We start from the raw sequence: 57671 nt of genomic DNA on the forward strand, positions 1-57671 counted from the left end.
AGCATTTACAAGGGATTTCAGACATGATACAGGGTGAGAAGCCCCTCCGTTTCTGTTGGTTGGCATAGATGTTTTACGCGATCATTCCGTAGGTTTGAATGCCTTGGGTTGTTCGATTTCAAGCCCGGACATGAGCCAGTCGAATTGCTGCCAGGTCAATTGTTTTACTTCCAGCTGATTTCTGGGCCAGCGGAATCTGCCCTGAACTTCCATACGTTTATACAGCAGCACAAATCCGTCAGATTCCCAGAGCAAAGCTTTGATCCTGTCACAACGTTTTCCACAGAAAAGATACAGGGCACTTCGCCTTGGATCCATATGGAGTTGATCCTCTACAATAGCACACAGCCCGTCAATGGATTTCCGCATATCCGTTCTGCCTGTTACGATATAGATTTCATCGGCGGCTGTGATATCCCCTAACATTCCAGCTCCTTCACAATTCGAAGCGTTTGAGCCAGAAGCTGAGGATCTGTTCCATTTGGTATTGTTAGATGAAAGCTGCCTACAGACAGCTTCATTGACTCTGCTACGGAAAAGTTATTCCTCTCCGCAGCTGCCGGAATTACATTTAATGGCTGTTCATAAGGAATCGGGTCAGTATCATGAAACTCCACTCTGACAACTTCCTGGTTTTCTGGTGCGCGATAGGTGCGTCCAGTTGACGCCGGCAAATCCACACAACCTTTCTGACGCAGTCTTTTTACCCAGTTGTAAAAAGTTCCTGGCTTGATATCATGTTCCACACACCATTGATGATCTGTCAATCCACTTTGACGGCATTCCATGATGAGACGGTATTGTTCTTCGGCAGGTATTCTTTTGCTTCTCATGAGCACACCTCCATAACTTTAATAGAGTAAAATGCTCGCATCTATCATTTCTAGCAAGAAAAGATGAAGTAAAATGCTTGCATTCTCTATTGATTATTATGGGATATTTTTTAGGGCAACACAATCCGTCGAATTATTTTGCACTTACAGTTCTTCTGAATTGCCTAGATGTTTATGATATTTTAATTGTATTTTTCCAACTTCTACATACTGTTTGTTTTCTGGCTCACTACGATCTATCTTACTTTCAATCTCAAAAAGTATTTTTTCCGCTTTCTCATATTCTTTACGATGCATATATTTTGAAAATTCTATTTTTAATTCTAATATTTCATATTCTTCTACCTGAATTCCTGTCTCAATTCTTTTTCCATTTCTATCCATTTTTTCCATAATTTGCCAAAGCTTTTCACTTCGCGGCTGCTGATTTCCGTTTTCTATCCGCGCCAGTGTCTCCTGTGTGCAAATATCCTCACTTAACGATTCTTGTGTGAGTTTGGATGCTCTTCTCGTTCTTCGAATTAATTCGGCATCCACCTCAAAATTCCGAATTACATGTTCAAACAAACGATAATTCTCAAACGACACATTATAATCATGTTCTACCTCTAATATGCATTTTTGTTCCTGACGTAATATTTCAATAAAATCCGCATTTGACTGTTCTTTCTCTAAAATTCGTATATACTGACTTAAAATTTCCGGCATATAAAGTAGCTTTCCTTCGTCTCTTAACGCTTCCAGCGCTTCTTCTGTTCTCATTTTTATATATGTAGTATTTTCACCCTCTTCTATCACTTTACTTATTAAAAGTGCTGCGTACGGAATTATTTTTACTCGTTCTGTCTTTTCAAAATTTTTTCGGAAAATTTCTTCTACTAACGCTTTAATTTCATCTTTGGCTCGTTTTTGTTCTGTTTCTTGACAGACTTCCCACCTAAAAAGAAGTAATTTATATTCCTCAGCACTTAAAACTCCCGTCTTTCTTTGGTTTTCTGCCTCCGGCATTGTTTGTAGAATTGCCGTTTCCAGATGCTCACAAACCAGTTCTACCGATTCTCCGCGCAGCCACGCAATCTGCGCACGTTCCTGTTCTATGAATTGTCGATGCAATGGTTCTTTTGCCCGTTTGTTCTTTTCATATTCATCCAGATATTGTTCTGCTTCTTCCCATTTTCTTTGACATATTTTTTGTTGAACTTCCTGTCGTAATTCATAAATTTTATAAACATCCATCGGCAATATATAAGTAAGTCGCTCTACTGATTTTCCTAATCGCCCCATAATTCGATCAATCAGGAAAAAATCTATTTCCTGCTGATCCGCTTCAATTCTTGCATATTTCGACAAAGAAGAAATTCCCATGCATAATTGTTTTTGGCGTATTCCTTCTTTTTCTCGTAGTTTCCACAGTAGCTGTCCAATTCCTTGCATTTGTTTCATTTTTTCTCAATAAGTCCTCTTTTATATGTTATATTTTTTGACTTTTATTATATCTCGTTCTTCTACATATTTACTAATCAATTCTTTGCTAACTTGAACTAAATCTGGCGTACGTACTCCTTCTCTCTTAACGTCCACAACAACTGCCCGATTTTTTTGTCTATTTCATAATTTTCTCGTAATACTTTTGGTTACATTTTGATTTATTTTGACAAAACTACAAATATTATCATTCTTTCTATTATAAATTCTCATTTCTTGCAACAACAAGAGAAATTATATACATATTTGTGTGCTTTTCTTTGTACAAAACAACGTATTTCATTTTTTTTCAATAAAAGTGTAATTTTTCATTCTTTTAAACGTATAAGATTATCTTAGGCGTAAAAAAGGCCCCAGCGTAAACCGAAGCCTTCCTTTGCTCTGCAACTATGCCCTCTTTTTTTCCGAATCATCACACCAATTTCATAATTTCCCTTTTCCCATTTATTTTTTCATCTCTTCTATGTTTTTTTGTCCTCACTTTCACTGAAACTTTTCTATGTTCTAGCAAAACCTTTGCTTTTAATACCCTTCTCGGCTCTCAGATTCCTCATACACTTCCACCGTACCGGAATGATTTCCCATCATAGGACGGTAAATGTACTGCCGCACGTTGATGTCTACCTTCGCTGCCTTATCATCTGCGGAAATGTAAATTCCAGCCTCTGTGTTGTCATCGTCTACCGTGTAGGTATCTCCTGTTCCAAAATAGGAAAGATCGCCGTCCTCTTTCTGCTTCTGTGTTTCTTCTGGCAATTTATCTCTTGTTGTTGTGTTCACGTACCTTTTAGTAAGTTCATATTACGCCTAAATTATCTGAAAATCTATGATTTTATTTAAAATTCTTCTTACATTTTTCTTTATATAAAAGACTTCTTTCCATACGCCAAGGCAGGTTGGATTTTCATGCATCTTCTCTCTTACTTTTTCTTCTAACTACCACTCCCAATACTATGATCGCTGCTAAAACTCCCCCCTCCGTCATCAACATACGATACATCATTTTATGCTGATATTTCCCCGGCTGTGCCGCTACATCAAGAACCGAGCTAGTTCCTCCGAGGGAATTTTCCAGCTCTATGTAAGTGGAATCTGCAACAGCGGCTACAACCGACGGATAGCTGTATGCCGGAAATGCCGTCTGCTTCACAAACATATCATTCGTATTATTTTCCGCCCGTGAACTGTCGGTAAGACAGCCTGCCGCATCTTCGCGTCCCGGGATCAGATATTCTACACTTTTTTCATTCATTGCAATCCAGATCGGAAAACGGATGGGATCTGCTCCACCGACCAGATGAAACTGATAATCTTCCCACGCAACGTCTGGATTTGCAGCAAGCGAAGTCTTTAACTGCTCGATATAGGTAGGTGTATTGTCATTTTCATACCCTCGAGTGCCGCTGATGTGCCACGCATCGCCCGGCTTTCCATCCTCTCCATCAGCTCTCACTGCGCACGCCTCATACAAATGACCATAAGCTTTGATCGGAACAATCCAGATATAATCACTCTCTTCCAGTGCCGTTTCGACTTCCGAAACAGAAAGCAGCTCGGAAGTAAAAAGCGGCGTGTCAATATACTCTTTCAGCGCATTGTCGAAATCAATATCATCGACCGTCACCCCTTCTGAAAACGGGTCGTAAACAGGCCCGCCATTCGTAGAAGACACAATTTCATCTGCAAGCGCCACAATTTTTTCATAGTCTCCGGAATCCGGCAATGTTTCGAATGTTGATGCAGAAACACTCATTGCTGATACTGCAACAGCACCAACCAGTCCCCAAAATATTCCCAATTTTCTTTTCATGCAACGCCCTCCTTTCCCTTTTCATCTCTTCCCTTTTTTCTTTATTATATCTGATCCCGCTTTTCCCAGACAATGCAGCACTTTTCCTATATTTTCCTTTTCTTTTTTGTTACTATTTTAATTGCAACTTGTTATCTTCTTCAAATGATTACCAGTTCCAACACGCAAAAACAGAGGCTCACCTCCTCATTGGAAATGGCCTCTGCTTTTTTTCATTTTTCTTCTTACATCGGAACTTTTTCCACCAGATCTTCTACCTTGCATACTAACACCCGTGCAATCTTCAACAACGTTTCTGTCTGCGCCTTGTTAATGTCTTTTCTTCGCTGTTCGTACTGCTGAATAGTACGAACTGAAACACCTGATTGCTGTGCCAGTTCACTCTGACTTAAATTTGCAAAGGTACGCAATTCTTTCAGGTTCGTCTCCGGTTTTGCTTCACGATATAATTCATTCATTTTGTCCACAAACTGGCGTATATCCATTTCATGGTATGGTGTGTAAAGCATTCGTACTTCAGTTACAGGGATGGCCTGATTTATTTCCGCAAAGGATAAACTAGTACTCCACTGATAATAGGCCAGTGCCCAGCCGATCCAGTATTCAGGGCTTCGATTGTAGGAATATGAAGGTGTTTGTTTCGGATGTGGTTTTCCAGTTTCCCTTAATACTTCATATGCAATCTCAACTCCCGATCTTCCAGCCACTATAGAGCAGTCACCTCTTTCAAACCGCGATGCTGTATTACTCATGCAAAACCACTGCCATGCCGTTTCCAATGGATATTTTAAATTATTCACCATATAATCCAGCATGCAGGCAAGATTTTTTTGAGCAACAGAAAGATATAATTTATCGTAAGCATAGATCATCTGGTTTCATCTCCTCATCCAAACTTTTTTCAAAACAAAGCAAAAAGAACTTTTGACATTTTCACAAAAGCGTGATACTATGATATTGAAAAAGAGTGCTACCGGTAGACGGTTAGTCCGATATAGTTTGCAAAAATAACCGCAACGTTTGTCAGACTGTATGGCGGTTATTTTTGTGTCTTATTGTTATCCTTGCCAAGCGTATATCCGATACTAAAGCAGGTTAAGCCGAAGCTCATTACTGCAAGAAAGTCCATAATACTCATTGGCTTAGCCCTCCTTTCAAAAGATTCTCTTTCGAGTTTCTATGTAATCAGAGGGTCACAGGTCTACACTTCGTTTCGGTCGTTGCTAAACGAGTGCCACCGGCACTCAGCAACCCTCTGTCGAAGGACTAACCGCCTACCGTTTTGATAGCACCCATATTTTTATTATATCCTCTTCACAATCAGCTTTCAACAACAAATTTACTCTCTTCGGTTATATTATAGTGTTTCTTTTTGGTTGTATTTTACGTTCGACACTTATTTTAAAACTTTCTCTTTCCACCACCATACGATCCCCACAACAATTCCTCCCGCCAGCACAAAAATCATCTGCCTTCCTGAAAGCTCCCATCCAAATAACTCAACCCTTGCTTTCTTCGGCTGATACGAATACCCCATCAAAATTCTGTTATCATCCCCCGTCCCCACTGTAGCATGGCAATATGTGGTTCCCATAAATTTCATTGCAGAATTTGATGTTCCCAACTGGCTTCCGGAATAGCTGGCGCCGTTTAGCTGTTGATTATTTGCGACAAGATTTCCACTGACTTCCCAGTCGTTCATTTTGCTGTTTTTGTACCATAAGGTTCCGCCAAATTTATACGGTCTTATCGCCTCTCCCAGCAAAAACGAAAAGCTGTCGTTTCCACATGGCTTTTTATCCTCTGTGAATTCATACGTTGGATAAACATAAATCGTCGAACCATTTTTGAAGGCTGATGCAGAAAATTCAATCCCTTCGAAATCTTCCTCTCTTCCATTCATCGCCTGTTTTCCTACATCGATTTTCATATACTCAAATTTTCCATCCCCATTTTTTAAATCATCGACGATAAACTGCTTCACATGCTCATCCAGCTTTTGTATCTCATTCTCTGGCATCCCTGTTTCCTGCAAATAAGCATCGTAATCAGAAGGAACCTTTTCCTCTGCCTTCACATAAGATACCCCCGCATACAATGACAGTCCGCAGCAAAGTAAAACCAGAAATAACGTCCGCATTTTTCTCATACAACGCTCCTCCTTCCTGTTGTCATATTCGATAAACCCGTTCAAATATTCTCTCTTTATCATTATATTATCATAAGATTCAGAATCTTTATATGACGTTTTCCTTAACTTTTTAAAACGCAAAAAATCCCTCCCCACACATCACGCATGGAAAGGGATTTCTCTATTTACTCTATTTTTCTTTTAATCCATCAGCAGATCTCCGCACCCGCCGGCATTGCTTTTTCCGGGGTCATGAGGCATACGTTGCCTTCGGCGTCTTCTGCACAGAGCAGCATTCCTTCGGACATCATTCCTGCCAGTTTGGCCGGTTTCAGGTTGGTGAGAACCATAACCTTCATTCCGATGGTGTCTTCCGGTTTGTAATATGCTTTGATTCCGGAGACGATCTGTCTTACCTGGCTTCCTACTTTGACCTGGAAGCAGAGGAGTTTTTTGGATTTCTTGACTGGCTCGCAGGAGATGATTTCACCTACCTGGAACTGCATTTTTCCGAAGTCTTCGAAAGTGATTTCTTCCTTCGGCTCAAGGTCAATCACTGCTTCCTCTTCTTTTTCCTCTTCCTGGGATGCAGCAGCCATAGCAGCTTTCTGTTTTGCCTGGATCACTTCTACTTTTTCCATTACCTCTTTGACATCGAGTCTCTGGAACAGGATCTGCGGCTGATCGGTTACTTTATTGCCCGATACGTACAGTCCGAACTGATTGAGCTCTTCGTAGCTGCGTTTCTCTGCGTTCAGCTGAGCCAGGATCTTCTCAGTAGTCTCCGGCATGAAGGACTCGAGCAGGCATGCGCCGATGGTGATGCTCTCTACCAGGTTGTACAGAACTTCTTCCAGACGGTCTTTCTTTGCCTCATCCTTTGCCAGTGCCCACGGCATCGTCTCGTCGATGTATTTGTTGCAGCGTTTGAACAGACCAAAGATCTCAGTCATTGCATCTGCCACACGCAGCTCTTCCATCTTTGCAGCAACTTTTGCTTTTGTTGCGGTAACGACTGCTTTCAGATCATCATCCACCTCTTCTGCTGCGCCGGTCTTTGTCACAACGCCGCCGAAGTATTTGTTGCTCATGGAGATGGTACGGTTTACCAGGTTTCCAAGAGTATTGGCAAGGTCGGAATTCATACGCTCAACCAGCAGCTCCCAGGTAATGACACCGTCGTTCTCAAACGGCATCTCGTGCAGAACGAAGTAGCGGACAGCGTCTACGCCGAACAGGTCTACCAGATCGTCTGCGTAAATCACGTTTCCTTTGGATTTACTCATCTTGCCGTCGCCCTGCAGCAGCCACGGATGACCAAATACCTGTTTCGGCAGCGGCAGATCAAGTGCCATCAGGAAGATCGGCCAGTAAATGGTATGGAAACGGATGATGTCTTTTCCGATCAGATGCAGGTCTGCCGGCCACAGCTTGTTGAACTGCTCGGAACTGTTTCCGTCACAGTCATAACCGATTCCAGTGATGTAGTTGGTCAGTGCATCCAGCCATACATAGGTAACGTGCTTCGGGTCGAAGGATACCGGGATTCCCCAGGTGAAGGAGGTTCTGGATACACAGAGATCCTGCAGTCCCGGAAGAAGGAAGTTGTTCATCATCTCGTTCTTTCTGGAAACCGGCTGGATGAATTCCGGATGAGTGTTGATATAATCGATCAGTCTCGGTGCATATTTGCTCATCTTGAAGAAATATGCTTCTTCTTTTGCCGGCGTAACCGGGCGTCCGCAATCCGGGCATTTTCCGTCTACGAGCTGGGACTCGGTGAAGAAGGATTCACACGGTGTACAGTAAAGACCTTCGTAATATCCTTTGTAGATATCTCCCTGATCGTACAGTTTTTTGAAGATTTTCTGTACCTGTGCCTCGTGATCGGCGTCGGTGGTACGGATGAATTTGTCGTAGGACGTATTCATCAGATCCCAGATTCTCTTGATCTCGGTGGATACGTTGTCTACGAATTCTTTTGGCGTGATACCTGCCTCTTCTGCTTTCAGCTCGATCTTCTGGCCATGCTCATCGGTTCCGGTCTGGAAGAATACATCGTAGCCCTGCTGACGTTTGAAGCGGGCGATGCTGTCCGCGAGTACGATCTCGTAGGTGTTTCCGATGTGCGGCTTGCCGGATGTGTAGGCAATCGCCGTGGTGATATAATATTTTGGTCTGATTTTTTCCATTGCTTTCATTTCTCCTTTCAAATAAAAAAACTGCCTTATTCCGCTCTCTTGTAGTCGGAAGAAGACAGGTTTGTTTACCCGTGATACCACTTCTTTTCGTCCCTGCCTCACGGCAGAAACCTCTGCAGGTACATGTGCTATACCTCTCCGCTGTAACAGGCGGAACCTGTCGCAGCCTTACCGTTTCAGATTGTTGTTCTCACGGTTCGGTGCGCCTCTCGGAAGCCATGTTCGATCTGCCGCTCCTCCTCCCCTCTCAGCCTGCAAAACCGGAATAGTTTTCGGGGGTGTTCTCTGTAAATTCGCACATGCAGATGTACTCTCTTCGTCACTGTGTTTTGTTTTTATGCACTGGTTTTATGCTAACACATTTACATCAATTTGTAAACCGCAAAAAAGCCCGCCGTACGGGGATTTTTTCATATTCTCCCCATTCGGCGGACCTTTCATTCATCGTAACAATTATCTGTGGTTTGCTTTGATCACAGACATTGCTGCTTCATCTGCTACAACTGTCAGATCGTTGTGAAGCTGCAGGATGGAAGCCGGAACCTGCGGAGTAACCGGTCCGTACAGAACTTTGTCGAGGATCTCTGCTTTTCCTTCGCCGCTGACGATCAGCAGAACTTTTCTCGCCTGCATGATGTTCTTGATTCCCATGGTGTATGCCTGGGTCGGAACATCCTCTACTTTTTCAAAGAAACGTTTATTTGCCTGAATGGTGCTCTCGGTCAGGTCAACGCAGTGTGTCTCTTTCTCGAATACTGCGCCCGGCTCGTTGAATCCGATGTGGCCGTTGTTTCCAAGTCCAAGAAGCTGCAGGTCAATGCCGCCGACGCTGCGGATGATTTCGTTGTATGCTGCACATGCTTTTTCGCTGTCCGGCTCCAGTCCGTTCGGAACGAAGGTGCGCTCTTTGTTGATGTTGACATGATTGAACAGGTTGGTGTTCATGAAGTAACGATAGCTCTGATCATTCTCCGGAGAGAGTCCTTTGTACTCGTCCAGGTTTACGCTGGTGACATTTGCGAAATCAAGGTCGCCTTTGTTGTACCACTCAACGAGCTGTTTGTAAGCGCCGACCGGGGTAGATCCGGTTGCAAGGCCGAGCACTGCGTGTGGTTTCATGATCACCTGCGCGGAGATGATGTTTGCTGCTTTTCTGCTCATATCATTGTAATCTTTTGCTTCAATTAATAACATTTGTTTTTCCTCCAAATTTCTTCTATATAATAAATTACATAATAACCTGTTTCAGGTTCAGTTCGTCGTCCACCAGAAGTACATGCGCTTTTTTGCCCGGTGCAATGGATCCTACTTCATCGTAGATACCGATGCTCTGTGCCGGATTTCTTGTTGCCGCAAAAATGGCATCTGCCAGCGGAATATCAAACGAAACTGCTTTTCTCATGCAGTCGTACAGGTTCGTAGCGGAACCCGCGATGGTCTCACCGTCGGTCAGGGTTGCTTTTCCGTCTTTCATCCAGACAGCCTGTCCCCCGAGGGAATACGTTCCGTTCGGCATTCCCGTTGCCATCATGGAATCGCTGATGAGAACCATGCGCTCACTTCCCATCATGGAGAAGGTCGCGCGGACAACCGCACCGTGAATGTGATAGCCGTCACAGATCAGCTCCATGCGGCACTCCGGATCGTCGAATGCGGCGCCGATGACACCAGGGTTACGGTGTGCGAACGGCGGCATGGCGTTGTACAGATGGGTGACATGGTGTGCTCCTGCTTTCATGGCAGCCAGCGCGGTGTCATAATCTGCTGTTGTATGGCCGATGGAAACCATGACTTCATCGGAAACCTCTTTGATAAATTCCAGTGAGCCAGGCATATTCGGGGCCAGGGTTACGAGACGGATTTTTCCGCCGCTCGCCGCATTGCATGCGCGGAAGAACTCAGCGTTCGGAGCCACGATGTTCTCCTCTGCCTGTGCGCCTTTTTTGATCGGATCGATGAACGGTCCTTCCATGTTGACGCCGGCGATCACTTCTGCTTCCGGCTCATCTTTGATTGCTTCGATGGTTCCGAAGATTTTCAGCAGATCGTCTTTTGGCAGTGTCATGGATGTCGGGCAGTAAGAGGTAATGCCGTGCGCTTTCTCGTAGCGCAGGATCTCTTTTAAACCTTCCACGTCTCCGTCTGAAAAATCATGTCCGGCAGCGCCGTGGCTGTGTACGTCAACCAGTCCCGGCAGAACCATCATGCCTTTCGCATCGATCACTTCCTGATTGATCACTTCTTCTTTTGTGGAAACGAAACGTTTTCCTTCTATATAAAGATCTTTTTCCGCAAACGTTCCGTCTTCCTGAAATACACGTCCGTTTTTGATAATCATTGTCTTGCCTTCTTTCTTTGATCTGTTCTGATTATAATTTATGTTGATTTTATTTTCAACTATTTTTATATTTTAGAAATTACTTTCACGTCATTAAAGTTCTTTCCATTTTTCCGCCCGCTTTCCCGTGCAATTCACACACAATTGAAAGTTGATTCACCACTCTGCCTGTGATACAATAAAACAAGAACTGATCTGAATTTTTTTCAGATATTTACAGATACCAGGAGGACTTACGTTCCATGGAACACTTTGAAAAATCGATTATTCCTGTCATTGAGTCTGTCTATCCCTCGTTCACTCCCCTGGAACGGACGGTAGCAGATTTTTTTATTCATAATACCGACGAGTCGGATCTGTCCGCGCGCCACGTTTCGGAACTACTCTATGTTTCGGAGGCTTCGCTCTCCCGCTTTGCGAAAAAATGCGGCTACACGGGCTACCGCGAATTTGTCTACCGTTACCAGGAAGGCCTGAACGCCGCACTGCCTGGCACGGACGATCACATCAAACAGGTGCTGAATACGTATCAGGAGCTGCTGAATAAAAGCTACTCGCTCGCCGACCGCGCGCAGATTGACCGCATCTGCCATATTCTCACTTCGAAGCGTCGGGTGTATGTCTACGGTCTTGGAAGCTCCGGACTTTCCGCCCAGGAAATGAAGCTGCGTTTTATGCTTGCAGGCGTGGATATTGAAGCAATTACCGACATTCACATCATGAAAATGAATGCCGTTCTGCTCAATGAGAGCTGCGCTGCAATCGGCATTACCGTCAGCGGACAGACACCGGAGGTGCTGCGTGCACTCGGAGCCGCAAAGGAAAAGGGAGCCTCTACCATTCTCTTTACCTCCCGCAGTTCGAGCGATTACGATGCCTTCTGCGATGAGGTGCTGCTGCTGGCAGTCAAGGAGCATCTGAAAAACGGCGGCGCAATCTCTCCGCAGTTCCCGATTCTCGTTATGATCGACGTTCTGTACTCGCATTTTCTCACGACCGACAGCGAGCGCAAGGAGGCTTTATATGAATACGCCGTTACCAAACTCCATGAAACGTGATCCCGGCCGCGGCAGCGCGTATCTTTCTTTTCTGAGGAAACGCTGCCGCGATTTCTTTTTCTTCTGCCTGCTCCTCGGCGTTTACGTCGCCTTCATCACCCTCACAGGCATCGGCTGTCCGATCCGTTTTTTCATAGGCATTTCCTGCCCGGGCTGCGGAATGAGCCGCGCGGTACTGTTAATGCTCTCCGGTCATTTTCAGGCGGCGTTTCGGATGCATCCGCTTGTCTATGCCGTACTGCCCGCAGGTGTCTGGCTCTTCTTCGGGCCGGAACAGACGGCGGGACTTCGGCGTTTTAAAAAGGGGATCATTACGGTGCTTGTCGTGCTGCTTCTCGCCGTTTATGCCTGGCGCATTTATTACCACGACCCGCTCCTTTCTATTGACCCCTCTCTCGGGCGCGTGCTACAATGGTTCTATCTTAATTAAAGGGGGTATTTACAAATGAATGTAAAAGACAACCGCAGTTTCTGGGTCTATCTTCTGCTTTCGATTGTCACCTGCGGACTCTACTCGATCTACTTCTGGTATGTTTATGTGGAAGACCTGAACACCATCTTTTACGGTGACGGCGAAGACAGCCCGAACTACATTATTGTGCTGCTTCTGTCCTGGGTTACCTGTGGAATTTACGGCGTTTACTGGCGTTACAAGCAGGCGAACCGCATGTACCGCGAATCCTACGACCGCTATGGGGTGATGATTGAGGAAAATGGTTCTGCCATTCTTCTGTGGACGCTGCTTGGCTACCTGACCGGCGGCATCGGCCAGCTCGTTGCCGACTATTTCATGATCCAGAACCTGAATAAGACGGCGCTCGTTTATAATTCACGTGCATATTAAGCAGGGGAGGCGTTTTTTATGGCAACATCTATGGTAAAGGGAAATCCGGTAAAGCTGATGCTCTCGTTTGCCTTTCCGCTTCTCATCGGAAATCTGCTGCAGCAGACGTATAACATCATTGATGCGGCGATTGTCGGCCAGGCACTTGGCCCGGAGGCACTCGCCAGCGTCGGTGCAAGCAGCAGTGTACAGTTTCTGGTGCTCGGCTTCTGTATGGGAAGCTGCACGGGATTCAGTGTCCCGGTTGCCAAGTATTTCGGCGCCGGAAAGCTTGATAAAATGCGCGATTATATTTTTAATGGTGCTGCACTTGCTGTCCTGATTGCGGCCATTCTGACCACACTCTGCAGTTTACTCTGTGCACCAATTCTGCACCTGCTGTCGGTTCCGTCCGATATCTTCGCGGATGCCTACGCATATCAGCTTGTGATTTTCCTCGGGATTCCGTTTTCGATTCTGTACAATTATCTTTCCAGCATCCTGCGTGCCGTCGGGGACAGCCGCACGCCGTTTCTGTTTCTGGCATTTTCGGCAATCCTGAATATTTTCCTCGATCTGTTCTGTATTATCATTCTGCATCTGGGATGCGCAGGAGCGGCGATTGCGACGATTTCCGCCCAGGCGATCAGCGGACTCTTATGTCTGTTTTTTATTTCCCGTAGGGTAAAGCTCCTGCTTCCGACAAAAGAAAACCGCACTCTGCGAAAGGATGCCGCGCAGGAACTCCTCGCAATGGGCATTCCGACGGGACTGCAGTTTTCGATCACAGCGATCGGCAGTATGGTAATGCAGTCAGCGAATAATGGACTTGGCAGTGTTTATGTTTCGGCGTTCACAGCTGCTATGAAAATCAAACAGTTTATGATGTGCCCGTTTGATGCGATCAGTACCGCGGCTTCCGTCTTCTGCAGTCAGAATCTCGGAGCCGGCCAGGCAAAGCGAATCCGTCAGGGACTCCGCCAGGGTGTGCTTGTCGGTGTCGGCTATGGTGCGTTTGCGGGTGTCATCATGATTCTGTTCGGACGGCCGCTGACAAAGCTCTTTATTGTCAGCTCTGCTTTTGAAGCAATCAACGCTTCGGCAAAATATCTGCGCTGCCTCGGATTTTTCTACTGGATGCTTGGTATTTTGAATGTCTGCCGTATGGTAACGCAGGGACTTGGCTACTCGGGAAGAGCCGTTTTCTCCGGCGTAATGGAGATGCTGGCACGAACGATTGTCTGCCTGGGATTTGTCGGTGCGTTTGGCTTCACCGCAATCTGCTTTGCGGACCAGGCTGCATGGCTCGCCGCCTGCTGCTATATCGCACCGACATGTCTGTACTGCGTGAAGAAATCCACGAAGATGATTGCGGATCGCGGTGCGAAATAATAACGTTATTTTCTGTCTTACAGCGGCTTCCAGATACTTCTCAGGTTATCGCGGCAATCACCAGAAACTTGTTCCATCACAGATTTTGGTTCATTGCCCGCAAAACAAGAAAAAAGATACTGTTCTGCATGGAATCATCTTCCCCGCAGAACAGTATCTTTTTTCTTGTTTTTTCAGCGTTACCGCTCGATTCCATCTCTTGCCGCAAGACCCTTGTCAAACGGATGCTTGATTTTTTTCAGCTCCGAAACATAGTCCGCCCGCTCAATCAGCGCCTCCGACGGTCCCTGCCCGGTCAGAATCACTTCCAGCTTCTCCGGCTTGTGATCCAGAAAATCCAGAAGGAGCTGCTCATCAAACAGTTTGCTTCCAATCGTATAAACCAGCTCGTCCAGAAACAGTACATCGTATTCTTCCTGAACTGCTTTTTCTGTCACTTTCTGAAACTGCTCTTCATAATACCGTTTCTGCTCTGCCTTCTCCTCCGGTGTCATCAGAAACGAAAACTTTATCTTGTCCTGCCCCGGCACAAACGTCACATTCGGCGACAGCAAGAGCACCTTCCGCTCGCTCGTGCTGTTATCTTTCATAAACTGATAAATCAAAACACGGTATCCATACCCTGCCGCACGCGTGCAGAGTCCCATACCACAAGTCGTCTTTCCTTTTCCATCCCCACAGTAGATGTGGACACAGCCTGTCTGTTTTTCCATGGTGAAAACCTCGCTTTTTCTTTCTATGTTCATTTGTAAACAACAGGTAATTCGAAACAAGTTCGCAATCCCAAGTAAAAATTGTAAACAACGGAAAAAGGAGGGCAGATTTTATTCCGCCCCCCAAAAAGGTTTCCTGATTATTTACCAAAATATCTGGCCAGCAGTCCGGCAAATGCTTTTCCGTGTCTAGCTTCGTCTCTTGCCATCTCATGCACGGTGTCATGGATTGCATCAAGATTCAGGGCTTTGGCACGTTTTGCAAGATCTGTTTTGCCAGCGGTTGCTCCGTTCTCTGCCTCTACACGCATCTGCAGATTTTTCTTGGTGCTGTCGGTTACGACTTCGCCGAGAAGCTCTGCGAATTTTGCTGCGTGCTCTGCTTCTTCGTAAGCTGCTTTTTCATAGTACAGACCTACTTCCGGATATCCCTCGCGGAATGCTACTCTGGACATTGCCAGGTACATACCAACCTCGGAGCACTCACCCTCGAAATTGGCTCTCAGGTCTTTTTTGATATCTTCCGGAACGTCGGATGCTACGCCAACTACGTGCTCTGCTGCCCAGGTCAGATCCTCGCCCTGCTCGATAAATTTCTCTTTCGGTGCTTTACAGATCGGACAGACTTCCGGTGCTTCTGCTCCTTCATAAACATATCCACATACGCTGCATACAAATTTTTTCATAGTCTTTCTTTCCTTTCTTTTTGTTGTGTATTTAATTTTATCATTTCCAATTTTGTGGTTTATAACAGTTTTTTATTTTTGATATTAGTAACTGTTACTGATATTACTTTAGCATAAGCTTCCCTTTTTGTCAATACCTATTTTTAATTTTTTCTTTCTTCCTGGGGATGCTATACGTTCCCCGGGTGATTTTTGCAGTTCTCGCAGATGCCGTAAAAATTCACAGAGTAATCTTCGATCGTACCTCTGAAATTTTCCGCTGCTACGTTCTTGATTTCGCTGATGTCACGCATTGTAAGGTCTGTCACGCAGTGACATTTTCTGCAAATGAAATGGTGATGCGTGGAAGTATCTCCATCGAACCGGTCCGGGCCATCTCCTGTTGTAAGACGCTTGATCTCTCCTAATTCAGAAAGAAGAGACAGGTTCCGGTATACTGTGCCAAGACTGATATTGGGAAATTCTTTCCGTACATCGGTATAGAGCATATCTGCGGTCGGGTGATCCTTTCGCCCCTGAAGGCAGACTTTGATGCTTTCTCTTTGTCTGCTATACTTGAGTGTTGACATAGTTTTTTTCCTTTCGTATCTTTCGATAACAGTAATTGTTATTATATTTATACTATAAGGCTGCTTCTCGCAAAAGTCAAGAAAAAGATCACTACCCTGTCTACACAGATTTCCGTCTGTCCCAAGATCAAAAATTCCTCAAAAATGAGGAGTGCCCAGGAACCTCTCGGCGCCTGGGCTATTATTATGAAAAAATCTTAATTGTGTAGTGATTGCATACACGCTGTTCCTTTGGAACTGAGATAACTATACCAATTAATTATGAACAGATTATGAACGTGCAGTGAATCTTCTGTGAATCTGTACATTTTTTAGAATTATTTTATACTTTCTTTGTGTATTTATCACATATTTTATTTCTAATTCTGTCCCTTACTCTCTACTCTGTCTAGAAATCGTTTTTCTCCGTTAATTTTTCTATTCGTATTGCCCATCCCCGATTTTCCCTGTCATTTCTCTCTCATTTATGTTAAGATTGATGTACAGCCAATGCGGCAGAATGGAGGATTTTTTATGAGTACCGGAAATCAGGAATATATACGAGACATGAACCGCGCCCTGGTTCTCGAGGCAATCGCCAACCATCCGCCGCTTTCCCGCGCAGATCTGGCGAAAATGCTGCATCTGACAAAAGCAACCGTATCCACCATCGTCCAGGAACTGCTCGACCGCCAGCTCGTCATAGAACTCGGCAGCGCCGAAAAAACTTCCATGGGTCGAAAACCGATTCTGCTTACTTTTAATAATCGCTGCGGTTCCATCATCGCCGTCGATCTCGGCGTAAAAAAGATCACCATTCTCACCGGAGATCTGAAGGGAAAATCATGTACTGTAAAAGAATACCCGATTGATCCATCCCTCTCCCTGGAGGAATACCTGATTTCCCTCCTCCACACAACCAAATCCGACCTCCCCAAGACCCCGTGCGGCCTCGTCGGAATCTCCATCGGAATCTACGGCGTCGTCTGCGACGACCTCGTTTTATTCACACCCTACTACGATCTGAAACACTCCAACCTGAAAAACTACCTCGAAGAAGAATTTCAGGTCCCTGTCATCGTAGAAAACGAAGCCAACCTCTCCGTCATCGGCGAAGCCGCCTGCGCAGAGCACTTTAAAAATATGATCTTCCTGAACATCCACGAAGGCGTAGGCATGGGAATCCTCATTGACGGCGAACTCTACACCGGCCAGAACGGCTACGCCGGCGAATTCGGCCACACCATCCTCTTCCCCGATGGCCGGCCCTGCCCCTGCGGCAACCACGGCTGCCTCGAACAGTACATCTCCGAAGCCGCCGTCCTGAACGATTTTGCCGCCGCCGAAGGCTTAGAAAACGTCTCCGTCGAACGCTTCATCCAGTATTACCAGGAAGGCAACCCCAACGCCCGCAAAGTAATGCAGGATTTCACCCACTACATCGGAATCAGCCTGAACACGGTTCTCCACACCTTCAACCCGGACGTCATCGTCATCAACAGCTCCTTCACCAACTACATCCCAGGTCTGATCGACGAAATCACCTCCGGAATCCAGAACCGCCTCCGCTGGTACCTCCACGTCCTCCCGGCTCACCTGCAGGATGTCTCCGTCCTCATGGGCGGAATCAGCCTCTGCTCCCGGAACTTCCTCGGAATTTCCACCTTTAAGCTGCTGGACCTGTAACTCAGAAATAAGTCCCTGTTCAGAGCCCCATCTCGATTCCGCTGCGCTGCATCTTGATGTGGCTTCTCGCCATATGAAATTTCAGAAAAAAGTGCTCATTCATGCAAGCATGATTCGCAATTTGTTCTGAAATTTCGCATGGCTCTGAATAGTCACAATTTGTTCATGATTTTTTTACAACATGAACACGCTTTCAACATAATTTACCCGTATACTAAAAGCATAAATAATGAATGCCAACATTATTTACACAATTTTCTTTTTCATATTGCCGATTAGAAAATCGGCTCTCCTTCCTTTAAAAATAAAAATGAAAGAAAGCACTGTTTCGCCAACGGTGCTTTTTTTCATGCCCTTTTCCCCGCTTTTCCACCGCTGCCATGCGCATCACGCAAGGGCGGACGGGCGGCGGCGAGGCGTCCCCTCTATTTACACAATTCATCCGTCAACCGCGCAAACTCCTGTAAATTCAATGCCTCCCCACGAATCGTAAGCGGCCAGCCGCAGGCTGTGATTGCAGCCTCAATCTCCTCTTTCGAAAAATGCAGCAGCTCCGAATTTTTCAGTCCGTTCGCCAGCGTCTTCCGTCTCTGATTAAACGACGCCCGAATAATGGAGAACATCAACTTCTCATCCTTCGTCTCCACCGGCATCACCTCATGACGCGTCAGCCGGATCACCGCACTTCCAACCTTCGGCCGCGGCATAAAACAGTTCGGCGGCACATTCGCCACAATATACGGCTCCGCATAATACTGCACCGCCAGCGACAGCGCCCCGTAATCCTTCGATCCCGGCCCCGTCTGCATCCGGTCCGCAACCTCCTTCTGAACCATAACCGTAATCGAATCCACCGGCACATGATTCTCAAATAATCCCATAATAATCGGCGTCGTAATATAATACGGAAGATTCGCCACAACCTTGATCGGCCGTCCGTTGTTCTTCTCCTTCGCCAGCGCCGCCAGATCCACCTTCAAAACATCATTGTTGATAACCTCAACATTATCATAATCCGACAGCGTATCCTCCAGAATCGGGATCAGATTCTTGTCAATTTCCACCGCACACACACTCCGCGCAGCATACGCAAGATACTGCGTCAGCGTACCGATACCAGGTCCGATTTCCACAACAAAATCGTCCGGTCCGATACCTGCAGCGGCTACAATCTTATCCAGCACATGTGGATCGATCAGAAAATTCTGACCATACTTTTTCTGAAATACAAAGCCGTACTTCTGCAGTACGGCTATTGTATTCTGCGGCTCCCCGAGCCACGGTTTTACTTTCTCCATAAATTCTCCATGTATTTAGAACTCAAAGTCTTTCTCGTAAAGAATCACGCGGTCGTCCGCATCGGTATGCTTTCTGGACATGCGTCTTCCGAATTTACGGGTTCCCTTTTCTGCATGGGCGATGGCACGATCCACCATATCTTTGACCTGTGAAATCGTCATCGGCTCGCCCTCCTTCTGATTGTTGCCAATCTGTGTATACAGAGCAAGCACACCCATCTCGTCCATCTTGTATCCATTCTCACGCGCATACGTGCGGGCAAACGTAACCAGCTCGTCGTTCGTGAAAACAGGAATCGAAATGACCGTCTCAAACTTCTTCGCAAAATCAGGGTAATTCCGCAGAAGACCTCTCATGCTGACCTTCTCATCCTCGATGATCAGAACCAGACTGTCGGTACGGAAATCCATTGCCTGCGACAGCTTCTCGATCGTCTCCGGGTACATCAGACCGGCACGCTCGATCAGGAGGAAACCTCCCGCCAGCTTTGAAACAATCTGCGCACAGTCCTTTTTGTTCAGAACAGATGCATCCAGACGGGCCATCTTCGTTGCCGGAAGTTTTAAGTCAGCACAGATTGCACGGACGAGATCCTCCGACAGCTTCGTTTTTCCAGTACCGTATCCGCCCATAATGGCAATGTTTCCATGACGGGAAGTACGGTCGCCTGCGTAATGATAAACACCATGCATTGCATCCAGAATCTGGATATCCATGCCTGGAACTTTCGCAAAGTAAGTAAACAGCGCTTTCTGCTCGTCACTCAGCTTATCCGGCTGGGTGTCGTTCAGGATGCGGAGTCTTGCCTCCTCCGGCGTCTCCTCGCGGAGCACCTCTTCAATCGATTTCGCAACAGTTCCTTCCGGAATGTTGTCGCGGATCAGCTGAACGGTGGCATCCGTTGTTTTTTCGATGCTCATGTTGATCGTCGCATCGGATACGCGCTCACGCTTTGGCTCGGTCGGAACTTCGATTTCGATTTCCTCCGGGGTAATCTCGATCGGCTGGGTTCCTGCCGGCTCAAACGGATCGGCTGGCTCAGTCTCGGCCGGAGTTTCCGGCTCTGTTTCGCTTTCCGGCTCGTCAGCAGGTTCTGCTTCCGCAGTTTCCGGCTCATCCGGCAGTTCGATTTCCGATGCTTTTTCAGCTTCCTGCACTTCTGCGTTCAGCGCTGCCTGAAGCTCACTAAAATCGATGGTCGGCCGTGTCTCCTCTGCCGGTTTCAGATCCGCGATGACAACCGTTGCATCCATGGACGGTGTCTCCGCCGGTTCTACGGTTTCCTCAATTTCGGCTTCCGCCTGAGCCTTCTCGGCTGCTTCTGTTTCAGCTTCCACTGCTGGTTCTGTAACTTCTGCTTCTTCGATTTCAGCCTCGGCTGCCGGTTCTATAATCTCTTCGATCTCAGCTTCATCCATCGGCTCTGTAGCTTCTTCGGTTTCAGCCTCATCCGCCGGTTCTGTGATCTCTTCGGTTTCCGCTTCATCTGCCGGTTCTGCATCTTCTTCCGGCTCAGCTTCCGCCTGCGGCTCCTCTGCCGTTTCCCGTGCCTCTGTCTCGGACTCCGGATCCATCGGCTGCTCTGCGGTTTCGGCTTCTGCTGCCGGTTCCACTGGCTCTTCTGCTTCTTCCTCCGCAACTTCCTCCGACAGGTTTGCTGCGGTCTCCTGGAACAGTGCTTCGAGGTCCGGCTCTTCGTATTTCTTCTCCGGCTTCGGTGCTTTCGGCATTACCGGCTCGGCTTTTTCCTTCGGTTTTGGCTGCGGTCTTGTCTTGATTGTCGTGTTGGCATCCGGGGATACCTCTACGTTTACATCAAGCTGCTCCGGCTCCAGATCTTTTACTTCGTACTGTACCGGCTCTTCGCTTGTCTCTTCCTCGACTGCCGTCTCTTCCTGTTTCTTTCCGCGGAAGGAGAAGACATCGCGGATGCTCTTTGCAAGCTCTGCGTGAAGATCGATCGTATTTCCAAGGTACGTCGGCGTGCTGTCTGCATACGCCTGCTCTTCCGGAATCTCCTCGATCGGCTCCTCTGTCTGCTGCAGTGCTTCGTACTCCTGCACCTGCTCTGCATCTGCCTCGGCCTGCTGTGTTTTCTCATATGCTTCGTACGGCGAACCGGCTTCTTTTTCTTCTTCACCGGCCACATACTGGCTCATCACACCGCCGTTTACCGGTTTTACTTCCGGCGTCTCTGCCGGCTCTTTCGTCGCAGCCATTTCACCGGCTCCGCTCTCTCCGGCTAACCGCACTTCAAGTGCTTCCGGATCCTCAGACGGCTCTTCATTCTTTTTGTAGTCAAAACGATGCTCGTATTTGATCTGCTGGGACGGTGACAGCGGCTCGTACTTCATTTTCAGATCCATTGCCTTTGTCACATATTTGCCCTCGCTGAACCACAGGATCAGCTCATCACAGGCATCGATGCATTTCTGCGTCTCTCCGGCTTTGCTGTAAAGGTTTGCCAGTTCATATGCCCATCTCTCGGTAAATTCCCGCTCTTTGTATTCCTCCAGAAGGGAAATCTGCTCCTCAAGCGGCGCTTTCTGTCCTCTTAAAATCTTGTATTTCAGCAGATACCGGGAATTATCGTGACGTGCGACTGCTTCAAACTCGTTGTAAAAGTCAATCGCCTCATCAAAGTCTTTCATTTTTACGGAGACCTCTACCAGGCGGTACAGAATGCCCTTTCCGATGGAGGAACGGTCATACGCCATCAGCAGAATCTTCTTCGCCTCCGGATATCGTTTGTTCGCCTCATAGACATCCGCTACCATGCCGAGCGTGCGCAGACTCTTGACACGCTGCCAATCAACGGCTTCTACAACTGCAAGTGCCCCCTCATAGTCCTCTTTTTTTACCAGACTGTTCAGCTCTTCCAGCCGGCTTTGATATTCAGCTTTATCCAATCTTTTCACCTCAATACATTTCAGATTGTTTTAGTTCATAGACACGAACAGTGTACCACACTCCCCGTAGAATGTCAAAAGAATGCCTGTTTTGCAGGCATTTTTCGGGATGCAGATCCTTCCAGCGGGCATCAAAAAAAGAACACCCGCCCCTCCGGTTTTCCCCGGAAAAGCAGGTGTCCCCTAACTACTTATATTTGATTCTGATTACTTTCTGACAGTAATCTTGTCCAGATGCCAGATATCATCTACATACTGCTGGATGGTACGGTCGGATGTGAATTTGCCGCTGTGTGCGGTATTCAGGATCGCGCTTCTTGCCCATGCAGAAGTATTTCTGTATTTATCCTCAACACGCTCCTGTGCTGCCGCATAGGACTTGAAGTCTGCCAGGGTAAAGTACATATCCGGGCGCGGAGCATTCTTCGGTGTGAGCAGAGAGTCATACAGATCACGGAACATCATGGTGTCGCCGTTTGAGTATCTTCCGCTGATCAGATCCATCACTACGTTGTGGATGTCCTGATCGTGGATGAAGTAGCTCATCGGATCGTAGGTGTAGTTGTTCTCATATTCGATAACCTGATCTGCGGAAAGTCCGAAGATGAAGGCGTTCTCTTTTCCAACTTTCTCAACGATCTCTACGTTTGCACCGTCCATGGTTCCAAGAGTCAGGGCACCGTTCAGCATGAACTTCATGTTACCGGTACCGGAAGCCTCTTTACTTGCGGTGGAAATCTGCTCGGAAACATCGGCAGCGGCAAAGATCAGCTCTGCGTTGCTGACACGATAATCCTCGATAAATACGACTTTGATCTTTCCTTTGATGGTCGGATCGTTGTTTACCACATCACCAACGGAGTTGATCAGTTTGATGATCGCTTTTGCACGCTCATAACCTGCGGATGCTTTTGCTCCGAAGATGAAGGTTCTCGGGTAGAACGGCATATCCGGGTTCTTTTTCAGACGGTCATACAGGTACATAATATGAAGAATGTTCATAAACTGGCGTTTGTACTCATGCAGACGCTTTACCTGAACGTCAAAAATAGAGTTCGGATCTACATCAATGCCGTTATGCTCTTTGATGTATTTTGCCAGGCGAACTTTATTTTTATATTTGATTTCCATAAATTCCTTCTGTGCCTGGGTGTCATCTGCCAGCTTAGCGATCTTTTCGATCTTCGGCAGATCGGTGATCCAGCCGTCTCCGGCGTACTCGGTTACCCAGTCAGCCAGGAGCGGGTTTCCGTGAAGCAGGAAACGACGCTGTGTGATACCATTCGTCTTATTGTTGAACTTCTCCGGAGTCATCTCGTAGAAGTCTTTTAAGGTCTGTTTTTTCAGAATCTCGGTATGAAGCTGTGCAACACCGTTGACAGAATAGCCGCCTACGATAGCCAGACGGGCCATATGAACCTGTCCGTCGTAGATGACTGCCATCTGGCGGACTTTCTCTTCATCACCCGGGTACTGCTCTCTTACCTGGATCAGGAAGCGGCGGTTGATCTCCTCTACGATCTGATAGATACGCGGAAGAAGTCTGGAGAACAGGTCAACCGGCCATTTCTCGAGTGCCTCTGCCATGATGGTGTGGTTGGTGTATGCGCAGGTCTTTGTGGTGATCTCCCATGCCTCATCCCAGCCAAGGCCTTCCACGTCCATGAGGATTCGCATCAGCTCCGGAACGGCTACGGTCGGGTGAGTATCGTTCAGCTGGAAGGTAACCTTCTCATACAGCTTTGTGATATCATCGTGATGTTTTTTATATTTTGCAACTGCTCTCTGTACGCTTGCAGAAATAAAGAAATACTGCTGTTTCAGACGCAGCTCTTTTCCTTCGTAATGGTTGTCGTTCGGATACAGAACCTCTACGATGGTTTTTGCAAGGTTTTCCTGCTCAACCGCTTTGTGGTAATCACCTTTGTCGAAGGAATCCAGGGAGAAGTCCTGAATAGCCTCTGCATCCCAGATGGTCAGCGTGTTTACAACATCGTTGTCGTATCCTACGATTGGCATATCGTAAGGAATTGCGTTTACAGACTGGTAATCTTTCTGTACGAAGTTTACGCGTCCGGTAGCCTCATCATACTCCTGTGCTACGTATCCGCCAAATTTTACTTCTTTTGCGTATTCCGGGCGTTTCAGCTCGAATGGATAGCCGTGTTTCAGCCAGTTGTCCGGTACTTCTACCTGATAACCGTCGCGGATCTGCTGTTTGAACATACCGTATTTATAACGGATACCGCAGCCGTATGCCGGATATCCCAGTGTAGCCAGGGAATCCAGGAAGCATGCTGCCAGACGGCCAAGACCGCCGTTTCCAAGCGCAGGATCTCTCTCCTGGTCCTCCAGAAGGTTCAGGTTCAGTCCCATCTCATCAAGAGCTTCCTGTACCTGTTTGTATGCAGTCAGGTTAATCAGGTTATTTCCCAGCGCACGTCCCATCAGGAACTCCATGGACATATAGTACAGAATCTTCGGATCCTGCTCATCCATTGCTTTCTGGGTTTTCAGCCAGTTGTCAATAATAACGTCTTTTACTGCGTAGCAGACTGCCTGGTAAATTTCCTGCTGGGAAGCCTCTTCCAGATTTTTTCTGTACAGCATTTTTACGTTTTCTTTGACACTGTTCTTAAAAGTTTCTTTGTTGAACTCGGCGTTTAACATCTGCGTCCTCCTCAATAGCAGTCTGCGAGCGGAGAGCTTGTCTGCATCCCCGCTCGCAGGCTGATTTTTATATTAACGATCGTCGTGGAAACGCATCCAGAAGTATTCTTAGATACGCTCTACTGCCATGGTAACCTTTTCGGAGTTGATATTCCACTCCTTCTCATAGCCCTTTGTCTCTCCAGTCACGATTTCTTCTGCCAGAACTTCAGATTTAATTTCATCACCATGGTTTTTCATGATGCTTACAATCTTGTCGTTGTCTTTTGCATATACTCTGATCTTGTCCATAACCTCAAAGCCGGCCTCTTTACGCATGGTCTGGATTTTACTTACCAGCTCACGAACAAAACCTTCCTCGATCAGTTCCGGAGTCAGATTGGTATCCAGAACAACGGTGATTGTATGGTCGGATTCGGATACATAGCCTTCCATCTGTGCCATGTCAATTAACAAATCCTCCTCTAATAATACAATTTCCTGTCCATCGATGTCAAGTTTAAGTTCGCCGGTGCTCTTGAGCTCTGCCATAGCCTTGTTTCCATCCAGCTCAGACAGGGTTGTTTTGATCTTGTTCAGGAGTTTTCCGTATTTTGGTCCTACGGTACGCATCTGCGGTTTGAAGCTGTAGCTGATGAAATCTGCGATGTCATCTTTAAATACAACTTCTTTGACATTCAGCTCGTCCTCGATGATCTCTTTGTAGAATTCGGAAAGCTGGAACTCGCTCTTCACGTACATGGTTCCGATCGGCTGACGGTTTTTGATATTGGCGGTGTTTCTTGCGGCACGTCCCATAACGACGATCTCCAGCAGGTCTGCCATATCCTCTTCCATCTTCGGATCGATCCAGTTCTCATGTACCTCCGGGAAGTCGCACAGATGGATACTTTCCGGTGCACTTGCATCGATGCTCTTTACGAGGTTCTGATAAATATCCTCTGTCATGAACGGAATCATCGGAGCTGCTGCTTTTGCAACGGTCACCAGTGCGGTGTACAGAGTCATGTAAGCATTGATCTTATCCTGCTCCATGCCTTTTGCCCAGAAACGTTCACGGGAACGGCGTACATACCAGTTACTCATATCATCCACGAAGGACTGCAGTGCTTTTGCTGCTTCCGGAATCCGGTAATTTGCCAGGTTGTCGTCTACAGCTTTTACAGTGGATTCCAGACGGGACAGCAGCCATTTATCCATAACAGCCAGCTTGTCATACTCCAGACTGTATTTTGTTGCATCGAAGTTGTCGATGTTTGCATACAGAACAAAGAACGCGTAGGTGTTCCACAGGGTTCCCATGAACTTTCTCTGTCCTTCCACGACCGTCTTGCCTGCGAAACGGCTCGGCAGCCACGGAGCGCTGCTGGTGTAGAAGTACCAGCGGATCGCATCGGCACCGTAGGTCTGCAGTGCGTCAAACGGATCTACCGCATTTCCTTTGGATTTACTCATCTTCTGTCCGTTCTCATCCTGTACCAGACCAAGAACGATAACGTTCTCGTACGGTGCTTTGTTGAACAGCAGAGTGGAAATTGCAAGCAGGGAGTAGAACCATCCACGTGTCTGGTCTACAGCCTCGGAAATAAACTGTGCCGGGAACTGTTTTTCGAAGGTTTCTTTGTTCTCGAATGGATAGTGATGCTGTGCAAACGGCATGGATCCGGAATCGAACCAGCAGTCGATAACCTCCGGTACACGGTGCATCTCTTTACCGCATTTCGGGCACTTGATGGTCACTGCGTCGATGTACGGGCGGTGAAGCTCGATGTCATCCGGGCAGTTGTCTGCTTTTTCTTTCAGCTCTTCGATACTGCCGATGCAGTCCTGATGGCCGCATTCACACTGCCATACCGGAAGCGGAGTTCCCCAGTAACGGTTTCTGGAAAGTCCCCAGTCCTGAACATTTTCCAGCCAGTCGCCAAAGCGTCCTTTTCCGATGCTCTCCGGAATCCAGTTGATGGTGTTGTTGTTGCGGATCAGATCCTCTTTTACTGCAGTCATGCGGATGAACCAGGTCTCGCGCGCATAGTAGATCAGTGGAGTATCACATCTCCAGCAGTGCGGGTAGCTGTGCTCGAACAGCGGCGCATCAAACAGAAGGTCTTTATCCTCGAGTGCCTGCAGAACGGCCATATCTGCTTTCTTGCAGAAAGTACCTGCCCACGGAGTTTCCTCGGTCATCTCACCTTTTTCGTTTACTAACTGTACGAAAGGAAGATCGTATCTGTGACCGACCTTGGAGTCGTCCTCACCAAATGCAGGGGCGATATGAACAACACCGGTACCATCGGTCAGTGTTACGTAGGTATCGCAGACTACATAGTATGCTTTTTTGTTTCCGATTCTCTTCTCAGCGTACGGGAACAGCGGCTCGTACTCTTTGAACTCAAGATCTTTGCCCTGATAATGCTCCAGGATTTCAGCGCCCTCACCGAGAACGGTGTCTACCAGAGCGGCTGCCATATAATAGGTATATCCTTTGCTTGTTACTTTTACATAATCCTCATCCGGGTTGACGCAGAGCGCAACGTTGGACGGAAGGGTCCACGGTGTGGTGGTCCATGCCAGGATGTAAGCGTCCTCGCCTTTTACTTTAAAGCGGACAACGGCAGAACGTTCTTTGACATCTTTGTATCCCTGCGCTACTTCGTGAGAAGAAAGCGGGGTACCGCAGCGCGGGCAGTAAGGAACGATTTTGTGTCCTTCGTACAGAAGACCTTTCTTCCAGATCTCTTTTAATGCCCACCACTCGGACTCGATGTAATCGTTATGATACGTAACGTATGGATTTTTCATATCAGCCCAGAAGCCAACGGTATGGGAGAAGTCTTCCCACATTCCCTCGTATTTCCATACGCTCTCTTTACACTGCTCGATGAATGGCTCTACGCCGTATTTTTCGATCTGATCTTTTCCGTCCAGACCGAGTTTTTTCTCAACTTCCAGCTCTACCGGCAGTCCGTGGGTATCCCAGCCTGCTTTTCTCGGCACCTGATAACCCTTCATGGTACGGTATCTCGGGATCATATCCTTGATAACACGGGTCTCTACGTGGCCGATGTGCGGTTTTCCGTTTGCGGTCGGCGGTCCGTCATAGAACACGTAGGACGGATTTCCTTCACGCACTTTCATACTTTTTTCGAAGATCTGATTGTCTTCCCAGAACTTCTCAACCTGTTTTTCTCTCTCGACAAAGTTCATGTCGGTTGAAACTTTCTTGTACATGCTTGTACCTCCTGAAACTTAAGTTTCTCGTTTGATTTGCTCGCGTAAAATAAGAAAAAGCTCCCGCCCTGTAATAGGACGAAAGCTGTACTTATCGTAACCACCTGTTACATACTATCATATGCATTTCCTGTAACGGGGAACAACCGGCAACTTCTTACCACTGCTCTCCGGTTTTCTATATTTTATGCGCCGGGTACGCAGATTCAGAACTGCAACTTGGAAGTGATGTTCACCTGCCGCTACTTGTACCGGACTCCCACCATCCCCGGCTCGCTTTCCACAGACCGTTCACGCGCAGACTACTGTCTTCGTCATCGTTTTTCATGCCTTATTATAACTAGGGGCTGTAAGCGTTGTCAAGAGTGGAAAGCATATTTTATCGGTTCTTTTCCGCGATTTTACGGGATTTTCGGGGGTGTGCGTTGCTATTTGGATGGGGGAATGGTAAAATCGGGGTATAATCAAAAAACGGAAAGGAAGTGAAATCATGGGAAGATTTGTGAATCCGGACAACAGTGCATTTCAGGTTGCTCTCAATTCTGAAATCTATGTGGACAAAACAGGACTTTTATCGTATACCAACAAAGTTCTGGACACCATACAGGGCTATATCTGCAACAGCCGCCCGCGGCGGTTTGGAAAATCATTTGCTGCAAATATGCTGGCGGCCTATTACAGCAAGGGCTGTGATTCCAGAAAGATGTTTTCTGGCCTTGCGATCAGCCAGACGGCAGACTTTGAGAAGCATCTGAACCAGTACGATGTGATTCATCTGGACATCCAGTGGTTTCTTTCGAATGTCAGCGATCCGGAACAGATTGTGGCCTACATTACAGAATGTACACTGGCCGAGCTGCGTACCATCTATGCAGATCAGCTTCCGCCGGAAGTTTCCACCGTTCCCGACGCTCTGTCCCGGATCAAAGAGGCGACCGGACAGAAATTTGTGATTATTATTGATGAATGGGATGTCCTGATTCGTGATGAGGCCTCCAACCAGAAAATTCAGGATGATTACATTAATTTTCTTCGTGGAATGTTCAAAGGGACGGAACCGACGAAATATATCCAGCTTGCGTTTCTCACGGGTATTCTTCCGATCAAAAAATTGAAAACGCAGTCTGCCTTAAATAATTTTCATCAGTATTCCATGCTGAATCCAGGCCCGCTGGCTTCCTATATTGGATTCACAGAAGATGAAGTTTCCGCTCTCTGTCAGAAATACGGACAAAATTTTGAGGAAGTCAGACGATGGTACGACGGCTATCTGCTTGGAAATTACCATGTATACAATCCAAACGCGGTAACAAGTCTGCTTCTGGATGGGACATTCCAAAGCTATTGGTCGGAGACGAGCACATACGACTCGATGGTTCCTTTTATCAATATGGATTTTGACGGATTGAAAACAGCAATTCTGGAGATGCTTTCCGGCGCCGCAGTTCCTGTCATGGTTACCTCTTTTAAAAATGACATGGTCAGCTTTGTAAATAAAGATGATGTTCTGACGCTGCTGATTCATTTGGGCTATCTTGCCTACAATCAGCAGACACAGATGGCATATATTCCCAACGAAGAAATCCGCCGGGAGTTTCTGACTGCGGTGACTTCCAATCATTGGAATGAACTTTTCGCTTTCCAGCAGGAATCTGCGGATCTTTTAGATGCTACGCTCGATATGGATGAAAATGCTGTCGCTGCCGGAATTGAAAAGGTCCATGAGGAATATACTTCCGTGATTCAGTATCATAATGAAAATTCGCTCAGTTGTGTCCTCACGATTGCTTATTTAAGTACGATGCAATATTACTTCAAACCCATTCGTGAACTTCCGACCGGGCGCGGTTTTTCCGATTTTGTCTTTCTGCCAAAGCCGGAATACCGATACGATTTTCCGGCGCTTGTAGTAGAACTGAAATGGAACAAGAATGCGAAAACGGCACTGGATCAGATTAAAAGACAGCATTACCCGGCTTCCATTGCATCTTATACAGGGGATATTCTGCTGGTTGGTGTTAATTATGATAAGAAGACGAAGGTGCATGAGTGTCGGATTGAAAAATATTTGAAATCAGGAGAAAAATGATGAAAGTTGTGATTGCAATTGATTCTTTTAAAGGAAGCCTTTCCTCTCTGCAGGCTGGAACAGCGGCCGCCACCGGGATTTATCGTGTCGATCCGAAGGTGGAGACGGTTGTGCGCCCGCTTGCCGATGGCGGTGAAGGTACCGTTCAGGCACTGACCGAAGGTCTTGGCGGACGGCTTGTCTCCGTTTCGGTGACCGGTCCTGCCGGAAAGCAGGTTATCTGCCCGTATGGCATCATCGACCGGACGCAGACCGCCATTATCGAGATGTCGGGGGCTGCCGGTATTACGCAGGTACACGGCGATGAGAAAAATCCGCTGTACGCCACAACGTACGGTGTCGGTGAGGTTATCTGCGATGCCATCCGCAATGGCTGCCACCGCTTTATCATTGGAATCGGCGGAAGTGCCACAAATGACGGCGGTATTGGTATGCTACAGGCACTCGGTTTCGGACTGCTCGATGCAGAAGGAAAACAGGTTCCTTTTGGTGCTGTCGGACTGGAATCTCTTACCGCGATTACGGCAGATCACGTTCTGCCGGAACTTTCGGAATGCACCTTCCGTATTGCCTGCGATGTAACGAATCCGCTCTGCGGTTCCAACGGCTGCAGCGCCGTTTTCGGACCGCAGAAGGGCGCGGATGCTGTCATGATCAAACGTATGGACACATCGCTTGCCTCCTACGCCGCGCTCTGCCGGAAAACATTCCTGAACGTTGACGCGGAATTTCCCGGAACGGGTGCTGCGGGCGGACTTGGATTTGCTTTTCAGACGTTTCTTTCTGCTTCACTGGAACCCGGCATTCAGATCATACTGGATGAAACCCGACTTCGTGATGATGTGAGAGACGCTGATCTTGTCATCACCGGTGAGGGACAGCTCGATGGGCAAACCGTGATGGGAAAAGCGCCGATTGGAGTTGCAAAACTGTCAAAAGAATACGGCAAACCTGTCCTTGCGTTCTCAGGCTGTGTTACAAAAGATGCATCCACATGCAACGCCGCCGGAATTGATGCCTTTTTCCCTATTATGCGGAGCGTCGTTTCACTCGAAGAAGCTATGGATGTGAAAAATGCGGCAGAAAATATGGCCGATACGGTAGAACAGGCTTTTCGGCTATTTTTGCTTCAGTAAAGCGGATATTCGCAATCCGCTTCGCTACTTGCTTGATTCGGTTAAAACACAAGACCGTTTTCTCCTGCTTTAATTTTTGCAGGAAGGACAGAAAGCACGCCGCGCTCTCATCGTCTTAATTCCAGCAGATATTCTGTCGTTCCTGCTTCCAGCTGTTTCGTTCCTGCCCACCGAAATCCGTGGCGGTTGTAAAACGCAATGGCACGCGTATTTTTCTCCAATGCCCATAGATGGTCTGCGTCAAACTTTTCAATTACAAAGGTAATCAGCGCGTGGCCGACCCCGTTGTTCTGCAGACATGGATCTACGTATAGTTTACAGATTTCGGTTCCGATAATCGGACTCACTATGTGTTACTACATACAAATCCGACATCTCGACCCATCTTCATACAGAACATTTCGTATTATGCAATCCTGCCCATTTTTCAAAATTATGTTTTCTTTATATTTCATTTTACCGTCCCTCTATCCTCATGTTTTTCGCTATCTGCAGCGCCAGAAACAGCTTGTCCAGATCGTGGTTAGCGGCAGATAATCCATCCGTTTCATAGTTTCCTTCGATCAGCACATCTCCCGCAACAAGAAAATCATACAGTTCAAATCCATAAAAATCACTGATCGCCTGAACGCCTGCGAGTTCCATTTCCACGGCAATGCATCCTTCTTCTTTTCGTTTTCTTACAAGATTTACCGTTTCCCGAAGCATACTGTCTGTCGTCCATACGCGCCCCTGAACGTATGGCAGTTTCCTTTCTTTGAAAAATTCCGCCAGTTTGTCCGTGTTTTTTATTTTTATGTAGTCCTGCGGTTCTGCAAAATAATAGGACAGTCCTTCTCCCCGGTATGCCTCCGTTGGGAGAATAAACTTTCCATCGGTTGCTTCTTTGTCCAGACTGCCGCACGAGCCAAACATGATAAAGACGGATGCTCCTGTTAAATGATTGACTTCGGCAATCGTTCCTGCTGCAAGAGCGGAACCAATTGGTGTCAGGTAGAAAGCAATCGTTTCTTCCTCATATGGCAGAGTCCAAACCGGTATATTTCCATTGCATGCTCTTACTTCTGCAATCTGTCGGCATGGGAATTTTTCAAGCATGTATTCATATATTACTTTTGAAAAAATTACCATACATTTTTTTACCAGATGCTGCTTCTCCCCATAAAAATTCTCCAGCTTTACAATCGGCTCGCTGTTGATATCATAAGAATCAATAATCATTCTGTTTCCTCCATAAATTTTATTTATCTTTACCAAAAAGTCCCATATCCACCACCCTTACTGCGCAGACATGAGACTTCCGTTTTTATTTTTGCATTACTTCAATAACACATTCATGTTTCTTCGTTTTTTTATTATAATTGATACCGGCAAGCATTCGAACCACAGAATCTTTCAGGCCATCCATATCCATTTGAATATAAATTTTTAAGGCCTCATACGTTTCCGTCTGGTTCCAATAGGTTCCGAATTTGTGGCGCAGCATGGCTTCTACCACAGATTTCGGGCTATACATGGAATAAATTTCATCTCCAGTCTGCCGATGCGCAATCAACTGATAACCATCGTACCACGTTTTTGCTTCTTCAAAACTCATCTCATATTTTTCACAGAGGGCAGATATCTCCTGCTCTGTGAAGCCAAAATATTCCGCCAGATCACCGGGATCTGTCATGGAATACTCGGTAAATATATTTAGTGCAGAATGAGAACCATTTTTGTTTGTGAATTTTTCTTTTTTCAGACTTTTTAGCAATACCTTTCGATTATATACATGCGTATTCCACAGTATTTCCATGCTTCTGAATTATTTTCATTAAATCATCAGCCTGCATCCAAACGGTTGCTGTATTATCATTTGGATGAACACCAATTTTATTTCCGACAAATTCCACGTCCATGAAGACTTGAACTCTGTGTTCGGCATCGTTTAGAATACCAAGCGGCGTAACGGCACCGGGTATCAGTTTCATAATATCAAATAATTCCTCCGCAGCTGCAAAAGAAAGTGCACGCAGACCACGTTGCCTGCGAAACGCTTTCAAATCTACTCGCTTGTTCCCTTTCATCGTTATCAAATAATAATTACGTTTTTTATCGTCGCGAACAAATAAATTTTTAGCGCCCCACTCTGGATACGGCAAATCAACAGCATCTGCTTCTTCCATATTGAAAACTGCCTTATGTTCCGTAATTTCATACGCTATATTTTGCCTTTTTAAATAATGATATATCTCTATCTTATCCATACTCTCTTATCTCTGTAAACTGAAATTGAAATATGCCCTTATTTTTCATACTTTTCAATCCGGCATTCATGTTCTTTTGTTTTTTCATTGTAGTTAATTCCCACCAGCAAAAGCTCCCCTGCATAGCATGCAACAGACTCCGGATATTTTCTGTCTCTGATCTGATCTAATGCTGCTCTGACGCTTTTGTCCCATTTCAGTTCCACAACAAGCGCCGGGTAATAATTCTGAAACTCCGGCTTTGGAATAAACACAAAGTCTGCAAATCCACGACCCGCGGGAAATTCGCGGATTGGTTTGAAATAGTATTGCATGGAACTCAAATAGGCAATGGACAGAACACTGCTGAGTGAGTTTTCATTGTTATACTGAATCACAGAAGTATATTCCCTGTGAATTTTTTCAATTTCTTTTGCTACTGCGTTTCCATTCATCTGAATTGTATCTTTCAGAAGCTGCTCTGATTCTTTTTGAAATACAATCAACTCATTCCATTTTTTCCTTTTCGTTGCCAGAATCAATTCCTGACGGATTTCCTCATTCGGAATAAAAGCAGTTCTAAATGTCCGGTCATAGGCCAGATATCCAAGGTGAATCAGATACGTCAGCACATCGTCTTTATTGGCGAAGCTAACGGTATCGTTCTGAAAAGAGGTAACATCAACCGGAACATGATCTCCTGAAAGCATTTCGATTACGGCACTTTTCAGGCCATCAAAATCCATATTGATCAGCGGAACAATCGCCTCATAGGATGCGGTTCCGGACCAGTAGCTCTGGAATTCGCCTTCGAGCATCAGGTTCACAACGGCATTTGGATTGTATACATGATATTTCCCAATCTGATAACCGTCGTACCATCGTTTGACTTCTTCAAACTTCTGACCATATACTTCACATAGTTTTTGAACTTCTGTTTCTGTAAAACCTACATATGGTGCAATCGGCCCGGCATGCAGCATCGAATAATCTTTGAAATTGTTCAGCGCCGACTGTGTCTTTTCTTTTTTTACAGGCAAAATACCTGTCAGATATGCCAGTTGAATATATTTTGTCGGCTCCGTCCCTTTGAACATCGCCCGCAGAAAATTGATATATTCTTCCTGTGTTTTGAGATCCGCCGCCTCGTCACGAATCAGAACATCCCATTCGTCTATAATCACAATAAATTTTGTCCCGGATGCCGCGTTGATCCGTGACAGCGCCTCCGGCAGTGACCGGATTTCTTCTGGAAGTATATGGGGATAATATTCTTTTAACTCCGAAATCGTTTTTTCTGAGATATAAGAAACAATCCGCTCCGGTCCGCCTGCCGGTTCCATACACCATTGGATATCCCAGTGGAGCACATCATACTGATTCAGATGTTTTTCAAAATCCTTTGCCCTGCTGATTTCCAGCCCGGAAAACATTTCTTTCGAACTGCAGCCCTTGCTGTAATACGCGGTGAGCATGTTTGCCGTAATTGATTTTCCAAACCGCCGCGGGCGGCTGTTGCAGATATATCCCTGCAGAGTGTTCATGACTTTATTCGTATAAGTCAGCAGTCCTGTTTTATCAACATAAATCTCAGAATTTAATGCAACCGCAAATGCTTCATTTCCCGGATTCAGATAACTTCCCATGCAAATCCCTCCCGTCAACATTTTATATGACTCATTATACTTGATCCCTCTGACTATCACAAGGACAGGATTTTCCCACGCAGCTTCCGGTTTTTCACTTTCGTCCTCCTGTGAGAATCCCATACAATTCCGGTCTTCTGTTTTTCAGTCCGCATTTTTCCCGCTTTCTGCATTTCCTGCATTTCGTTGATACTAAAATCAGACATGTTATTATCCTTCATCCTCGTAAATAATGATTTGAAAATATTGTAACTATTCAGAGCCATGCGAAATGGAAGAAAAATCGCGAATCATGTTTACATGAATGAGCTATTTTTCTGGAATTTCATATGGCGAGATGGGGCTCTGAATAGTTACAAAATATTATACCCTATAAATGCTTCAATGGTAAACTTTCATTTTGCCGCATAAAAAATACGCGCCGCATTTCTCATCAAAATCATGAGTATGCGGCACGCAGTTTTTATTTTGCTTTTTTCTTCTCTCTTTTCACAAAAAGACAGACACATACAACAACAAAAACAGCCGTTGCTGCGATCAGTACCGGCCATACCGGCAGTGGACAGACGCTTGCGCTGATCAGTTTCAGTCCCTGGTAAAGTGTGTATACACCGAAAATTGAAAAGATGACAAACGCCAGTGTATTCAGCAGCCCATCCGGTGTCTTGCTCTTTAAGAGGTAGCCGACCAGCATTCCGAGAATATCCGCTGCGAACAGTCCGAGAGAACATCCGATCCATACAACGAATGCGGATCCCATACCTTCATTTGCACCAAAGGTGATTGCGGTAAGCTGTGTTTTGTCTCCGAGCTCTGCTACGAAGAACGTACAGAAAACGGCGAGCGGTGCGAACCGAATTTTGGATTTGCCGCCTTCTTCCTCTTCCTCGTCATCATCACCGGAAATGGTGGATGCTGCGAAGTAAAGAAATGCGAGTGCTGCAATCGTCTTAATCAGCCAGTCCGGAATGAATTCGCTGACGAGGCCGCCTGCGAGAACCGCCATTCCATTCAGTACCAGAATCGCGGCTGCGGTTCCCAGGATAATGTCTTTCAGCTTGTACTTCGAAGTAAGCGCAATCAGCATGAGCTGCGTCTTATCGCCCATCTCTGCGATGAACTCGGTAAGAAACACCTTTAGAAATAACACCATTTTCCATTCCCCTTATCTTATAATGATATAAATGGCATATGCGGCATAAAATGCGACCATACAGAAACCTTCGACTCTTCCGATTTTCTTTTTGGTTCCTGCAAAAATCCATACACATACCGTGAATACGATCAATACACACAAATCAATTATATTTTCCGTAATGATGGCCATCGGGCTGATTGCGGATGCAATGCCAAGTACCATAAGAATGTTGAAGATATTAGAACCGATCGCATTGCCAAGTGCCATATCAACTTCATTCTTTCTCGCAGCAACGATAGAAGTTACGAGTTCCGGAAGGGAAGTTCCGATGGAAACAATGGTCAGTCCGATCAGAGTCTGGCTCATTCCGAGATCGCCCGCAATTCTCGCTGCGGCATCTACGGTCACATCTCCGCCGACTGCAATGGCGACTGCTCCGCCGACGATGAACACGATACTCTTCGGAACGGAAAGCAGCTTGATGTCCTCGTCGGAACCGCCTTCAATTTCGACTTTTTTTCCTTCGCGGTTTGCCTTTAATGCAATCTGAACCATGTAGACAATGTAACCTGCAAAGAATCCAATTAAGATCACGCCGTCCAGGTGACCGAGCATCATACCGGATTTATCGCCGAGTCCGCTGATTCCTAAAACCATTAAAAGTCCGGCGCAGATCAGGGACAGCGGGATGTCTCTTTTGATGGTTTCCTTTGCGACTTCTACGGTAGTCAGTACGGCACAGACACCGATGACAACCATCAGGTTAAAGATATTGGAACCGATGACATTACTGACTGCGAGCTCGTTGTTGCCGGTAAGTGAAGCCGATACACTGACCGCGGTCTCCGGAAGTGATGTTCCCATGGCAACAATGGTCAGTCCGATGATGATCGACGGAACGTGCAGTCTCTTTGCTGCGCTTGAGCTTCCTTCTACGAAAAAGTCCGCACCTTTGATCAGCAGGACAAAACCGATGACGAGACAGACAAGCACAAGAGCAAACGGGGCGTTGTTGATGAAATTTTCCATGTTTTCCTCCTTTGTTTTCCAAGCATATATTCCAAAATAGTATCGTTAACAGAAGCAGGTTTTACTCATTATCCGCAAAAAAAGACTCATGTATATCAAGGAACATCCGATATGCGATACACCGGTGATTCATCGATATACATGAGTCTCATTATTTAAGATTTGCCAGATTATACTCTTTTCTTATAATCAGAATGTTGACAAATCACACATTCGTGCTAACTACTCCCTCATGGAATATTACATTACTTGATAAATACTATCAAATGTCTTCGGGGTTGTCAACAAAATTTGACTTTTTTATCCGAAAGATTTCAGCCCCGCTTACGAATGCATACCAGTCATGGGTGCAGAATACTTTACAAAATATAACAAACCGAATATCCTAAAACGAGAAAAACTTCATTTTCATGATAGTCCATTTTTAGACTGATCTATCTTTTCTATGGTACTCACCTCTCTATTCGTCCTGTGTTTCCATCTCTTCGAGTTCCAGTTCCGTTTCCATCATGCGTTCCAGCAGGGATTCCTGTGTCTGATTTTCTTCGTCTATTTTCGTCTGAAGCTCCATCAGCCGTTCGTAATCTGCGGAAAGTTCCGGGTCCATCATTTCCAGTTGAAGTTCTGACATTCTGCTCTCACTCTCCGCAAGCTGCTCCTCGTATTTTTCGAGCTGCCGTTTTAAGCGGGACAGAATTTTTCCCGGATTATAATATTTCTTTTTGTCAAACACATCATCCAGTGTCGGAACGTCGGCTGATTTCCGTACAATTCCTCCCGCATTTCCCGTTTCTCTGCCCGGTGTCTGCCGTTTGATTTCTTCGAGATACTGTGCATAATTCATTCCGTAAAATTGTACGTCGCTCTCGCCGAACTCCAGAATGCCGGTTGCCACCTGGTTGATGAAATAACGGTCGTGCGATACGAACAGAACGGTTCCCTCGTAGCTGGTCAGCATTTTTTCCAGCGCTTCTTTTCCCGCCAGATCCATGTGATTCGTCGGCTCGTCCAGGATCAGGAAATTCGGTTTCGTATAGAAAATCCGGCAGAGCTCCAGCCGCACTTTTTCACCGCCGGAGAGCTGCCCCATTTTCTTTTCGACATCCTCACCGGAAAACAGAAAGGCTCCCAGTGCGCTTCGGACATCGTTGCGAAGCAGGTTCGGATAAAGACTCCAGAAATAGTCGAGCACCGTCTGCTCCGGGTCGAATTTCTGGTTGACTGCTTGGTGCTGATCGAAGTAGGCAAAATCCACGCGGTTTCCAAACTGATAGCTTCCGCCTAATGCCTTGATTTCGCCCACAACGGTTTTCAGAAGCGTCGACTTTCCTTTTCCGTTTTCTCCGATGATCACAATCCGTTCTGCTTTTTTGATGACGACCGAAACCTCGCTCAGGACGGTATCGTATCCGATTTTCAGTTTCTTCATCGTGAGCACATCCGTATAGCTTTCGCGTACCGGATGGAATAAGGCGTGGAATGTCCTCGTGTCAAACCGCCGCGGTTTCTCAATTTTTACCATGTGCTCGATCGCCATTCGTTTCGAACGGGTGGCCGCAACTTTTGTCGGTGTGTTTTTCCATTTTTCAATCCACGCCGTCAGACGCTCGATTTCCTTCTGCTGCGCTTCATAGTCTTTTTCCTGTTTGATCTGTGCTTCTTCTTTTTGTTTCACAAATGCCGAATAATTTCCCGGATACCGTTTGATGTCACCGTATTCGATTTCATACGTCACATCAATCACGCGGTCCAGAAACATGCGGTCATGTGATACAATGATAACGGCATTTTCGTAGCTTTTCAGATAATTTTCCAACCACTCCACTGCAGCGATGTCGAGGTGGTTGGTCGGCTCGTCCAGAAGCAGGATGTCCGGGCGCTGTAAGAGGAGCTGAATTAGGGCAATTTTTGTCTGCTGTCCGCCCGAAAATTCACCGATCGGTTTTTCCAGATCTTCGAGCGCAAAACCAAATTTCTGAAACATCGTTTCCATATCCCGTTTCCAGCTGTATCCGTGGAGACTCTCCATTCTCCGCTCCAAATAGTCGTATTCTCCCAGCAGTTTTTTGTGATCTTCTGCCTCGGCGAGCAGCTTTTCGATTTCCTTTTTTCGCGCTTCACACGCAAAGACTTCCGCGAAAGCCTTCTCCAACTCCACTCTTACCGGCACATCTCCATCGGTAAAATTAATCTGGCGCAAAAAACCGATGTTCTGTTTTCCGCTCATCGTAATTCCGCAGCTCTCGTCGCTGTCCAGATTACTCATCTCAATATCCCCGGCAATCAGCCGCAGAAGCGTCGTTTTTCCGCATCCGTTTCTGCCGACAATTGCAATTTTTTCTATGTCGTGAATTTCGAAATTCACACTGTTTAAAATCGTGTCTGCGCCAAACTGGACTCTGGCATTTCTGATCTGATATCTCATGTTTTATACCTTTTCTGTTGTTTCAACTCACAGTCGGTATTTTCACGGAGTCTGACATGTCGAAAATAGTTCGACTGTGACTTACCTCATGTCAATGGAGGATACCGATTTCTCTCCGCCCGCCACTGCTGTTATGTTTCTTTTAACAATTCATCCCACCGCTTTAGAAGCGGGGGACTTCTTGTCTACTGATGTTAAAATTCTGCTTCCATTATACCGTCTCCGCCCTTCGTTCTCAATGCCAAAAATTTTTCGAATCAAATTTGGTACGCCTGCGGCATAAAAATATCTCTGTTTTACTGATTTGCTCCAGTAAAACAGAGATATTTAACTTCCTATATATTCCGAAAGTCCCTTACGCAAAAATACTACTCATGAGTAGTATATAATATTCTTCTCTTTTTTTCAATGCTGTCTCTTAACAGATTTTCCCAACCAGCACTACAATCCCAGCTGTCACAAGTGCAATGATCAGATACAGAATCGTCGCCAGGCCTCGTTTTGTCAGCACGGTTTTCCATGGTTTTATGTACGGAATCCCTTCCATTCCTTTGATCTCCCATATTTTACTGTGTCCAACCCACACCCGGTCAAGCATAATTCCGTCGAACCAGTTCATCACCACAAGGAAGAGGTAGGATTGGAGATATGCCGTCTTGAAATCGGTGACTTTATTCCAGACAAAAATGATCGCGATCAGCACCACGAACAAAATGATGCAAAATGGAATCATAACCTGCTTTCCTTTTTTCATGACCGCATCTTTGTCGATCAGTCCACGTTTATCGGCTTCTTCTATATATTCCTTTGGATAAAAATAAACACAGTTCATTCCATCATTTCTTACCAGACACTTTACCATCAGAATAAACAGAAGACAGTATAATATGTTTTGCAACAACAGCATCTCACATTCCTCCTCAGACTACCGTTTATGTTTCTTATAGCTTCATGTTAGTTCAGGCTAATCACATTGTCAAGAGGACTTGCTGTTTTTACATTAACACTGCCGCAATGGATAAATTATAATCGTTTATAAAGCAAAAAAAGAAACGAGCAAGTCCTGTCAGGCATAAACCTTACCCAGTGAAAACCCATTTCTTTTTTAGACAATGTCAAAGATACCATACTTCTTTCTCCCATCGAACTTTCTTTACACTCGTCCCTCATTTATTTTACAATTTCTATTTCAGATTGCAAAACTCATCCGCCGTCAGCTCATAGTCGACAGAAGATTCCATTTCCCCCAGCTGATTTTTCCAGGAATTGTAATGGACTGCGGTTTTGCGGAAGCCGAGTTTCTCGTAGACATGCTGTGCTCTTGTGTTTTTGAGGTTGGTATCAAGAAAAATAACGTTGGCTCCCATGCGGAACAATTCTTCTATGAGCATGCTCAGTACAACTCTTCCAATGCCTTTTTCCTGGTAATCGGATTCGCAGATTTTGATTCCGATTTCATATCGATGATTTTCGAATACATAGAAACTCATTTCGCCGATTCGCACATCGTTGTATTCTATGATGAGTCTTCGTCTTGTTTCATCGCTGTCGTCGGCAATCTGTTTTTCAATTTCCGCTGCGCTTGTCCCAAGCCCGTTTGGAAATCCGGCGTGGGCCATGACGGTTCCATCGTTCCACCAGACGGCTAATTGTTCACAATCTTTCTTTTCGGCATTTCTAATGCACAGCTGATTGTATTTTATGTTCATTTCTTCTCTCTTTCTCTGCAATCACTTACAGCTTAGACTCATACCATTCCTCCGCCGTTTTCTCAAATCCGACCGACTGGAACATGCGCTGGCTTTGTCCATTAAAAGAATAAATATTGGCTTTTACCCGCTCCATTCCCTTTTCTCTTGCAAGCTTCAGCATCTCCAGAACGCACCGTCTTCCAATATGCTGATTCTGGTATTCTTTACAGACAACGACAGCGATTTCACTATTCTCTCTCAGCGAAACATCTCCCACCAGCACGCCCTTATATTCTATATAATAGCAGTCACCGTGCGCGGTAAGATAATCATACATCCGATGCAACAGCTCCACATCATACGGCTTCTCCCGGTTGTCCACCTGCCTACACACGTCCAGATCCTGATACCACGGAAGAGAGGCCTCGTCATTCCTGTAATATGGGATCAGCCGGAGTTCATTGTCTATGATTCGTTCGGTCATTTTGGTTTGGCTCCTTGTTTTTTGATCTTAAAGTGCTGCAATTTCCTCTGTAATTTCACAGACACTCTTATTACTCGTATCAATTTTTACCGTATCAAGTACCTGATACATCTGAATTCGTGCAATGCTTTTGTCCATAATCTCTTCCGTACGAATCTTATTTGCGATGTCGGATAATAACCGCTTCCGCAAATTTGCTTCATCCACGATCAGCGAAATTTTAATCACTCTGCATTCTTCCGTGTCCAGCTTACTGACGATTTCATCAACAATACTCTGCTCATGCATCACCCAGCAGAAAATAACGTTTTCATAAGCGCTGCAATGCAGAAAGTTATTCAGCAGATAACAGATGTTGTCCATCACCATCTCTTTCGTCTCATCCGTCACCTGAAACGGATCGGCGTCCCAGCACCAGTCGCCGTCAAGAAAAACGCTGTTCGCCAGATCTTTTTTCAGCTGCTGACTTACCGTCGTCTTGCCAACGCCCATCGTTCCGCCGATCAAATATAATGTTTTCATTTTTCTCTCCCCATAACACGAATGTCCGAAAAAATATCGTTTTCAAAAAGGATTTCAAATCCATCTGCCGGCTGAAATCTGCCATTCAGGATTTCTTTTCCATGGAAGGATATTTTTCTTACTTTGTTTTCCGCATCTTTCACTTCAATTTCACAGTAAGAAAGCAAATATGCACAGATCGCCGTCGCATGAGAAACCACGAGTGCTGTTTCTCCTTCTTCCATCTGTCCGACGATAGAATCGATCGCGGTTTTCATCCGCACCTTCACTTGATTTAACGATTCCCCGCCCGGATTGCGAAAATCGTGATCTTCATACTGTTTCAGCCAGAAATCCTCCCTGGCATCCCCGATCGTTCTTTCATGCAGCTCCTTCACAATGACCGGGTGATCTGCGATGAATTCAGCCGTTTCCATTGCTCTCCGATAAGGTGAAGAAAAGCATCTGTCCACATTTGAAAATATATTTCTTTTTGATACAGCAAGCGCTTTTCCCTCTTCCGATAGAGGAATCTGCTCATTCGGTATATCCCCTTTTTCCGGGATGGAATGCCTCATTAAAAATATTTTTTTCACTTCACTCTCCCCTGCTGTTATTCCTAAAGTTTTTTAATCAAAAACATCTCCATCGGCTTTTTTCCATATCCTTTTTCTGATGTTCCCCAGCGATAAAAAGCATGGTGCAAAACGGAGTATTATCCCAGAAAAGATTATATTGCAGCAATCAAATGTTTCCAGCGGACCTGCTCTTGTGGATATTCTTGATAAACTGATACGAATGGATGTTGTTGCAAAAGAAGCTCCTATTAACGATGAAAATGATGTGTCGCACGGACGGAAGCTTCCCACAGTTCCACCAGCGTTTCCATCCGCGGCATTCTCTCCTGTACTTCATATATTGTTATCTTACTCATCTTCCTTCCACAGCTTTCCTTCTTTATAATGTTTCCTGCAAAGCGCCACATAACTCTCGTTCGATCCAAGGAAAATCTGCGCGCCTTCCCGAACGATTTTTCCGTCTGCGTATCTCGTATTGCACTGCGCCCGTCTTCCGCACCAGCAGACCGTTGGGACTTCCTCGATGATGTCAGCGATTTCCATCAATCTTCTCGAACCCGGAAACAGATGTGTCTGGAAGTCCGCACGCAGACCGTAGCAGAGAACCGGAATCCCATAAAAATCCACGATGTCCGAAAGCGTATCAACTTCCTCCGGAGAAAGAAACTGCGCCTCGTCGATAAGAACCGCATCCACTTTCTTTCCGTGATACCGGTATTCCCCGCTGTCTGCACTCCAGGTCTCTGAAATTTCTTTTAAAAATTCATCCACATATTCCGCCGGTGCCTCCAGCCCGATGCGGGACTTGATTTCATGTTCTCCGTCGCGGTTGTCCGTCCGCGGCTTCAACAGGACAGCATACTGCCCGCGCTCCTCATAATTATAGCGAACCATCAAAATATTAGCAGATTTCGAACTGCCCATCGCGCCGTAGCGGAAATATAATTTTGCCATTGTTTTTCGTCCTTTTGTCTTTTCTTATTCTTTCAGTTCTTTCCGTAAAAACGACTCCTCATCAAGCCAAGTCTCTTAAAAATCATCGCCTTCTATTCCTTCCTCATTTTTCTTTGAATCACCCACCGAACCGCCAGCGTCACCGCAATCAGAACCGCCGCAATTACGCCATCCCGCAGAATCCCTGTATACCACGGTGCAGACCACGTCTCATACAAACCGGGGTGTGCTGTGTAGTCATAATACGTATAAACGCTCTTTCCAAGAAACACGCCAACGACACACCACAGAAAAATTCCGGAAATTTTATGGATTGTTTTCATTGCTCTGCCCCCATTTCTTCTCTATAACAGAAAACTACCGACAAACCTGCTTTTATCGATAGTTCTCTTACCTCTCAAGCACTCAATTTAAGCTTTCCACTCTACACCTGTGCTTTTTCTCCGTCTTTTCATACCCAATTCCCACAGCCAGTATTTTTCCTGTATACTTTTTCTGTTCTGCAAGCCGCGGCACAAATTTTAATGCATACTTCCTGTCTTTGATCTGCTGAATTGCTTCTTCCGGAGTGTGGTCTACTTTTAGTTCAAGAATAATTCCATCTGCGGTCAGATCATATGGATAGAAAATAAAATCCACATACCCAACTCCCGCCTTATCCTCACGCTCTACCCGGTAACTGTCACGCGCAGCCAGGTATACCAGATTGACAATGGCTGACAATTCTGTCTCATGGTTGTACGACAGCAGCGGAACTTCCGTATCGTGCACCAGTTCCAGAATTTTTTCCATCGTATGCGTATCTCCCGCCAGAGTCGCTTTCAGCATTTTCTCGGACTCTTTCGCCAGACGATATACATATCCCAGAGATTCATTCTTCATCAGCAGCTCATCAAACTTCTCCATCAATTCCCTGTTCGGAATAGACACTTTTCCATTCAAATAGCTTAAAAATCCATACACCACCATCGCAGAGTAAATTTCATCTCTCGTAGACAGGTTCATGGAAGTGGCCGCATATTCCTGTATTTTTGCCGAAACTGACTCTCCTGCTGCCATCAGTGCAAGGTCATCCCTGACGTCGGATACATTATTTCGAATGTAATAATAAATTTCATCATATGGACCTGAGCTGGTCCAGTAATTTGCCAGATTGTTAAACTGTAGTGCAAAAACAACGGAGCGTGGATTGTATACCCGCTCTCCCGATTTTGTATAATAACCGTTATACCAGTCTCGCAGACCTTTTCGCGTCACATTTTTTATTTTTCTCTGTTTTTCGCATTCTCTACAGTACCTTTCATACAAATCATCCACTTCGTCATCTGTAAATCCAAAGTATGTTCCGAACATTGGTGAATTTACCATCGTGAACTCCGCAAACATATTCAGTTCCGATCCGCTGGAATATTTCGCAATCGGCAAAATTCCCGTCATATACGATAAAATCACATAGGGACGGTCCTTCAGCAGATTACTTAAAAATGCCACATACTTTGCTTTATCCGCTTCTGTTATAAATCCCCTGTGAAAAATAAAATCCCATTCGTCCAGAACAAAAATAAATTTTTCGCCATGATACTGTTGAAAGATCTCTTCCAGAATATCTCCAATCGCATCTGTTTCACTGGTTTTTGCATCCGGATACGCTTCCCGCAGATCACTGATCAGAAGTTCTTCCACACGCTCGATATACTGTCGGTAAGATTCACAGTTTCTCGGCATTTTACTGAAATCAATCCGAATGACGTTATACTTGTTTTTGTATTTCTGGCAGTCATCCGCTTCTGAAATTTTAAGCCGGTCAAAAAGTTCACCTGAATCAATACCCTTCTGAAAAAACGAGCTGATCATATTGGCCGCAATTGTTTTTCCAAATCTGCGCGGCCTTGTGACGCAAAGATGGCGATTCCCTGCAGCCACATAGGGAAACAGTTCCTGCAGCAGCATTGTTTTATCCACAAAATACGGGCTGCGGCTCTCACTCTGATACAGGGTATACGGTGTCTGACTGTTTAAATAAGCTCCCATTCTGCGCCTCCTCTTTTCATACGTTCCATTATTTTTTATTATAACCGATCCCGCTCTGTTTTCCAATTAAAAAGGCAGAAGAAATGAAACCTTTTATCCCGTTTCCATTTCCTCTGCCTTTCTTACATTTCTTTCCTCTTCTGATTCCTCTTCTTCCGCAGGTTCTCTTTCTTCTGCCGGATTTCCCCCGCCTCCTGTTCGCTGCTGATGCGGATGGTTTTCACGACGAAGAGTTTTCCTTCATCCGAATGTTTCATGCGGGCTTTGCCTTTCAAATATCCGTGCTCCGGGCACCAGGCTACGCAGTAGTAGTTTTTCCCGCCGGCCGAAAACCAGCGTAAGCGTTTTCTTGCCGTTTTCCCGCAGATGCAGCAGTGCGTGCTGCAGACCTCGCGGTCGTGCATGGCTTCTTCTTTTGTGTCGAATTCGCGGGAGATGAATTTCGTGTAGCCATTATAGACGGCGTGGATCTCCTCTTTTTTCGATTTCGGGTTCTGATATACGTCGATCGAGTCGTACGCCAGCACAACATCCATATCGATGCGCGCAAAAATGTCGGCCGTATATTTTGCATCCGAAAGCGCCTGATGAAAATGCTCGTCCTTCGGGAGATGGAGGAAGTCGGCGGCGTACTCGAGCGCCCGGCGGCTCTTCATCGTTTCGTACTGGATCGCGAACAGTTTCTGTACATCGTAAAAATGAATCGGCCCGCGGATCAGCGACAGGAGGTTATAAAATTTCATGTTCCGCTGGAGCTCCGTCAGGTCTCCCGGTCCCCAGGTGCCGAACATGCACGCACCGCCGGAGAATGCAAAAAATTCCTGCACGGCCTGCGCAAATGGGATTCCGTTCTGCAGATCCTCTTCTGTCAGTCCGACGACCTCGCGCGTCCGGTGATGGAGATGCTGGTAGACCACCGGTTTTACAATCCGGTGAAACGTTCCCAGCACATTCCGCTCACCATCCATCTTCACCGCGCCGATCTCAATAATCTCAAATGGCAGCTTCGGGTTCTCTTTTCCTTTTCCATAGGGACACTGGTTCCATTCCAGGTCAAAAATCACATAGTCCATTGTATTGTCAATCCTTCATTCTGTGTCGTCTGTCCCTATTATAAATGATTTTGATATAATGAGCAACTATCTGGCAATTCCATTCTCCGCCCATTCTGGCAATTTTCTTCTTATGCATTACATTTCCCATTCATTTCATCCCGTTCTCTTTCAAACTTAACGCTTCTTTTATTGAAATCCCAGGGTAAATCCGATATAATATTTTTAACTCCGGCCTTCGTTTTTACTCAAAAAAATCACCTGAAAAAGCCGGAAATATTACGAATTTAGATGAGCATCCGATATGAAAACAAAATTAACGCAAAAACAGATTCGATTTCAGGCGCTTCTGCTGTTTTTTATTACATTTTTTCTTGTCGAGCTCTGCGCCGTTTTTCTGTATCAGAATCAGTTAAAGGAAGCAAAGCTGAAAGCTGACTATACCGCACAGACGACCATCGGCCGCGTGAAATCGCAGTTAAACCATTATCTTGCCGAATCCAATCTGATGAAACACATGATTGAAGCCGGTTATACCGTCAATGACGAAGAGTTTTCCGTCCTCTCCTCGCTGATGCAGGACGACCAGAATGTCATCAAAGCACATGAGCTTGCAAAGGACGGCATTGTCACACTGATTTATCCGATGAGCGGAAACGAAGCCGCACTCGGACTTAACATGCTCGAGCATCCTGCCCGGAAACAGGAGGCACGCCTTGCCAAAGAGAGCGGCGAATACACGATTGCAGGACCGTTTGAGCTGCAGCAGGGCGACATCGGAGCACTGCTCTTTGACCCGATTTATACCACCGATGCCAACGGTGACCAGACCTTCTGGGGCTTTTCGATTCTCGTTCTCGACTGGGAATCGTTTCTGAACGAAATTGAACTGGATACACTGGAAGAAGCCGGCTACACCTACGAACTCTGGAAAATTTCTCCGGCCACCGGCGAACACGTTTCCATCGCACACTCCGGCAATTCCCGGCGTTCCGATGCCATCGAAGTTCTCTGCACCGTGCCGAACGACACCTGGCATTTTGAAATTGTACCGAAAAACGGCTGGCTCAGTCCGCTGCAGGTTTTTGTTTCCTTTGCACTCGGACTCATCCTTTCCCTGCTTGCCTCTATTGGTTTTCTGCAGTTCCAGATGCGCCGCTATAAAGACGAGATTCACGCAGCAGAACTGGAAAAAGCCGTACAGGAAGCACAGTCTGCCAACGAAGCAAAAACACGTTTTCTGTTCAACATGAGCCACGACATCCGAACTCCGATGAATGCCATCATCGGTTTCTCGGATCTGCTGGAAAAGCACATCGACGAGAAGGACCGCGCGGTCGACTACATTGCAAAAATCAAGTCCTCCAGCAGTTTTCTGCTCTCCCTGATCAACTACGTGCTTGAGATGGCGCGCATTGAGAGCGGTAAGGCCTCGCTGAAAATCGAGCTCGGCAGCTACAGCGAGCTGATCAATTCCCTGAATGCAGTGTTTGAGCCTTCGTTAAAAAGCAAAAAGCTTTCCTATCTCTGTTACAACACGGTGGAACACGATGCCATCCTCTGCGACCGGACAAAAATACGGGAGATTCTGCTGAATATCATCAGCAACTCCATCAAGTATACGCCGGAGGGCGGAAAAATTTTCGTAAAAATCGAAGAGACACCGGCACCAAGGAAGGGCTTTGCCTCCTACCGCATCACCGTGAAGGACAACGGTATCGGCATGAGCAAAGAGTATCTGCCGCATATTTTTGAAGAATTTACAAGAGAACATTCCTCCACCGAAAGCCACATCACCGGAACCGGCCTCGGCCTTCCGATCGTCAAATCCCTCGTGAATCTGATGGGCGGAACGATCGATGTGGAAAGCGAACTCGGTGCCGGAACAATAACTACGGTCTGCCTCACGTTTGGACTTCCGACCGAAGAACAGCTTGCGGCTCACCAGCATAAAGACGAGATTCTCGAGCAGTCCCTGCAGACGCTTTCCGAAAAACGTGTGCTGCTTGCCGAGGATAATGACCTGAATGCAGAAATTGTACTCACCGTTCTGGAAGAAAACGGCATTCACGCCGAGCACGTAAAAGACGGCGCCCTCTGCTTAAAAGCAGTCCAGAACGCACCAGAAGATTATTACAATGTTATTCTGATGGATATTCAGATGCCGAACATGAACGGCTATCAGGCCGCAGAAGCGATCCGTGCACTCCCGGGAAAACGCGGGGAAATCCCGATTGTCGCCATGACGGCAAACGCGTTTGAAGAGGACCGCCGAAAAGCACTGGAATCCGGCATGAACGCCCATATCGCGAAACCCGTTGACGTTTCGGTTCTTCTCGAAACACTTTCCAGGTTTTCATGACCTTTACAGATCCCGATGCACCGCGCCTCTTCTATGGAATTTTAACTTCCATCGACGATCAGAAACCCAAAAACAAATAATATGCATGAAAAAAGGAGCGTTCCCGTAAAGAGAACAGCTCCTTTTTTCATGCGCCGCAGCGGACGCTTTTATTTCTCGTTTTTCAGCAGCTCCAGGTTTTTGGAGATCAGCTCGCATCTCTGTTTTACGCAGTCCGGGGATCTGTGCGGATCCTGCGGTGTGTTGAACAGATAGTCCTCGAGTTTGTCGATTGTGGTGGTTGCTACATGCATTCTTGTATCGCAGGATGCATAGTAGATGTAAACCTCTCCGTTCTCACGCGCAATCGCGCCGTTTGTAAATACAACGTTGGAAACGTCTCCGACTCTCTCTTTTCCAAGCGGAACCAGGAATACACCGGACGGCTCTGCAATGACTTTGGACGGATCGTTCAGATCAGTACCGAAGACATACAGAACGTAGCGAAGGCCTGCTGCTGTATTTCTTACACCGTGTGCAATGTTGATCCAGCATTTCTTACCGCGGATCGGCACTGCTCCGGCACCGTTTTTGGACTCGGTCAGGGTATGATAAATACGTTTGCTGATGATCTTCTCCTCGTCGATGACAGCATGTGTGATATCATCGCAGAGTCCGAAGCCGATTCCTCCGCCGCTTCCGGTCTCAATGAAACCATCCATCGGACGGGTGTAGAAGGCATATTTTCCGTCTACGAACTCCGGATGCAGAACAACGTTTCTCTGCTGCGGAGAACGTAAGGTTTTCAGGTTGTCCAGACGCTCCCAGGTCTTCAGGTCTTTCGTTCTTACGATACCAGCCTCAGCAACAGCCGCGGACAGATCCGGATCGTTTTTGTCCTTGCTCTCAGAGCAGAACACTCCGTAAATCCAGCCGTCCTCGTGCTGGGTCAGACGCATGTCATAAACGTTGGTTTCCTCTGCGCAGGTATCCGGCAGCACAACCGGGTAATCCCAGAAATGGAATCCGTCGATACCAGTATCACTCTCTGCAACAGCAAAGAAAGATTTTCTGTCATTGCCCTCCACGCGGACAACGAGATAATACTTTCCATTCAGATAAATCGCGCCGGAGTTCATCACAGCGTTGATGCCGAGACGCTCCATAAAGTACGGATTCGTCTCCTCATCCAGATCATATCTCCAGTGAACAGGAGCGAACTCTCTTGTCAGCACCGGATACTCATAGCGGTCATAAATACCGTTGTAAAAATCTGCTTTTGTGTTCTTTCTTGCCACAAGGCGGTCTACCTTGGCTTTTTCCACATAATACTGTTTATTCAGCATCTTTTAACCTCCCAATTACTTCCATACACATACGTCCATTGTGATACGGGCATTTCCACGGTTCTACAATCGGCTCATGAATCGGGCTTCCGTCTGCATTCACGCACCAGAACCACTCAGACCCCTCTCGTTTGTCGATCACATATTCCTTGATGTAGCCCCAGATGTCTTTTGCCGCATCGAGATACTTTGTTTCCTCCGGTTTTTTCTGCCATGCATTTAAAAATCCAACGACTGCTTCTGCCTGTACCCACCAGACTCTTGTGGTATCATCCACACCGCGCTCGCACTCATTCATCAGCGAATGATTTTTGTATGCCGTGTTGTAGATATTTTCCGCAATCTCTCCGGTGATCGGCAGCAGTTTTTCCCGGTAAGCCGGATCGCCGAGCACTTCTGTACCCCGGTCGATCAGCCAGGAAGTCTCGATATCATGGCCATAAGAATACAGATCAATCAGCGTATTCCATGTCCGGTCGAAGAATACTTCCTGACGGCCTTTTTCTTTGTTATATACTTTATCCGCGAAGAGATCCATCATAAAGCGGAGACGGTCACCGGTAAACGGATCCTTTGTCACGCGGTACAGCTCGGTATATGCTTCGAAAACATGCAGCAGCGTATTCATGGTCTTCTCTGCCATGACGCCATTCTCCGAGAGCTTTTCATTGCTCTCCGGCTTGAAATCGCGGGTAAATGCCTCGAGATAACCGTACTCGTCGGTGCAGTGTGTCTCGATGATCTGCTGCAGCGATTTTGCCAGCTCCAGCGCCTCGGTGTCGCCCGTCGCATCAAAATACGTAGACAGCGCATAAATTGCAAATGCCTGATTGTACGTATGCTTTGTCGTATCGAGCGGTTTTCCGTCGTAGGTGACAGACCAGAACACGCCACCGTACTCGCGGTCCACACACGCCTGTTTCATAAAGCGGTACGCATGCTCCGCATCGGCGCGCAGCTTCTCGTCCTTTAAGGTCAGGTACGCATTCGAGAAAAACCAGAGAATTCTGCTGTTTAAGATGCAGCCCTTCTCATACGTTTTCTGCACGTTCAGATCAAAGTCCTGATAGCCGTAAAATCCGCCGTATTCCTCATCTCTTAAGCCCTCCCAGAACGGAACGATCCGTCCAGTAAGCTCCTGCTTTACTTCCTTTGCCAAAGACTGCATCTTTTCTTTCCTTCTTTCTTATCTTCTTCCAATTTCGGTGTCAGACTCGCGTACGACACTGTTTTTCTTGATATAATCTACAATCAGATCTACGGTTGTGAATGCCAGTCCTACATACGTATCGGCTGCGCCGTAGTAGATCGCGATCTTTCCGGTCTCTGCATCGTGAATGGTTGCGCACGGGAAGGTTACGTTCGGAACGAAGCCTCTCTCCTCATACCACTCTTCCGGTGTCAGAAGGAAGTTCTGGCAGCGGTATTTTACGATGGACGGATTCTCTTTGTCGAGGATTGCGCCGCCGATGCTGTATACATAGCCATTGCAGGTGCCGCTTACACCGTGGTAGAACAGCAGCCATCCTTCGTTGGTCTCAATCGGAGCTGCGCCGCCGCCGATCTTTAAGGACTCCCACCACTCCGGGCTCTTGCTCATGACGTGGCGGTGTTTGCCCCAGTACAGCATATCCGGGCTCTCGGACAGGAAGATGTCACCGAACGGTGTGTGGCCGCTGTCGCTTGGACGGGACAACATCACGAAGTTGCCGTTGATTTTTCTCGGGAAGAGAACGGCATTTCTGTTGAATGGAAGGAATGGATTCTCCACACGTACGAAGGTTTCAAAATCTTTTGTTTTTGCCATTCCGATGGCTGCACCGTAGAAGTCCTGGCACCAGATGATGTAGTAGGTATCTTCTACTTTTACAAGACGCGGGTCATATGCGTAAACCGGCATGAACGGTTTGCCTTCTTCGTCAACGAACTGGATTTTGTTCTCATCGAAATTCCAGTGGATCGCATCTTTGCTTCTTCCAAGGTAGATGTACGGGATTCCGTTTGTCTGCTCACCACGGAATACTCCGATGAACTCGTCGCCGTACGGCATAACGGCGCTGTTGAAGATTCTTGCTACTTCCTTCACCGGATTTCTTCCGATAATCGGATTCTCGCTGTATCTCCATACCGGTGCACCGGAAAACTCAGCCGGGCCTTCCTGCCATGGCATATTTTTGACAGCATCTCCAATAATTTTAACTTCGCTCATTTTTTGAAACCTCCATGAAAAATATTGTTTGTTTATGAGTTGTACTTTGTTTTTTTAAGTTTCTGTTAGTGGACAGAATCTTGTTTTTTAATTCTTTTTTCTCCGAACCGCCGTGTTTTATCACCCTCACGCCCAGTCCTTTAGCTTAATTTTAACATAGATGATTAATTTTTCAACTGGAAATCACTTAAAAAATAAGTTCCGTTAGATACTGTCAATTTTTAAGTGACTTTGTTGTGTAATATGTACAAAAACGGGGCATTTCAAAATGCCCCGTTTCTTAATTTATAATTCAGTTATAAAAATCAAAGCTTTACGCTCTCTTTCGGCACCAGCTGTCCGGAGACAATTTCCATATTTTTGCCGGATGCCGCGCCGCGGATCTGCTTCAGCGCTTTTTCGAGCGCTACTTTTACCATCGCCTTCGTATTGATCTCATACGAAGTGATCTTGAGATCCGGGAAACCCGGATACAGGTAATTGTCGAAGCCGACAATGGAAACATCCTCCGGCACGGAGATGCCGCGTTTTTCCAGCTCGAGCATCAGAAGGCCGGCGGTCAGGTCGCAGTTGCAGACGAACGCTTCCGGCATCTGTTCCGGGAGATGAATTTCGATCTGGCCCTGCTCATCACGGTCCTCCAGAATCCATTCCGCCGGTGTCACATCGCGGTGTTCCAGAACAGCCTTGGAAAAACCGCAGTACCGATCCATGATACTGCTGGAAAAATGAATCGAACCGACAAAAGCCAGCTTGGTCAGGCCATGCTCATACAGGTATTCCGTCATCAGATACATTCCGTGAAAGTTATCTGCGATCACGGCATCTTTTGCCAGCTCATTGTCGTAGAAATCCAGAAATACGATCGGAAGATCCACGTTTTTCTTCAGATAGTGGATGTAATCGCGGCTCGTGTCTCCCATAAGGATCAGTGCATCGACGGTCTGCTCCTTGGCGATGCACGGCACGATCATCTCATCTTCCATCTCCTGTTTCAGGATCTCCACGGTCACCATACAGCTCTTTTCCGTCGCCGCCAGTGCCATCTCCTGATACATTTTCCAGTAAAATGTCGTATACTCTGCCAGATACCGTTCCGGAATCACCACTCCGATGCAGCGCAGGCTTTTTCCCTGTGTATTTCTCGCTCCGCTTCCCGGCTGGCGGTACCCCATTTCCTTTGCAATTTCCAGAATCCGGGCGCGCATCTCATCGCTGACCCCTTTCTGTCCTGTAATCGCGTTATGCACGGTGACGGCGCTGACGCCCGCCACCTTTGCAATATCTGCCAATCTTACTTTTGCCATATATGTTACTCCTTAGTCCACTGCGATAAAGTGATACAGTCTGCTGACGAAATCGCCCCAGAAATCTTTCATGCGGAATCCGGCATTCATCAGCATCTCGCCGCTGTAAACCTCATCGGTTCCTTCCAGACGGTATTTTTTCGCCGGATCGAAGCCGCGCAGGCGTACCTTGCGGGACGGCATATTTACCTGTGCCAGCACCTGTACGTAAGTTACAAGCACTTCGTTTTTATCCTCAGAAGCTACTGCCCAGCAATCGGATCTGTGGTTTTCACGGTAGGAAAGAATACGATAATACTCTCCCTCGCGGATCAGTTCATGATATTTGTGATACATCGCGGTCTGCTCCGGAATCAGCTTTCTCTCTTCTTCCGGCAGTTTTGTGATATCAAGCTCATAGCCGAACGTTCCGGCCAGTGCCACATGGCCTCTCGTTGTAAACGGAGTTACACGGCCAACCGTGTGGTTCGGGCATACGCTGACGTGTGCACCCATTGAGCAGAGCGGGTAAATGAGGGCTGTTCCCTCCTGGATTTCCAGACGCTCAATCGCATCGGTGTCGTCGGAGCACCAGATCTGCGGGCTGTAGTAAAGCATTCCAGGATCGAAACGTGCACCGCCGCCGGAGCAGTTCTCCAGAAGCAGATCCGGGAACTCCTGTACCAGACGCTCCTGCATCGCATACATACCGAGCACGTAGCGGTGGAACAGCTCCTGCTGGGAATCTTTGTCCAGGTAGGTGCTTCCCAGGTCGCTTAACTGACGGTTCATATCCCATTTCACGTATTTGATGTTTGCACTGCGCAGGATTTTTGCCACACATTCATACGCATAATCCTGCACTTCCGGGCGGGAGAGATCCAGCACGTACTGGCAGCGGATCTCAGTCGCTTCTCTTCCCGGAATCTGAATCGCCCATTCCGGGTGCTCTCTGTAGAGATCAGAGTCCGGGGAGATCATCTCCGGCTCGAACCAGATACCGAATTCAAGACCGATTTCATTCACTTTGTCAACCAGATTTTTCAGGCCGCCTTTGATCTTCTCTTCGTTGACAACCCAGTCACCGAGGGAAGAATCGTCTTTATTTCGTTTTCCGAACCAGCCGTCATCCATAACAAGCATCTCGATGCCGTCTTTTTTTGCCTCTCTTGCGATATCGAGGAGTTTATCGGTATCAAAATCAAAGTAAGTTGCTTCCCAGTTGTTAATCAGAATCGGGCGTTTTTTGTGGTTGTACGGGCTGCGGATCATATGTCTGCGATAAAATGCATGGTAGGAACGCGTCATTTTGCCAAGTCCCTCGGCAGAGTAGACCATAACAACCTCCGGCGCCTGGAATTCATCGCCGGCTTTTAAATTCCAGCAGAACTCCTCCTGGTTGATACCCATCACCATACGCACGGTGTCGAACTGGCATCGTTCCACCTGACCGATGAAGTTTCCGGAATATACGAAATGCATTGCGTAAACCTCGCCGCGCTCCTGATCCGTTCCCGGTGTTACCATTGCCACGAACGGATGCTCCTGATGGCTGGACTCGCCTCTTCCGGAGGAAACGAGCTGTTTTCCGTAACGGAGCGCACCCTGCTGGATGTGGCGTTCTCTTCCCCAGGATCCATGAAGAGAAAGCATCTCAAAGTCTTCGTTGTCCATATCGAGGCAGGCACTGTAGATTTTCTCTACCTTCAGCGCTTCACTGCCTTCATTTTTCACGCGGACACTTCGGGTGATAACGTTTTCTTTTGTAAAAACAGAGTAGGAAAGGATAACAACAAGATCAAGAACAGGATCTTTGCAGGTGATTTCCAGAGTTTCTACTTCGTCCTCGGTTCCAAAAGAAGCCGGAAGACCGGTCAGCGGGCGTTTTCCTTTGAAAATTTCATAGGAATCAAAGAAAATCTCACATCCCATACGGCCCTGTGCATTTCTTATATTCAGACAGCTCTCACGGTAATCGCCGACTCCTCCGGTCGGGTATTCCATTGGAAAACGGTCGAGGAACGAAGATTTCTCTCTCTTATTGACGGACGGGGTGAACGGCGGCTCATCCATGCGGAGCGGATACAGATCCGGCTCTCCGTGCAGAAGGGGTCCGTAGTAAACATGTCCGACGTAGCCTTCCGGGCTCAGGCCGATCACATACGTCGTATTCTCTGTATTTAACTGAAAAAGCTTTTTCTCATCATAATATAAAATCGCCATTTTCTTCTCCTTATTTCAGGTAAGCTTGATCCGCCGGGCCGATTTTTGTACAAAAAGACCTCACCCGCCGGGCTGAGGCCTTTTTTTGTTTCTATATCACACAGCGTTTAAGCAGTTACCATTGCATTTTTTAATTTTTCCAGTTTCTCGGCTGCATCTTCAAGGGATGTGCCTTTTACGCCGAAATAGAATTTGATCTTCGGCTCAGTACCGGATGGGCGCACACAGCACCATGCGTTGTTTTCCAGCTCATAGTAAAGAACGTTGGAGGACGGAAGTCCGGTCGCGCTCTTCTCTCCGCTTACGAGATCCTGGCGTACATCTGCTTTGTAATCGCGTACGGCAAGAACCTGGAAACCGCCCAGCTCTTTTGGCGGGTTCTCACGGAAGTTGGTCATCATGGTCTGGATCTCTTTTGCACCGTCGATACCTTTTAAGGTCATCGTTGCAAGACCCTCTTTGTAGTAGCCGTACTCCTCGTACATATCCACCATGGCATCCCACAGTGTTTTGCCCTGCTGTTTGTAGTATGCAGCAACCTCGCAGAGCATCATAACTGCCACGCAGGCATCTTTATCTCTTGCATATGTTCCGGCCAGGCAGCCATAGCTCTCTTCCAGACCAAATACATAATTGTGTGCACCGCTCTGCTCAAAAAATTTGATCTGCTCGCCGATGTATTTGAATCCGGTCAGAACCTCGATCAGTGCCACGTTATAAGCTTTTGCGATTGCTTTTGCCATATCGGTCGTAACAATCGTCTCAACGAGTGCCGGGTTCTCCGGCATGGTTCCGTTCTTGGTGCGCTCACGCAGAATATACTCTGCGATCAGCATACCGGACATGTTTCCGGTGAAGCTTACGTACTCGCCGGTCTTGCTGTCTTTTGCATAAACGCCGAGACGATCTGCATCAGGGTCGGTTGCAAGGATGATGTCAGCGTCTACTTCTTTTGCCAGTTTCAGCGCCAGTGTCCATGCTTTCTCGTCTTCCGGGTTCGGGTAAGCCACCGTCGGGAAGTTTCCGTCCGGCACTTTCTGCTCTTTTACAACGTAAACCTGATTAAAGCCAAGCTCGCGCAGAACGCGGCGTACCGGCACATTTCCGGTTCCGTGAAGCGGTGTGTAGACGATCTTCATATCTTTTGCCGCATCTTTGATGATTTCCGGATGAATGCTCTGCTCTTTTAATTTTGCAACGTAACGGTCATCAAAATCGGTTCCGATGACCTGGAACAGGCCTTCTGCTCTTGCATCATCTTCTTCCATCGTTTTAACGGCAGAAAACTCGGTTACTTTTGCTACCTCTGCGAGAATGTTTTTGTCGTGCGGCGGTGTAATCTGTGCGCCGTCCTCCCAGTATACTTTGTATCCGTTGTACTCTCTCGGGTTGTGGCTTGCGGTAATGACGATACCGGAAATGCAGCCGAATTCACGGACAGCAAAAGAAAGCTCCGGTGTCGGGCGCAGGGACT

At 46.6% G+C, this 57671-nt stretch carries 47 protein-coding genes and 1 pseudogene (1 of these 48 running past the window's edge); 8 read left to right on the plus strand and 40 right to left on the minus strand.

The genetic code is table 11. The annotated features are described in order from the left end of the window. Positions 1 to 81: 81 nt before the first annotated feature. The 10 genes from tnpB to nagA form a co-directional block, all read right to left on the minus strand. Positions 82 to 426 (minus strand): IS66 family insertion sequence element accessory protein TnpB, encoded by a 345-nt coding sequence (gene tnpB / locus DWZ44_RS13975; protein WP_009246070.1) that lies wholly within the window; start codon positions 424 to 426, stop codon positions 82 to 84. Continuing rightward, the gene (gene tnpA / locus DWZ44_RS13980) at positions 420 to 833 is read right to left on the minus strand and encodes an IS66 family insertion sequence element accessory protein TnpA (RefSeq protein WP_117805106.1); all 414 of its coding nucleotides are present in this window, start codon (positions 831 to 833) and stop codon (positions 420 to 422) included. Before tnpA ends, tnpB begins: the two co-directional genes overlap by 7 nt. A 144-nt stretch (positions 834 to 977) precedes the next feature. Beyond that, on the minus strand, positions 978 to 2276 hold the full coding sequence (locus DWZ44_RS13990) for a helix-turn-helix domain-containing protein (protein WP_117805107.1): 1299 nt from the start codon (positions 2274 to 2276) through the stop codon (positions 978 to 980). 564 nt (positions 2277 to 2840) lie between these two features. Continuing rightward, positions 2841 to 3074 (minus strand): hypothetical protein, encoded by a 234-nt coding sequence (locus tag DWZ44_RS13995; protein ID WP_022461189.1) that lies wholly within the window; start codon positions 3072 to 3074, stop codon positions 2841 to 2843. 148 nt (positions 3075 to 3222) lie between these two features. Then, positions 3223 to 4128 (minus strand): hypothetical protein, encoded by a 906-nt coding sequence (locus DWZ44_RS14000; protein ID WP_022461188.1) that lies wholly within the window; start codon positions 4126 to 4128, stop codon positions 3223 to 3225. 224 nt (positions 4129 to 4352) lie between these two features. Continuing rightward, the gene (locus tag DWZ44_RS14005) at positions 4353 to 5000 is read right to left on the minus strand and encodes a helix-turn-helix domain-containing protein (RefSeq protein WP_022461187.1); all 648 of its coding nucleotides are present in this window, start codon (positions 4998 to 5000) and stop codon (positions 4353 to 4355) included. 524 nt (positions 5001 to 5524) lie between these two features. Continuing rightward, the gene (locus DWZ44_RS14010; protein ID WP_022461185.1) at positions 5525 to 6277 is read right to left on the minus strand and encodes a hypothetical protein; all 753 of its coding nucleotides are present in this window, start codon (positions 6275 to 6277) and stop codon (positions 5525 to 5527) included. Positions 6278 to 6468: 191 nt separating this feature from the next. Then, positions 6469 to 8451 (minus strand): methionine--tRNA ligase, encoded by a 1983-nt coding sequence (metG, locus tag DWZ44_RS14015; protein ID WP_117805108.1) that lies wholly within the window; start codon positions 8449 to 8451, stop codon positions 6469 to 6471. Positions 8452 to 8913: 462 nt separating this feature from the next. After that, complete coding sequence (nagB, locus tag DWZ44_RS14020) at positions 8914 to 9654, minus strand: glucosamine-6-phosphate deaminase (RefSeq protein WP_117805109.1); 741 nt, start codon at positions 9652 to 9654, stop codon at positions 8914 to 8916. A gap of 34 nt (positions 9655 to 9688) precedes the next feature. Next, a complete protein-coding gene (nagA, locus tag DWZ44_RS14025; RefSeq protein ID WP_117805110.1) occupies positions 9689 to 10798 on the minus strand; it encodes an N-acetylglucosamine-6-phosphate deacetylase in 1110 nt (369 codons plus the stop codon). Between the two features lie 242 nt (positions 10799 to 11040). Here nagA and DWZ44_RS14030 point away from each other — a divergent pair, with 242 nt between their 5' ends. Genes DWZ44_RS14030 through DWZ44_RS14045 form a run of 4 tightly spaced genes read left to right on the plus strand, consistent with a single transcriptional unit; the run spans position 11041 to position 14071 of the window. After that, on the plus strand, positions 11041 to 11856 hold the full coding sequence (locus DWZ44_RS14030; protein ID WP_022462919.1) for a MurR/RpiR family transcriptional regulator: 816 nt from the start codon (positions 11041 to 11043) through the stop codon (positions 11854 to 11856). Further along, positions 11822 to 12286 carry a DUF2752 domain-containing protein gene (locus tag DWZ44_RS14035; RefSeq protein WP_199608700.1) on the plus strand — a complete coding sequence of 155 codons (465 nt, stop codon included), beginning with the start codon at positions 11822 to 11824 and terminating at the stop codon, positions 12284 to 12286. The genes DWZ44_RS14030 and DWZ44_RS14035 overlap by 35 nt, the downstream gene beginning before the upstream one ends. A 15-nt stretch (positions 12287 to 12301) precedes the next feature. Then, positions 12302 to 12700 carry a DUF4234 domain-containing protein gene (locus DWZ44_RS14040; RefSeq protein WP_055220966.1) on the plus strand — a complete coding sequence of 133 codons (399 nt, stop codon included), beginning with the start codon at positions 12302 to 12304 and terminating at the stop codon, positions 12698 to 12700. Between the two features lie 18 nt (positions 12701 to 12718). Next, positions 12719 to 14071, plus strand: a complete 1353-nt coding sequence (locus tag DWZ44_RS14045) for an MATE family efflux transporter (protein ID WP_117510573.1) — start codon at positions 12719 to 12721, stop codon at positions 14069 to 14071. A gap of 179 nt (positions 14072 to 14250) precedes the next feature. Here DWZ44_RS14045 and DWZ44_RS14050 read toward each other — a convergent pair whose 3' ends face one another. The 3 genes from DWZ44_RS14050 to DWZ44_RS14060 all read right to left on the minus strand — a co-directional run bounded on the left by DWZ44_RS14050 (position 14251) and on the right by DWZ44_RS14060 (position 16039). Beyond that, positions 14251 to 14784: a cob(I)yrinic acid a,c-diamide adenosyltransferase gene (locus tag DWZ44_RS14050; protein WP_022462915.1), complete on the minus strand. Its 534-nt coding sequence runs from the start codon at positions 14782 to 14784 to the stop codon at positions 14251 to 14253. Between the two features lie 140 nt (positions 14785 to 14924). After that, positions 14925 to 15470, minus strand: coding sequence for an NADH peroxidase (locus DWZ44_RS14055; RefSeq protein ID WP_022462914.1), 546 nt, complete (start codon positions 15468 to 15470; stop codon positions 14925 to 14927). Between the two features lie 170 nt (positions 15471 to 15640). Continuing rightward, positions 15641 to 16039, minus strand: coding sequence for a Fur family transcriptional regulator (locus DWZ44_RS14060; RefSeq protein ID WP_022462913.1), 399 nt, complete (start codon positions 16037 to 16039; stop codon positions 15641 to 15643). A gap of 513 nt (positions 16040 to 16552) precedes the next feature. On the opposite strand from DWZ44_RS14060, the gene DWZ44_RS14065 reads away from it, so the two are divergent. Continuing rightward, positions 16553 to 17704 (plus strand): ROK family transcriptional regulator, encoded by a 1152-nt coding sequence (locus DWZ44_RS14065; protein WP_117805112.1) that lies wholly within the window; start codon positions 16553 to 16555, stop codon positions 17702 to 17704. A gap of 425 nt (positions 17705 to 18129) precedes the next feature. Here the strand turns inward: DWZ44_RS14065 and rsmA are convergent, their stop codons facing one another. From rsmA to ileS, 4 genes are all read right to left on the minus strand, one after another. After that, positions 18130 to 19002 (minus strand): 16S rRNA (adenine(1518)-N(6)/adenine(1519)-N(6))-dimethyltransferase RsmA, encoded by an 873-nt coding sequence (gene rsmA / locus DWZ44_RS14070; protein WP_022461748.1) that lies wholly within the window; start codon positions 19000 to 19002, stop codon positions 18130 to 18132. A 15-nt stretch (positions 19003 to 19017) separates the two neighbouring features. Continuing rightward, entirely contained in the window at positions 19018 to 21912 is a 2895-nt protein-coding gene (locus tag DWZ44_RS14075; protein ID WP_117805113.1) for a hypothetical protein, read from the minus strand. A 207-nt stretch (positions 21913 to 22119) separates the two neighbouring features. Beyond that, positions 22120 to 24582, minus strand: a complete 2463-nt coding sequence (locus DWZ44_RS14080) for a glycogen/starch/alpha-glucan phosphorylase (protein WP_117805114.1) — start codon at positions 24580 to 24582, stop codon at positions 22120 to 22122. A 108-nt stretch (positions 24583 to 24690) separates the two neighbouring features. Then, complete coding sequence (gene ileS / locus DWZ44_RS14085; RefSeq protein WP_055222021.1) at positions 24691 to 27810, minus strand: isoleucine--tRNA ligase; 3120 nt, start codon at positions 27808 to 27810, stop codon at positions 24691 to 24693. Positions 27811 to 28300: 490 nt separating this feature from the next. Here ileS and DWZ44_RS14090 point away from each other — a divergent pair, with 490 nt between their 5' ends. Both DWZ44_RS14090 and DWZ44_RS14095 read left to right on the plus strand, forming a co-directional pair. Next, positions 28301 to 29899 (plus strand): AAA family ATPase, encoded by a 1599-nt coding sequence (locus DWZ44_RS14090; RefSeq protein WP_117761357.1) that lies wholly within the window; start codon positions 28301 to 28303, stop codon positions 29897 to 29899. After that, entirely contained in the window at positions 29899 to 31035 is a 1137-nt protein-coding gene (locus tag DWZ44_RS14095) for a glycerate kinase family protein (protein ID WP_117805115.1), read from the plus strand. The genes DWZ44_RS14090 and DWZ44_RS14095 overlap by 1 nt, the downstream gene beginning before the upstream one ends. Before the next feature lie 107 nt (positions 31036 to 31142). On the opposite strand, the gene DWZ44_RS14100 is transcribed toward DWZ44_RS14095, so the two are convergent. The 17 genes and pseudogenes from DWZ44_RS14100 to DWZ44_RS14185 all read right to left on the minus strand — a co-directional run bounded on the left by DWZ44_RS14100 (position 31143) and on the right by DWZ44_RS14185 (position 46813). Further along, entirely contained in the window at positions 31143 to 31382 is a 240-nt protein-coding gene (locus DWZ44_RS14100; RefSeq protein WP_242991196.1) for a GNAT family N-acetyltransferase, read from the minus strand. Positions 31383 to 31491: 109 nt separating this feature from the next. Beyond that, positions 31492 to 32256, minus strand: a complete 765-nt coding sequence (locus DWZ44_RS14105; protein ID WP_117510563.1) for a nucleoside phosphorylase — start codon at positions 32254 to 32256, stop codon at positions 31492 to 31494. 145 nt (positions 32257 to 32401) lie between these two features. Then, a pseudogene (locus tag DWZ44_RS14110) lies at positions 32402 to 32755 on the minus strand (AAA family ATPase); the annotation flags it as partial. A gap of 46 nt (positions 32756 to 32801) precedes the next feature. Then, the gene (locus DWZ44_RS14115; RefSeq protein WP_055268132.1) at positions 32802 to 33284 is read right to left on the minus strand and encodes a prolyl-tRNA synthetase associated domain-containing protein; all 483 of its coding nucleotides are present in this window, start codon (positions 33282 to 33284) and stop codon (positions 32802 to 32804) included. A gap of 38 nt (positions 33285 to 33322) precedes the next feature. Continuing rightward, positions 33323 to 34909, minus strand: coding sequence for an AAA family ATPase (locus DWZ44_RS14120; RefSeq protein ID WP_117761360.1), 1587 nt, complete (start codon positions 34907 to 34909; stop codon positions 33323 to 33325). Positions 34910 to 35372: 463 nt separating this feature from the next. Then, the gene (locus DWZ44_RS14125) at positions 35373 to 36062 is read right to left on the minus strand and encodes a TMEM165/GDT1 family protein (protein ID WP_117761361.1); all 690 of its coding nucleotides are present in this window, start codon (positions 36060 to 36062) and stop codon (positions 35373 to 35375) included. 12 nt (positions 36063 to 36074) lie between these two features. Further along, positions 36075 to 37076, minus strand: a complete 1002-nt coding sequence (locus DWZ44_RS14130; protein ID WP_117510557.1) for a calcium/sodium antiporter — start codon at positions 37074 to 37076, stop codon at positions 36075 to 36077. A 460-nt stretch (positions 37077 to 37536) separates the two neighbouring features. Beyond that, positions 37537 to 39501 carry an ABC-F family ATP-binding cassette domain-containing protein gene (locus DWZ44_RS14135; RefSeq protein WP_117805116.1) on the minus strand — a complete coding sequence of 655 codons (1965 nt, stop codon included), beginning with the start codon at positions 39499 to 39501 and terminating at the stop codon, positions 37537 to 37539. A 418-nt stretch (positions 39502 to 39919) separates the two neighbouring features. After that, entirely contained in the window at positions 39920 to 40408 is a 489-nt protein-coding gene (locus DWZ44_RS14140; protein ID WP_117510553.1) for a hypothetical protein, read from the minus strand. Positions 40409 to 40685: 277 nt separating this feature from the next. Then, on the minus strand, positions 40686 to 41210 hold the full coding sequence (locus DWZ44_RS14145; RefSeq protein WP_055225836.1) for a GNAT family N-acetyltransferase: 525 nt from the start codon (positions 41208 to 41210) through the stop codon (positions 40686 to 40688). Between the two features lie 25 nt (positions 41211 to 41235). Next, entirely contained in the window at positions 41236 to 41676 is a 441-nt protein-coding gene (locus DWZ44_RS14150; protein ID WP_117510551.1) for a GNAT family N-acetyltransferase, read from the minus strand. A 27-nt stretch (positions 41677 to 41703) separates the two neighbouring features. Continuing rightward, positions 41704 to 42198, minus strand: coding sequence for an AAA family ATPase (locus DWZ44_RS14155; RefSeq protein ID WP_117510549.1), 495 nt, complete (start codon positions 42196 to 42198; stop codon positions 41704 to 41706). Continuing rightward, positions 42195 to 42755 (minus strand): histidine phosphatase family protein, encoded by a 561-nt coding sequence (locus tag DWZ44_RS14160; RefSeq protein ID WP_117805117.1) that lies wholly within the window; start codon positions 42753 to 42755, stop codon positions 42195 to 42197. The genes DWZ44_RS14155 and DWZ44_RS14160 overlap by 4 nt, the downstream gene beginning before the upstream one ends. Positions 42756 to 43103: 348 nt before the next feature. Next, the gene (locus DWZ44_RS14170) at positions 43104 to 43709 is read right to left on the minus strand and encodes a thymidine kinase (protein ID WP_117761365.1); all 606 of its coding nucleotides are present in this window, start codon (positions 43707 to 43709) and stop codon (positions 43104 to 43106) included. Between the two features lie 92 nt (positions 43710 to 43801). Next, a complete protein-coding gene (locus DWZ44_RS14175) occupies positions 43802 to 44032 on the minus strand; it encodes a hypothetical protein (protein WP_117510543.1) in 231 nt (76 codons plus the stop codon). Positions 44033 to 44114: 82 nt separating this feature from the next. Continuing rightward, the gene (locus DWZ44_RS14180; protein WP_117761366.1) at positions 44115 to 45740 is read right to left on the minus strand and encodes an AAA family ATPase; all 1626 of its coding nucleotides are present in this window, start codon (positions 45738 to 45740) and stop codon (positions 44115 to 44117) included. A gap of 122 nt (positions 45741 to 45862) precedes the next feature. After that, on the minus strand, positions 45863 to 46813 hold the full coding sequence (locus tag DWZ44_RS14185) for a 3'-5' exonuclease (RefSeq protein ID WP_117761367.1): 951 nt from the start codon (positions 46811 to 46813) through the stop codon (positions 45863 to 45865). Positions 46814 to 47096: 283 nt separating this feature from the next. On the opposite strand from DWZ44_RS14185, the gene DWZ44_RS14190 reads away from it, so the two are divergent. Continuing rightward, complete coding sequence (locus tag DWZ44_RS14190) at positions 47097 to 49154, plus strand: ATP-binding protein (protein ID WP_117805118.1); 2058 nt, start codon at positions 47097 to 47099, stop codon at positions 49152 to 49154. A 149-nt stretch (positions 49155 to 49303) separates the two neighbouring features. Here the strand turns inward: DWZ44_RS14190 and DWZ44_RS14195 are convergent, their stop codons facing one another. From DWZ44_RS14195 to DWZ44_RS14220, 6 genes are all read right to left on the minus strand, one after another. Continuing rightward, a complete protein-coding gene (locus DWZ44_RS14195) occupies positions 49304 to 50479 on the minus strand; it encodes a glycoside hydrolase family 130 protein (protein WP_022461807.1) in 1176 nt (391 codons plus the stop codon). After that, on the minus strand, positions 50469 to 51647 hold the full coding sequence (locus DWZ44_RS14200) for an AGE family epimerase/isomerase (protein WP_055221154.1): 1179 nt from the start codon (positions 51645 to 51647) through the stop codon (positions 50469 to 50471). The genes DWZ44_RS14195 and DWZ44_RS14200 overlap by 11 nt, the downstream gene beginning before the upstream one ends. Positions 51648 to 51665: 18 nt before the next feature. After that, a complete protein-coding gene (locus tag DWZ44_RS14205) occupies positions 51666 to 52688 on the minus strand; it encodes a glycoside hydrolase family 130 protein (protein WP_117510535.1) in 1023 nt (340 codons plus the stop codon). A gap of 305 nt (positions 52689 to 52993) precedes the next feature. Further along, on the minus strand, positions 52994 to 53995 hold the full coding sequence (locus DWZ44_RS14210; RefSeq protein WP_117805119.1) for a substrate-binding domain-containing protein: 1002 nt from the start codon (positions 53993 to 53995) through the stop codon (positions 52994 to 52996). Between the two features lie 12 nt (positions 53996 to 54007). After that, complete coding sequence (locus DWZ44_RS14215; protein WP_117805120.1) at positions 54008 to 56197, minus strand: alpha-galactosidase; 2190 nt, start codon at positions 56195 to 56197, stop codon at positions 54008 to 54010. A gap of 107 nt (positions 56198 to 56304) precedes the next feature. Continuing rightward, on the minus strand, positions 56305 to 57671 hold the 3' portion of the coding sequence (locus DWZ44_RS14220; RefSeq protein ID WP_055225852.1) for a phospho-sugar mutase. It continues 352 nt past the right edge of the window; 1367 of the gene's 1719 nt are visible here — the last part of the coding sequence; its start codon lies off the right edge, out of view; its stop codon occupies positions 56305 to 56307.

This window comes from Blautia sp. AF32-4BH (assembly GCF_003460565.1).
Classification (GTDB): Bacteria; Bacillota; Clostridia; order Lachnospirales; family Lachnospiraceae; genus Fusicatenibacter; species Fusicatenibacter saccharivorans.

Excerpts from the sequence above, each read along its gene's own strand:
- DWZ44_RS14005 (WP_022461187.1), bottom strand. The coding sequence starts at position 5,000 with ATGATCTATGCTTACGATAAATTATATCTTTCTGTTGCTCAAAAAAAT.
- DWZ44_RS14000 (WP_022461188.1), bottom strand. The coding sequence starts at position 4,128 with ATGAAAAGAAAATTGGGAATATTTTGGGGACTGGTTGGTGCTGTTGCA.
- DWZ44_RS14135 (WP_117805116.1), bottom strand. The coding sequence starts at position 39,501 with ATGAGATATCAGATCAGAAATGCCAGAGTCCAGTTTGGCGCAGACACG.
- DWZ44_RS14205 (WP_117510535.1), bottom strand. The coding sequence starts at position 52,688 with ATGAGCGAAGTTAAAATTATTGGAGATGCTGTCAAAAATATGCCATGG.
- nagA (WP_117805110.1), bottom strand. The coding sequence starts at position 10,798 with ATGATTATCAAAAACGGACGTGTATTTCAGGAAGACGGAACGTTTGCG.
- DWZ44_RS14160 (WP_117805117.1), bottom strand. The coding sequence starts at position 42,755 with ATGAGGCATTCCATCCCGGAAAAAGGGGATATACCGAATGAGCAGATT.
- DWZ44_RS14130 (WP_117510557.1), bottom strand. The coding sequence starts at position 37,076 with ATGGAAAATTTCATCAACAACGCCCCGTTTGCTCTTGTGCTTGTCTGT.
- DWZ44_RS14190 (WP_117805118.1), top strand. The coding sequence starts at position 47,097 with ATGAAAACAAAATTAACGCAAAAACAGATTCGATTTCAGGCGCTTCTG.
- DWZ44_RS14170 (WP_117761365.1), bottom strand. The coding sequence starts at position 43,709 with ATGGCAAAATTATATTTCCGCTACGGCGCGATGGGCAGTTCGAAATCT.
- DWZ44_RS14140 (WP_117510553.1), bottom strand. The coding sequence starts at position 40,408 with ATGCTGTTGTTGCAAAACATATTATACTGTCTTCTGTTTATTCTGATG.
- DWZ44_RS14145 (WP_055225836.1), bottom strand. The coding sequence starts at position 41,210 with ATGAACATAAAATACAATCAGCTGTGCATTAGAAATGCCGAAAAGAAA.
- DWZ44_RS14060 (WP_022462913.1), bottom strand. The coding sequence starts at position 16,039 with ATGTCAACACTCAAGTATAGCAGACAAAGAGAAAGCATCAAAGTCTGC.
- DWZ44_RS14115 (WP_055268132.1), bottom strand. The coding sequence starts at position 33,284 with ATGGATAAGATAGAGATATATCATTATTTAAAAAGGCAAAATATAGCG.
- tnpA (WP_117805106.1), bottom strand. The coding sequence starts at position 833 with ATGAGAAGCAAAAGAATACCTGCCGAAGAACAATACCGTCTCATCATG.
- DWZ44_RS14185 (WP_117761367.1), bottom strand. The coding sequence starts at position 46,813 with ATGGACTATGTGATTTTTGACCTGGAATGGAACCAGTGTCCCTATGGA.
- DWZ44_RS14080 (WP_117805114.1), bottom strand. The coding sequence starts at position 24,582 with ATGTTAAACGCCGAGTTCAACAAAGAAACTTTTAAGAACAGTGTCAAA.
- DWZ44_RS14095 (WP_117805115.1), top strand. The coding sequence starts at position 29,899 with ATGAAAGTTGTGATTGCAATTGATTCTTTTAAAGGAAGCCTTTCCTCT.
- DWZ44_RS14125 (WP_117761361.1), bottom strand. The coding sequence starts at position 36,062 with ATGGTGTTATTTCTAAAGGTGTTTCTTACCGAGTTCATCGCAGAGATG.
- nagB (WP_117805109.1), bottom strand. The coding sequence starts at position 9,654 with ATGTTATTAATTGAAGCAAAAGATTACAATGATATGAGCAGAAAAGCA.
- DWZ44_RS14215 (WP_117805120.1), bottom strand. The coding sequence starts at position 56,197 with ATGGCGATTTTATATTATGATGAGAAAAAGCTTTTTCAGTTAAATACA.
- DWZ44_RS14065 (WP_117805112.1), top strand. The coding sequence starts at position 16,553 with ATGAGTACCGGAAATCAGGAATATATACGAGACATGAACCGCGCCCTG.
- tnpB (WP_009246070.1), bottom strand. The coding sequence starts at position 426 with ATGTTAGGGGATATCACAGCCGCCGATGAAATCTATATCGTAACAGGC.
- DWZ44_RS14200 (WP_055221154.1), bottom strand. The coding sequence starts at position 51,647 with ATGCAGTCTTTGGCAAAGGAAGTAAAGCAGGAGCTTACTGGACGGATC.
- DWZ44_RS13990 (WP_117805107.1), bottom strand. The coding sequence starts at position 2,276 with ATGAAACAAATGCAAGGAATTGGACAGCTACTGTGGAAACTACGAGAA.
- DWZ44_RS14120 (WP_117761360.1), bottom strand. The coding sequence starts at position 34,909 with ATGGGAAGTTATCTGAATCCGGGAAATGAAGCATTTGCGGTTGCATTA.
- DWZ44_RS14050 (WP_022462915.1), bottom strand. The coding sequence starts at position 14,784 with ATGGAAAAACAGACAGGCTGTGTCCACATCTACTGTGGGGATGGAAAA.
- DWZ44_RS14035 (WP_199608700.1), top strand. The coding sequence starts at position 11,822 with ATGAATACGCCGTTACCAAACTCCATGAAACGTGATCCCGGCCGCGGC.
- DWZ44_RS14210 (WP_117805119.1), bottom strand. The coding sequence starts at position 53,995 with ATGGCAAAAGTAAGATTGGCAGATATTGCAAAGGTGGCGGGCGTCAGC.
- DWZ44_RS14090 (WP_117761357.1), top strand. The coding sequence starts at position 28,301 with ATGGGAAGATTTGTGAATCCGGACAACAGTGCATTTCAGGTTGCTCTC.
- DWZ44_RS14055 (WP_022462914.1), bottom strand. The coding sequence starts at position 15,470 with ATGAAAAAATTTGTATGCAGCGTATGTGGATATGTTTATGAAGGAGCA.
- DWZ44_RS14105 (WP_117510563.1), bottom strand. The coding sequence starts at position 32,256 with ATGATTATTGATTCTTATGATATCAACAGCGAGCCGATTGTAAAGCTG.
- DWZ44_RS14155 (WP_117510549.1), bottom strand. The coding sequence starts at position 42,198 with ATGAAAACATTATATTTGATCGGCGGAACGATGGGCGTTGGCAAGACG.
- DWZ44_RS14030 (WP_022462919.1), top strand. The coding sequence starts at position 11,041 with ATGGAACACTTTGAAAAATCGATTATTCCTGTCATTGAGTCTGTCTAT.
- ileS (WP_055222021.1), bottom strand. The coding sequence starts at position 27,810 with ATGTACAAGAAAGTTTCAACCGACATGAACTTTGTCGAGAGAGAAAAA.
- DWZ44_RS14195 (WP_022461807.1), bottom strand. The coding sequence starts at position 50,479 with ATGCTGAATAAACAGTATTATGTGGAAAAAGCCAAGGTAGACCGCCTT.
- DWZ44_RS14040 (WP_055220966.1), top strand. The coding sequence starts at position 12,302 with ATGAATGTAAAAGACAACCGCAGTTTCTGGGTCTATCTTCTGCTTTCG.
- rsmA (WP_022461748.1), bottom strand. The coding sequence starts at position 19,002 with ATGGAGAAAGTAAAACCGTGGCTCGGGGAGCCGCAGAATACAATAGCC.
- DWZ44_RS14175 (WP_117510543.1), bottom strand. The coding sequence starts at position 44,032 with ATGAAAACAATCCATAAAATTTCCGGAATTTTTCTGTGGTGTGTCGTT.
- DWZ44_RS14180 (WP_117761366.1), bottom strand. The coding sequence starts at position 45,740 with ATGGGAGCTTATTTAAACAGTCAGACACCGTATACCCTGTATCAGAGT.
- DWZ44_RS14010 (WP_022461185.1), bottom strand. The coding sequence starts at position 6,277 with ATGAGAAAAATGCGGACGTTATTTCTGGTTTTACTTTGCTGCGGACTG.
- DWZ44_RS14150 (WP_117510551.1), bottom strand. The coding sequence starts at position 41,676 with ATGACCGAACGAATCATAGACAATGAACTCCGGCTGATCCCATATTAC.
- metG (WP_117805108.1), bottom strand. The coding sequence starts at position 8,451 with ATGGAAAAAATCAGACCAAAATATTATATCACCACGGCGATTGCCTAC.
- DWZ44_RS14045 (WP_117510573.1), top strand. The coding sequence starts at position 12,719 with ATGGCAACATCTATGGTAAAGGGAAATCCGGTAAAGCTGATGCTCTCG.